Source organism: Cupriavidus sp. GW823-FHT07A04 (genome assembly GCF_058794615.1).
The window spans coordinates 334,885-389,584 of the sequence record NZ_JBXAHA010000004.1 but is presented as its reverse complement, the minus strand read 5'-3'; the positions used below and the strand labels follow the sequence as shown (position 1 = coordinate 389,584).

General features: G+C 64.9%; 57 protein-coding genes and 1 pseudogene (2 of these 58 running past the window's edge). 19 read left to right on the top strand and 39 right to left on the bottom strand.

The annotated features are described in order from the left end of the window. The 5 genes in view from AC1Q7Q_RS09685 to AC1Q7Q_RS09665 are tightly spaced (at most 58 nt apart) and all read right to left on the bottom strand, a layout consistent with a single transcriptional unit that may run on beyond the window. Positions 1 to 727: the 5' portion of a Bug family tripartite tricarboxylate transporter substrate binding protein gene (locus AC1Q7Q_RS09685; RefSeq protein WP_492374396.1), read on the bottom strand. The gene continues 281 nt to the left of window position 1, outside the view; the window shows 727 of its 1,008 coding nt (coding positions 1-727); it begins with the start codon at positions 725 to 727; its stop codon lies off the left edge, out of view. A 58-nt stretch (positions 728 to 785) separates the two neighbouring features. After that, positions 786 to 1,412, bottom strand: coding sequence for a YbhB/YbcL family Raf kinase inhibitor-like protein (locus AC1Q7Q_RS09680; RefSeq protein WP_492374395.1), 627 nt, complete (start codon positions 1,410 to 1,412; stop codon positions 786 to 788). Beyond that, positions 1,409 to 2,035 carry a 3-isopropylmalate dehydratase small subunit gene (gene leuD / locus AC1Q7Q_RS09675; protein ID WP_492374429.1) on the bottom strand — a complete coding sequence of 209 codons (627 nt, stop codon included), beginning with the start codon at positions 2,033 to 2,035 and terminating at the stop codon, positions 1,409 to 1,411. Before leuD ends, AC1Q7Q_RS09680 begins: the two co-directional genes overlap by 4 nt. Before the next feature lie 2 nt (positions 2,036 to 2,037). Then, positions 2,038 to 3,438 (bottom strand): 3-isopropylmalate dehydratase large subunit, encoded by a 1,401-nt coding sequence (gene leuC / locus AC1Q7Q_RS09670; RefSeq protein WP_492374394.1) that lies wholly within the window; start codon positions 3,436 to 3,438, stop codon positions 2,038 to 2,040. Between the two features lie 2 nt (positions 3,439 to 3,440). After that, positions 3,441 to 4,337, bottom strand: a complete 897-nt coding sequence (locus tag AC1Q7Q_RS09665) for an isocitrate lyase/PEP mutase family protein (protein WP_492374393.1) — start codon at positions 4,335 to 4,337, stop codon at positions 3,441 to 3,443. 237 nt (positions 4,338 to 4,574) lie between these two features. Here AC1Q7Q_RS09665 and AC1Q7Q_RS09660 point away from each other — a divergent pair, with 237 nt between their 5' ends. Beyond that, positions 4,575 to 5,339, top strand: a complete 765-nt coding sequence (locus tag AC1Q7Q_RS09660) for a GntR family transcriptional regulator (protein WP_492374392.1) — start codon at positions 4,575 to 4,577, stop codon at positions 5,337 to 5,339. Between the two features lie 62 nt (positions 5,340 to 5,401). Here AC1Q7Q_RS09660 and AC1Q7Q_RS09655 read toward each other — a convergent pair whose 3' ends face one another. Together AC1Q7Q_RS09655 and AC1Q7Q_RS09650 are read right to left on the bottom strand one after the other, a co-directional pair. Further along, positions 5,402 to 5,782, bottom strand: a complete 381-nt coding sequence (locus tag AC1Q7Q_RS09655) for a DUF427 domain-containing protein (protein WP_492374391.1) — start codon at positions 5,780 to 5,782, stop codon at positions 5,402 to 5,404. A gap of 67 nt (positions 5,783 to 5,849) precedes the next feature. After that, entirely contained in the window at positions 5,850 to 6,548 is a 699-nt protein-coding gene (locus AC1Q7Q_RS09650; protein WP_492374390.1) for an aspartate/glutamate racemase family protein, read from the bottom strand. A gap of 158 nt (positions 6,549 to 6,706) precedes the next feature. On the opposite strand from AC1Q7Q_RS09650, the gene AC1Q7Q_RS09645 reads away from it, so the two are divergent. After that, entirely contained in the window at positions 6,707 to 6,949 is a 243-nt protein-coding gene (locus tag AC1Q7Q_RS09645; RefSeq protein ID WP_150984261.1) for an antitoxin, read from the top strand. After that, the gene (locus AC1Q7Q_RS09640; protein ID WP_150984262.1) at positions 6,946 to 7,338 is read left to right on the top strand and encodes a type II toxin-antitoxin system VapC family toxin; all 393 of its coding nucleotides are present in this window, start codon (positions 6,946 to 6,948) and stop codon (positions 7,336 to 7,338) included. Before AC1Q7Q_RS09645 ends, AC1Q7Q_RS09640 begins: the two co-directional genes overlap by 4 nt. Before the next feature lie 44 nt (positions 7,339 to 7,382). Here AC1Q7Q_RS09640 and purT read toward each other — a convergent pair whose 3' ends face one another. Further along, positions 7,383 to 8,588: a formate-dependent phosphoribosylglycinamide formyltransferase gene (purT, locus tag AC1Q7Q_RS09635; RefSeq protein ID WP_416050970.1), complete on the bottom strand. Its 1,206-nt coding sequence runs from the start codon at positions 8,586 to 8,588 to the stop codon at positions 7,383 to 7,385. A gap of 213 nt (positions 8,589 to 8,801) precedes the next feature. Here purT and AC1Q7Q_RS09630 point away from each other — a divergent pair, with 213 nt between their 5' ends. The 3 genes from AC1Q7Q_RS09630 to AC1Q7Q_RS09620 all read left to right on the top strand — a co-directional run bounded on the left by AC1Q7Q_RS09630 (position 8,802) and on the right by AC1Q7Q_RS09620 (position 12,475). Beyond that, on the top strand, positions 8,802 to 9,839 hold the full coding sequence (locus AC1Q7Q_RS09630; protein ID WP_492374389.1) for an OmpA family protein: 1,038 nt from the start codon (positions 8,802 to 8,804) through the stop codon (positions 9,837 to 9,839). Between the two features lie 1,180 nt (positions 9,840 to 11,019). Next, positions 11,020 to 11,814 carry an SDR family NAD(P)-dependent oxidoreductase gene (locus tag AC1Q7Q_RS09625; RefSeq protein WP_492370419.1) on the top strand — a complete coding sequence of 265 codons (795 nt, stop codon included), beginning with the start codon at positions 11,020 to 11,022 and terminating at the stop codon, positions 11,812 to 11,814. Between the two features lie 121 nt (positions 11,815 to 11,935). Continuing rightward, positions 11,936 to 12,475 (top strand): RrF2 family transcriptional regulator, encoded by a 540-nt coding sequence (locus AC1Q7Q_RS09620; protein WP_492370420.1) that lies wholly within the window; start codon positions 11,936 to 11,938, stop codon positions 12,473 to 12,475. Positions 12,476 to 12,514: 39 nt separating this feature from the next. On the opposite strand, the gene AC1Q7Q_RS09615 is transcribed toward AC1Q7Q_RS09620, so the two are convergent. Beyond that, complete coding sequence (locus tag AC1Q7Q_RS09615) at positions 12,515 to 13,720, bottom strand: NAD(P)/FAD-dependent oxidoreductase (protein ID WP_492370592.1); 1,206 nt, start codon at positions 13,718 to 13,720, stop codon at positions 12,515 to 12,517. A gap of 434 nt (positions 13,721 to 14,154) precedes the next feature. After that, positions 14,155 to 14,709, bottom strand: coding sequence for a YbhB/YbcL family Raf kinase inhibitor-like protein (locus tag AC1Q7Q_RS09610; protein WP_492370421.1), 555 nt, complete (start codon positions 14,707 to 14,709; stop codon positions 14,155 to 14,157). A gap of 194 nt (positions 14,710 to 14,903) precedes the next feature. Between AC1Q7Q_RS09610 and AC1Q7Q_RS09605 the strand changes: the two genes are divergently transcribed. From AC1Q7Q_RS09605 to AC1Q7Q_RS09580, 6 genes are all read left to right on the top strand, one after another. Continuing rightward, a complete protein-coding gene (locus AC1Q7Q_RS09605; protein ID WP_006164149.1) occupies positions 14,904 to 15,071 on the top strand; it encodes a hypothetical protein in 168 nt (55 codons plus the stop codon). A gap of 76 nt (positions 15,072 to 15,147) precedes the next feature. Next, a complete protein-coding gene (locus AC1Q7Q_RS09600) occupies positions 15,148 to 15,702 on the top strand; it encodes an SH3 domain-containing protein (protein WP_492370422.1) in 555 nt (184 codons plus the stop codon). 159 nt (positions 15,703 to 15,861) lie between these two features. Then, positions 15,862 to 17,511 (top strand): acyl-CoA synthetase, encoded by a 1,650-nt coding sequence (locus tag AC1Q7Q_RS09595; protein WP_492370423.1) that lies wholly within the window; start codon positions 15,862 to 15,864, stop codon positions 17,509 to 17,511. A gap of 224 nt (positions 17,512 to 17,735) precedes the next feature. Then, on the top strand, positions 17,736 to 18,485 hold the full coding sequence (locus tag AC1Q7Q_RS09590; RefSeq protein ID WP_492370424.1) for an SDR family oxidoreductase: 750 nt from the start codon (positions 17,736 to 17,738) through the stop codon (positions 18,483 to 18,485). A gap of 130 nt (positions 18,486 to 18,615) precedes the next feature. Next, complete coding sequence (locus AC1Q7Q_RS09585; protein ID WP_492370425.1) at positions 18,616 to 18,939, top strand: putative quinol monooxygenase; 324 nt, start codon at positions 18,616 to 18,618, stop codon at positions 18,937 to 18,939. Between the two features lie 369 nt (positions 18,940 to 19,308). Continuing rightward, the gene (locus AC1Q7Q_RS09580; protein ID WP_492370426.1) at positions 19,309 to 19,866 is read left to right on the top strand and encodes a phasin family protein; all 558 of its coding nucleotides are present in this window, start codon (positions 19,309 to 19,311) and stop codon (positions 19,864 to 19,866) included. A gap of 191 nt (positions 19,867 to 20,057) precedes the next feature. Here the strand turns inward: AC1Q7Q_RS09580 and AC1Q7Q_RS09575 are convergent, their stop codons facing one another. Next, positions 20,058 to 20,204, bottom strand: a complete 147-nt coding sequence (locus AC1Q7Q_RS09575) for a DUF3096 domain-containing protein (protein WP_174426797.1) — start codon at positions 20,202 to 20,204, stop codon at positions 20,058 to 20,060. A 159-nt stretch (positions 20,205 to 20,363) separates the two neighbouring features. Next, on the bottom strand, positions 20,364 to 20,789 hold the full coding sequence (locus AC1Q7Q_RS09570) for a phasin family protein (protein ID WP_492370427.1): 426 nt from the start codon (positions 20,787 to 20,789) through the stop codon (positions 20,364 to 20,366). Between the two features lie 316 nt (positions 20,790 to 21,105). Here AC1Q7Q_RS09570 and AC1Q7Q_RS09565 point away from each other — a divergent pair, with 316 nt between their 5' ends. The 4 genes from AC1Q7Q_RS09565 to AC1Q7Q_RS09550 all read left to right on the top strand — a co-directional run bounded on the left by AC1Q7Q_RS09565 (position 21,106) and on the right by AC1Q7Q_RS09550 (position 25,350). Beyond that, a complete protein-coding gene (locus AC1Q7Q_RS09565; RefSeq protein WP_492370428.1) occupies positions 21,106 to 22,287 on the top strand; it encodes a CaiB/BaiF CoA transferase family protein in 1,182 nt (393 codons plus the stop codon). Between the two features lie 47 nt (positions 22,288 to 22,334). Beyond that, the gene (locus tag AC1Q7Q_RS09560; protein ID WP_492370429.1) at positions 22,335 to 23,306 is read left to right on the top strand and encodes a Bug family tripartite tricarboxylate transporter substrate binding protein; all 972 of its coding nucleotides are present in this window, start codon (positions 22,335 to 22,337) and stop codon (positions 23,304 to 23,306) included. Between the two features lie 9 nt (positions 23,307 to 23,315). Next, positions 23,316 to 24,092 carry an enoyl-CoA hydratase gene (locus tag AC1Q7Q_RS09555; RefSeq protein ID WP_492370430.1) on the top strand — a complete coding sequence of 259 codons (777 nt, stop codon included), beginning with the start codon at positions 23,316 to 23,318 and terminating at the stop codon, positions 24,090 to 24,092. Between the two features lie 166 nt (positions 24,093 to 24,258). Further along, complete coding sequence (locus tag AC1Q7Q_RS09550; RefSeq protein WP_492370431.1) at positions 24,259 to 25,350, top strand: porin; 1,092 nt, start codon at positions 24,259 to 24,261, stop codon at positions 25,348 to 25,350. 440 nt (positions 25,351 to 25,790) lie between these two features. Here the strand turns inward: AC1Q7Q_RS09550 and AC1Q7Q_RS09545 are convergent, their stop codons facing one another. After that, positions 25,791 to 28,370 (bottom strand): penicillin acylase family protein, encoded by a 2,580-nt coding sequence (locus AC1Q7Q_RS09545; RefSeq protein ID WP_492370432.1) that lies wholly within the window; start codon positions 28,368 to 28,370, stop codon positions 25,791 to 25,793. Positions 28,371 to 28,810: 440 nt separating this feature from the next. Further along, positions 28,811 to 29,098 (bottom strand): hypothetical protein, encoded by a 288-nt coding sequence (locus AC1Q7Q_RS09540; RefSeq protein ID WP_492370433.1) that lies wholly within the window; start codon positions 29,096 to 29,098, stop codon positions 28,811 to 28,813. 294 nt (positions 29,099 to 29,392) lie between these two features. Here AC1Q7Q_RS09540 and AC1Q7Q_RS09535 point away from each other — a divergent pair, with 294 nt between their 5' ends. Then, positions 29,393 to 30,214, top strand: a complete 822-nt coding sequence (locus AC1Q7Q_RS09535) for a CPBP family intramembrane glutamic endopeptidase (protein WP_492370434.1) — start codon at positions 29,393 to 29,395, stop codon at positions 30,212 to 30,214. A 95-nt stretch (positions 30,215 to 30,309) separates the two neighbouring features. Here AC1Q7Q_RS09535 and AC1Q7Q_RS09530 read toward each other — a convergent pair whose 3' ends face one another. The 16 genes and pseudogenes from AC1Q7Q_RS09530 to AC1Q7Q_RS09455 all read right to left on the bottom strand — a co-directional run bounded on the left by AC1Q7Q_RS09530 (position 30,310) and on the right by AC1Q7Q_RS09455 (position 44,735). Continuing rightward, positions 30,310 to 31,383 (bottom strand): FUSC family protein, encoded by a 1,074-nt coding sequence (locus AC1Q7Q_RS09530; protein WP_492370435.1) that lies wholly within the window; start codon positions 31,381 to 31,383, stop codon positions 30,310 to 30,312. Positions 31,384 to 31,601: 218 nt separating this feature from the next. Next, positions 31,602 to 33,749: a 3-hydroxyacyl-CoA dehydrogenase NAD-binding domain-containing protein gene (locus AC1Q7Q_RS09525; protein WP_492370436.1), complete on the bottom strand. Its 2,148-nt coding sequence runs from the start codon at positions 33,747 to 33,749 to the stop codon at positions 31,602 to 31,604. Between the two features lie 14 nt (positions 33,750 to 33,763). Next, a complete protein-coding gene (locus AC1Q7Q_RS09520; RefSeq protein WP_492370437.1) occupies positions 33,764 to 34,945 on the bottom strand; it encodes a thiolase family protein in 1,182 nt (393 codons plus the stop codon). After that, positions 34,942 to 35,331, bottom strand: coding sequence for a Zn-ribbon domain-containing OB-fold protein (locus AC1Q7Q_RS09515; protein WP_492370438.1), 390 nt, complete (start codon positions 35,329 to 35,331; stop codon positions 34,942 to 34,944). Before AC1Q7Q_RS09515 ends, AC1Q7Q_RS09520 begins: the two co-directional genes overlap by 4 nt. A 52-nt stretch (positions 35,332 to 35,383) precedes the next feature. Next, the gene (locus AC1Q7Q_RS09510; RefSeq protein ID WP_492370439.1) at positions 35,384 to 36,388 is read right to left on the bottom strand and encodes a tripartite tricarboxylate transporter substrate binding protein; all 1,005 of its coding nucleotides are present in this window, start codon (positions 36,386 to 36,388) and stop codon (positions 35,384 to 35,386) included. A gap of 204 nt (positions 36,389 to 36,592) precedes the next feature. Beyond that, positions 36,593 to 37,529, bottom strand: a pseudogene (locus AC1Q7Q_RS09505) (HipA N-terminal domain-containing protein). 2 nt (positions 37,530 to 37,531) lie between these two features. Further along, entirely contained in the window at positions 37,532 to 37,903 is a 372-nt protein-coding gene (locus AC1Q7Q_RS09500) for a helix-turn-helix domain-containing protein (protein WP_492370440.1), read from the bottom strand. 112 nt (positions 37,904 to 38,015) lie between these two features. Next, positions 38,016 to 38,390: a CzcE family metal-binding protein gene (locus AC1Q7Q_RS09495; RefSeq protein WP_492370441.1), complete on the bottom strand. Its 375-nt coding sequence runs from the start codon at positions 38,388 to 38,390 to the stop codon at positions 38,016 to 38,018. Between the two features lie 133 nt (positions 38,391 to 38,523). Then, the gene (locus tag AC1Q7Q_RS09490) at positions 38,524 to 39,450 is read right to left on the bottom strand and encodes a LysR substrate-binding domain-containing protein (protein ID WP_492370442.1); all 927 of its coding nucleotides are present in this window, start codon (positions 39,448 to 39,450) and stop codon (positions 38,524 to 38,526) included. Between the two features lie 145 nt (positions 39,451 to 39,595). Further along, the gene (locus AC1Q7Q_RS09485) at positions 39,596 to 40,021 is read right to left on the bottom strand and encodes an organic hydroperoxide resistance protein (protein WP_492370443.1); all 426 of its coding nucleotides are present in this window, start codon (positions 40,019 to 40,021) and stop codon (positions 39,596 to 39,598) included. Positions 40,022 to 40,206: 185 nt separating this feature from the next. Beyond that, positions 40,207 to 40,704, bottom strand: coding sequence for a MarR family winged helix-turn-helix transcriptional regulator (locus AC1Q7Q_RS09480; RefSeq protein WP_253931624.1), 498 nt, complete (start codon positions 40,702 to 40,704; stop codon positions 40,207 to 40,209). A 134-nt stretch (positions 40,705 to 40,838) separates the two neighbouring features. Further along, complete coding sequence (locus AC1Q7Q_RS09475) at positions 40,839 to 41,060, bottom strand: SDR family oxidoreductase (RefSeq protein ID WP_492370444.1); 222 nt, start codon at positions 41,058 to 41,060, stop codon at positions 40,839 to 40,841. Positions 41,061 to 41,078: 18 nt separating this feature from the next. Beyond that, on the bottom strand, positions 41,079 to 41,243 hold the full coding sequence (locus AC1Q7Q_RS09470; protein ID WP_492387147.1) for an EthD domain-containing protein: 165 nt from the start codon (positions 41,241 to 41,243) through the stop codon (positions 41,079 to 41,081). A 154-nt stretch (positions 41,244 to 41,397) separates the two neighbouring features. Beyond that, entirely contained in the window at positions 41,398 to 42,465 is a 1,068-nt protein-coding gene (locus AC1Q7Q_RS09465; protein ID WP_492370446.1) for a porin, read from the bottom strand. A 275-nt stretch (positions 42,466 to 42,740) separates the two neighbouring features. After that, a complete protein-coding gene (locus AC1Q7Q_RS09460) occupies positions 42,741 to 43,700 on the bottom strand; it encodes an NAD-dependent epimerase/dehydratase family protein (RefSeq protein ID WP_492370447.1) in 960 nt (319 codons plus the stop codon). Between the two features lie 45 nt (positions 43,701 to 43,745). Beyond that, positions 43,746 to 44,735 (bottom strand): Bug family tripartite tricarboxylate transporter substrate binding protein, encoded by a 990-nt coding sequence (locus AC1Q7Q_RS09455; RefSeq protein ID WP_492370448.1) that lies wholly within the window; start codon positions 44,733 to 44,735, stop codon positions 43,746 to 43,748. A 431-nt stretch (positions 44,736 to 45,166) separates the two neighbouring features. On the opposite strand from AC1Q7Q_RS09455, the gene AC1Q7Q_RS09450 reads away from it, so the two are divergent. Then, the gene (locus AC1Q7Q_RS09450; RefSeq protein ID WP_492370449.1) at positions 45,167 to 45,883 is read left to right on the top strand and encodes an FCD domain-containing protein; all 717 of its coding nucleotides are present in this window, start codon (positions 45,167 to 45,169) and stop codon (positions 45,881 to 45,883) included. Between the two features lie 120 nt (positions 45,884 to 46,003). Here the strand turns inward: AC1Q7Q_RS09450 and AC1Q7Q_RS09445 are convergent, their stop codons facing one another. The 6 genes from AC1Q7Q_RS09445 to AC1Q7Q_RS09420 form a co-directional block, all read right to left on the bottom strand. Next, positions 46,004 to 46,393 carry a RidA family protein gene (locus tag AC1Q7Q_RS09445; RefSeq protein ID WP_492370450.1) on the bottom strand — a complete coding sequence of 130 codons (390 nt, stop codon included), beginning with the start codon at positions 46,391 to 46,393 and terminating at the stop codon, positions 46,004 to 46,006. After that, complete coding sequence (locus AC1Q7Q_RS09440; protein WP_492370451.1) at positions 46,390 to 47,319, bottom strand: alpha/beta hydrolase; 930 nt, start codon at positions 47,317 to 47,319, stop codon at positions 46,390 to 46,392. The genes AC1Q7Q_RS09445 and AC1Q7Q_RS09440 overlap by 4 nt, the downstream gene beginning before the upstream one ends. Before the next feature lie 224 nt (positions 47,320 to 47,543). Continuing rightward, a complete protein-coding gene (locus AC1Q7Q_RS09435; RefSeq protein ID WP_492370452.1) occupies positions 47,544 to 47,948 on the bottom strand; it encodes a nuclear transport factor 2 family protein in 405 nt (134 codons plus the stop codon). 45 nt (positions 47,949 to 47,993) lie between these two features. Continuing rightward, positions 47,994 to 48,869, bottom strand: coding sequence for a hypothetical protein (locus AC1Q7Q_RS09430; protein WP_492370453.1), 876 nt, complete (start codon positions 48,867 to 48,869; stop codon positions 47,994 to 47,996). 160 nt (positions 48,870 to 49,029) lie between these two features. Beyond that, positions 49,030 to 49,548: a BON domain-containing protein gene (locus tag AC1Q7Q_RS09425; protein ID WP_492370593.1), complete on the bottom strand. Its 519-nt coding sequence runs from the start codon at positions 49,546 to 49,548 to the stop codon at positions 49,030 to 49,032. A gap of 151 nt (positions 49,549 to 49,699) precedes the next feature. Beyond that, a complete protein-coding gene (locus tag AC1Q7Q_RS09420) occupies positions 49,700 to 50,428 on the bottom strand; it encodes an SAM-dependent methyltransferase (RefSeq protein ID WP_492370454.1) in 729 nt (242 codons plus the stop codon). Positions 50,429 to 50,674: 246 nt separating this feature from the next. Here AC1Q7Q_RS09420 and AC1Q7Q_RS09415 point away from each other — a divergent pair, with 246 nt between their 5' ends. Further along, on the top strand, positions 50,675 to 51,259 hold the full coding sequence (locus AC1Q7Q_RS09415; RefSeq protein WP_492370455.1) for a gamma carbonic anhydrase family protein: 585 nt from the start codon (positions 50,675 to 50,677) through the stop codon (positions 51,257 to 51,259). A gap of 26 nt (positions 51,260 to 51,285) precedes the next feature. Here the strand turns inward: AC1Q7Q_RS09415 and AC1Q7Q_RS09410 are convergent, their stop codons facing one another. The 3 genes from AC1Q7Q_RS09410 to AC1Q7Q_RS09400 form a co-directional block, all read right to left on the bottom strand. Beyond that, entirely contained in the window at positions 51,286 to 52,638 is a 1,353-nt protein-coding gene (locus AC1Q7Q_RS09410) for a DUF1501 domain-containing protein (protein ID WP_492370456.1), read from the bottom strand. Between the two features lie 28 nt (positions 52,639 to 52,666). Continuing rightward, the gene (locus AC1Q7Q_RS09405) at positions 52,667 to 54,253 is read right to left on the bottom strand and encodes a DUF1800 domain-containing protein (protein WP_492370457.1); all 1,587 of its coding nucleotides are present in this window, start codon (positions 54,251 to 54,253) and stop codon (positions 52,667 to 52,669) included. A 145-nt stretch (positions 54,254 to 54,398) separates the two neighbouring features. Continuing rightward, positions 54,399 to 54,700 carry the 3' portion of an MFS transporter gene (locus AC1Q7Q_RS09400; RefSeq protein WP_492370594.1) on the bottom strand. 853 nt of this gene lie beyond the right edge of the window, so the window shows 302 of its 1,155 coding nt (coding positions 854-1,155); its start codon lies beyond the right edge, outside the window; it ends in the stop codon at positions 54,399 to 54,401.

Genomic DNA, 54,700 nt, shown 5'->3' with positions numbered 1-54,700 from the left:
CGCGCTTGTGCCCCTGCGTGGCAAGGATCTTCAGCGTGCCCGCCTTGTAGTGCGGCAGCGCGGCAGTGATGCCGGTGAACGCCAGGTTGACGTTGTTGGCGATCAGGTCCGTGACGATGGCGCCAGTGCCACGGTAGTTGACGACAATGAGGTTAGGCAAGCCCGCCTCCGCCGCCAGTTGCTTGCCGGAGATGCGCGCTAGACTTTCGCCGGTGCCAAGCGAACAGGTCTTGGCTACGGTCTTGCAGTACTGCACGAGTTCCGCGAACGTCTTCACGGGCAGCTTGGCGCTGGCTACCACTGCGGCGGGCGACTGCGAAATCGCCGTGATGGGGTCGAGCCGCGCCAACGGGTCGACACCCTTGAACCCGGGCGTGTACCTGGTGGCCACGATTGCCGGCACCTGCAGCAGCAGGGTATAACCATCGGGCTTCGCCTCCATCACGCGCCGCGTGCCAATCAGGCCGTCGGCGCCCGGCAGGTTCTCCACCACCACCGGCTGGCCCCAGAGCACGCCAAGCGGCTTGGACACCGCGCGCGCGGTGGCGTCCGTACCACCGCCGGCGCTATAGGGGACCACCAGTGTGACCGGACGATCCGGGCGCCATGCGCCGGGGCTGGCAGTAGGGCTGGCGGCGGCTAGCGTGCCGGCCGACAGCAGTGCCGCGCCGATGGCGAGCGGGCCGACGGCTCGGCGCCTGGTTTGTCGTTGGATCAGGGATGGCATGTTGTCTCCGTATTTTTTAGTGGTAACCCGTGGTGTTTCCGGCTAGCCGTGCGAGCACTCAAGCCGGCGCGACGCTCGCTGGAGTCAGCGGCCGGCCACGCCAGTCGCGCTGGAACACGCCATCGAGCCGGCCCCGCGCGATGGCATGCGCGCGCAGCCACGCCATCAGCGCTTCGCGCGCAAGACCGGCTGGCGGCTCGGCGGCAAGCGCGAACAGCTGGAACACGTAGCGATGTGGCCCGTGTCCCGGCAGGGGCCGGGGGCCGTCGTAAGCTGCATGGCCCAGCCCGTTGACGGCCAGCGTCACGCCGCCCGGCAGCGGCGCGCGCGACAGCGCGCCTTCGGCCAGCGCGCCGACCGAGGCCGGGCCCCAGGCAAGCGCGTGCACGATGGCGGAAGCCAGCGGCACATCCGGATCCTCGACCATCAACAGCCAGTGCGTGGCCGTTGCCGGCAATCCCGTCCAGGCCAGCGCAGGCGAGCAGTTGGCGCCCACGCTCGCACCCGCGTGGCGCACGGGCATCGCGCCGTGATCGGCAAACGACGCGCTGTGCAGCGCCAGCGTGTGGGGCAATGCGCCCAGCACGGCGTCGCTGCAAGCCAGGCTGCCATCGCCCGCGTGGCGTCCGCGCAGCAGCAGGCCGGCTGCGCGCAGCAACAGTGGATGCTGCAACCGGGCGTTCATGCCACGTCTTGCCGGCGCACCGTCCAGGCCCAGGGCCGGCGGGTGCGATCGGCTTGCTGCCAGGCACGGATCAGCGCGTCGTCCTTGAGCGTAAGGCCGATATCGTCCAGCCCGTGCAGCAGGGCTTCACGACGCAGCCGGTCGACGGGAAACGCGACGATCGCGCCATCGGGCGCGGTCAGCGTGGCGCTCGCCAGGTCCACCCGCACCGGCGCGCCGCTTGCGCATTGCGCGGCCAGCGCTTGCACCGTTTCGGCGGTGAGCTGGATCGGCAGCACGCCATTCTGGAAGCAGTTGTTGTAAAAGATATCGCCATAGCTCGGCGCGATCACGCAGCGCACGCCCAGGCCCATCAGCGCCCACACCGCGCCCTCGCGCGAGGATCCGCAGCCAAAGTTGGCGCCGGCCAGCAGTACCGGCGCGCCGCGAAACGCCGGCTGGTTGAACACGCAGCCCGGGTCCTCGCTGCCATCGGCGCGGTAGCGCAGCGCTTCCAGCGCGTAGGGGCCGAGTTGCTCGCGCGGCAACGCGGTGAGCCGCTCGATGCGGATGATCACGTCGGTGTCGATGTTGGCGCGCAACAGCGGCACGGCAGCGCCCGTTACGACCGTAAAGGGTTGCATGGTCATGTGAGTTTCCGTACGTCGGCAATGCAGCCTGTGACCGCAGCGGCGGCGGCCATCGCGGGGCTGGCAAGATGCGTGCGGGCGCCTGGCCCCTGACGCCCGACAAAATTGCGGTTGGAGGTGGAGACCGAGCGCTGCCCGGGCGGCACCTGCTCGCCGTTGGCGGCCACGCACATGCTGCAGCCGGGCTCGCGCCAGGCAAAGCCCGCATCCTCGAACACGGCGCGCAGCCCCTCGGCCTCGGCCGCGCGCTTGACGTTCTCCGAGCCCGGCACCACCCAGGCGGTCACGCCCGGGGCCACACGCCGCCCGCGCGCCACGGCGGCCGCTGCGCGCAGGTCGGACAGGCGCGAGTTCGCGCAGGAGCCGATAAAGACCCAGTCCACCGGCGTACCGGCGATGGGGGCATTGGGTGCCAGGCCCATGTAATCCAGCGCGGCGCCAATGGCGGCACTGGCCGCCTGGTCGCTGGCGGCGGCCGGATCGGGGATGTGCCCGTCGATCGCCATCGCGTGCTCGGGGCTGGTGCCCCACGTGATGGTGGGCGCCACGGCGGCGGCGTCGATCACCTCTTCGCGATCGAACGCGGCACCGGCATCGGTGGCGAGCGTGCGCCAGTACTCGGCCGCGACGTCGAACTGCGCGCCGGTGGGCGCATACGGGCGGCCGCGCAGCCATTCGATGGTGCGCGCATCGGGCGCCACCATGCCAAAGCGCGCGCCCAGTTCCACGCTCAGGTTGCACAGCGTCAGGCGCCCTTCCACTTCCAGCGCTTCGATGGCCGTGCCGGCAAACTCGATGGCATAGCCGCCGCCAGCCGCCGCGCCGAGCCGGCCGATGATATGCAGCGCCAGATCCTTCGCGGTGATGCCCTCGGCCAGCACGCCGTCGCATCGGATGCGCATGCGCCGCGGCTTTTGCTGGCGCAGCGTCTGCGTGGCAAGCGCGTGCGTGCTCTCGGACGAGCCCACGCCGAAGGCCATCGCGCCCAGGCCGCCATTGGTACAGGTATGGCTGTCGCCGCAGATGACCGTCAGGCCGGGCAACACGATGCCAAGCTCTGGGCCCATCACGTGGACGATGCCCTGCCCCGGCTGGCCAAGGTCGAACATCGTCACACCCGCCGCGGCCGAGCGCTCGCGCAGCGCAGACCACAGGCGCCCGCCCGGCACATGGGTATTGCCATCGCGCCCGGGCTGGCTGGAGACGGCGTGGTCCGGCGTGGAGAACACCAGCGCCGGATCATGTAGCGGCAAGCCGCGTGCCGCCACCTCGGCCAGCGCCGGCGGGCCGGAAAGATCGTGCAGCAAGTGACGGTCGATGTGCAGCAGCGCCCAGCCATCGCCGAGTTCGCGCACCACATGCGCGTCCCAGAGCTTGTCAAAGAGAGTGCGCGCCATCGTCAAGCCTTTGCGCTTGCCGGCGCGTCGGGGTTGGTGGCGCGCTCGCCGGCATTGAAGCGCTGGCGCAGGCTATCCCATTCATCAGCGCCGAAGCGCCGGAAGGTCTGCCCCACGCTGGCCGACACGCCTGGCGCGGTAAAGGTGGCCTTGAGCTCGGCCAGCGCTTCGTCGCCCGCCTGGATCGCGGCCTTGAGCATCAGGCCCGGCAGGATGGCCAGCTTATAGCCCATGGCCTCGGCCTCGCGCAGGTCGAAGATCGGCGTGCGGCCGCCGGGCACCACGTTCAGCAGGCAAGGGCCGCGCACCAGCCGCGGCACTGCCGCGACTTCCTCGATGGTCTGCGTGGCTTCCACGAAGGCCAGGTCCGCGCCAGCTTCCAGTGCGGCGTTGGCGCGCCAGATAGCCTCTTCCAGCCCGAGCATGGCGCGCGCATCGGTGCGCGCGATGATGACGAAATCCGGCATGCGGCGCGCCTGCACCGCCGCGCGGATCTTGGAGACGAACTCCACGCGCGAAACCACCTCCTTGCCATCCAGATGGCCGCAACGCTTGGGCGCAACCTGGTCCTCGATATGGATCGCCGCCACGCCACGGGCCTCGTACTCGCGCACGGTGCGGGTGACGTTGAGCTGATTGCCGTAGCCGGTGTCGGCGTCGGCAATCAGCGGGATCGACACGGAGCGCGCCATCACCGCGGCGTTTTCAACCATCTCACTCATCGTCAGCAGGCCGAAATCGGGGAAGCCGCGCGCCGCCGACGTGCCGGCGCCAGTCATGTAGCAAGCGGAGAAGCCGGCCTGCTCGATCAGGCGCGCGCCGATGGCGTCGTAAGCGCCGGGCGCGATGATCATGCCGGGCACCTGCAGGCGCTGGCGAAGGATAGCTGCGAGGGTCATGGACGGGTCCTGTGTGCTTGCGGTGGGTGACGGAATGCGTACGGAGTGAGCATCAGCGCGGAGGGGAACGGGTTGTCTACCGTCACCCAGTGTTTATGTGTTTATATTCTAGATACAACTTACCGGTTCCGTCAAGAATCGGGAAATTCGCCGCTGGACCGTTGTGCTATGCTGCCCACGCCACTAAACCGTCACCTCATGCCGCGCACGACCGACTCCCCTTCTACGCTGGGCCATATGCCCGGTACCTCACTGCACCGGCAGCTCTTTCTCGTGCTGCGCGATGAAATCACGCGCGGCGTCTATGCGGAAACGGGGGCTTTGCCGAAAGAAGAAGCACTGTGCGAGCGCTTTGGCGTCTCGCGCATCACGGTGCGGCGGGCGCTATCCGAGCTGGCGGCGCTGGGGCTGGTGGAGCGGCGCCATGGCCTTGGCACCTTTGTGCGAGCGGACATGCCGGCGGGGCGCAGCAGCCCGAGCCTTAGCGTGATCGACGGCCTGCGCAAAGCAGCACTGGAGACGGACGTCGAGGTCCTTGAGGTGACCACTGCCGTGCCGCCGGCGGACATTGCCCAACTGCTGCAACTCACCCCGGGCGAACAAGCCGTGCACGCGCTGCGCCTGCGCAGCATCAAGGGCACGCCGGTGATGCTGACGGATGCATGGGTTCCCGCCGCGCTGGGCAAGCGCGTGTCGGCAGCGGCGCTGCGCAAGCACGCGCTCTACGAGATCCTGATGGCGCAGGGGGTGAAATTCGGCCGCGTGGTGCAGGAAATCACGGCCCAGGCGGCCGACCCCGCCTACGCGGGCTGGCTGCGCACGGAGGTTGGCGCGCCGCTGCTCAAGCTGGTGCGCCTGCTGCATGACCCGGAGTCGCGGCCGGTCCAGTACATCACGGTGTATATGTCCCCGGAACGCAGCCGCATCCTGATGGATATCTCGGGCGACAAGGTCAACACGCTAAGCGCCGGGCAGTTCGTCCATGACGTGCCACGCGGCTAAGAGGCCGCCTCAACATGAAGCGAAGCGGTTCTGGCCAGGCGCGCGGCCCTGGCGTTCACTGGCTAGCCCTGCTGCTGCTCGATGGCATCGACACGGCTGGGGTAGAAAGCCACGTGGTCCTTGATGGCCTCGACGGCGGCATACGGCGCCTCGTAAGTCCACACCGCATTGACCGATCGCTCACCGCCCGCGGGGATGCTGTAGTAAGCGCACTCGCCTTTGTACGGGCAGTAGGTGGCGTGGTCCGTGCGGGCCAGCAGTGACATATCGACATCCTTGCGCGGAATGTACTGCACCGCCGGGTAGGATGCCTCGCGCAGCGTGAGCGCGCTGCGGGTGTCGGCAATGACGACGCCGCCGAGCGCCACGACGACGCGCGCGGGGTTTGCCTCGATCACGATCGGATGATCGGGCCCCGGGATCTTGATGGGCTTGCTGGTCATGGCTGGGCTTCCTGATGTGTTGCAGGGCCCGCCAATACTACGCGTGAACGCGCCAGCTTGCCCGGCATCAAGATGCGCCTTGCACCGCCCTGCGCAGTGCCGCCTGCGCCAGCAGCCGCGTGGAATCCAGCGTCGGCAGTGGCGAGTTGGCATCGTTTACGATCAGCGGGATTTCCGTGCAGCCGAGCACAACCGCATCGCAACCCTGTGACTTCATCCGCCCGATAACCCGCTGAAAGTAAGTGAGTGCTTCCGGGGTGGCGATGCCGCCCACCAGTTCGTCCATGATGATGCGATTGATTTCATCGCGCTCGGCGGGGTCCGGCCGCATGAAGCCGAGCACGCGCGCGGCAAGCTTTTCGGGGTAGACCTCACTGTCGACAAGCCAGCGCGTTCCCGTCAGGCCCAGGCGGGTGAAGCCGCGCGCCGCCGCGCTCTCGGCGACCACCTCGGCAATATGCAGCCAGGGCCGCGGCGAACGCGCCACCACGTACGGCAGCGCCTGGTGAATGGTGTTGTCGGGACAGATCAGGAAATCCGCGCCCATGCCAGCGAGCTTCCTGGCAGAGGTGAGCATCAACTCACCTACGGCCTGCCAGTCGCCGCGATCCAGGTGCTTGACGTACTCGGCAAGCGACGGGGTATGCATGGATATCTCGGGATGCGCATGCGGCCCGAGCAGCCGCGCGCCCTCCATGCAGATGGTCCGGTAGCAAAGCGCGGCGCCTTCGGCGGAGCAGGCAACAATGCCAATATGCAGGGTCATGACGGTTGGCTCCATGCGATGTGATCGGGGAATGCAGTGTCTGAACGAATTCGGCTGGTAGAGGCCAATCAATAGGCATCATAAATCACTAATCGCTATTGAACGCCTCGGCACTCCGGCATATACTTTTGGCATATCTCACTCAACAGGAGTGCGGCATGGATACCGCGAAAATCTTCTGGTCTGGGCGATCACAAGCCGTACGCTTGCCGAAAGACTTCCGTTTCGAGGCAAGCGAGGTGCGCATTCGCCGCCATGGCAACGCCGTCATCCTGGAGCCTATTGCCAGCGATTGGGCGTGGCTGGATCCCATCGTCGGCCCGCTGGACGAAGACTTCGCGCAGGCGGCAAGCGAACAGCCCGCAGATCAGAGCCGGCCAGAACTGGATTTTTTTAAGTGAAATTCCTGCTCGACAGCAATGCCGTCATTGCACTCCTGAGAGGTCACGCAGGCTTTCTGAATCGATTGCGGCAACACCAGCCGCAAGATTTCGGCATCCCGGCCATTGTGGCGCACGAGCTATTCTATGGCGCGTTCAAGAGCCAACGCGCCACGGAAAACCTCGCTCGGGTCGAAGGGTTGCAATTCGAGGTGCTGGATTTCGACCGCGAAGATGCGCGTCACGCCGGTGAGTTGCGAGCGGCGCTAGCCACAGCCGGTACACCAATTGGCCCTTACGATGTACTGATTGCGGGCCAGGCCCGCGCCCGAGCCCTGACACTTGTCACCCACAACACCCGCGAGTTTCAACGCGTACCTGGCCTGCGCGTCGAGGATTGGGAGGGCTGATACCGAGCGCGCGCGCGGGCTCTCTCCCTCCTCGCGCAATACGCTCAGCCTGCCACGCGCGGCTTCACACGTCCCGCCGCATCCTTGGCGCGCACGCGGGCCGCTTCCACATCGGCGTCGTACGCCAGCGCCACGCCCATGCGGCGCTTGGTGAAGCTCTCTGGCTTGCCAAACAAGCGCAGCTCGGTCTGCGGCACGCGCAGCGCCTCATCCACGCCGTCGAACACTACGCCCTTGGCATCCACGCCGCCATAGATCACCGCACTGGCGCCCGGGCTCTTGAGCGCGGTGCTGACCGGCAGGCCGAGAATGGCGCGCGCGTGCAGCTCGAACTCGTTCTGCCACTGGGTGATCATGGTCACCATGCCGGTGTCATGCGGACGCGGGCTGACTTCGCTGAACCAGACCTGCTCACCCTTGACGAACAGTTCCACGCCGAACAGGCCTTGCCCACCCAGGTTGGCGGTGACGGCCTGCGCAATCTGCTGGGATTTTTGCAGCGCGGCCGGATGCATCGGATGCGGCTGCCAGCTTTCCACGTAATCCCCGCTGACCTGCACGTGGCCGATCGGCTCGCAGAACTGCGTTTCCACCTGGCCGTCGGCGCCGATCGCGCGCACCGTCAGCAGCGTGATTTCGTAGTCGAAGTCGATGAAGCCTTCCACGATCACGCGGCCGTGGCTGACACGGCCACCGGCCATGGCGTAGTCCCATGCGGCCTTGACGTCCGCGGGGCCGTCGATCTTGCTCTGGCCCTTGCCGGAGCTGCTCATCACCGGTTTGACCACGCACGGGTAGCCGATGCCGCTATCGATGGCGGCCTGCAGCTCTTCCAGCGAGTCGCAGAACTTGTAGGGGCTGGTGGGCACGCCGAGCGTCTCCGCGGCCAGGCGGCGGATGCCTTCGCGGTCCATGGTCAGGCGCGCCGCGCGCGCCGTGGGGATGACGCGCACCACGCCGGCGGCTTCCAGCGTCTCCAGCATCTGCGTGGCAATGGCCTCGATCTCCGGCACCACCAGGTCCGGCTTCTCGGCCTCGATCAGCGCCTTGAGCTGGTCCGGGTCGCTCATGGAAATAGTGCGCGCATGGTGCGCCACCTGCTGGCCGGGCGCATCGGCATAGCGGTCCACCGCAATCGTTTCAACGCCGAGGCGTTGCAGCGCGATCAGGACTTCCTTGCCGAGCTCGCCGGAGCCCAGCAGCATGACTTTGGTCGCGCCAGGCGAGAGAGGGGTGCCGATAGTGGTCATGTGGGACCCTTGGGATCAAGTAAAAACAGCGATTGTACGTGGACCGAAAGAGCGCGCCCAGGCAGGCCGGCAAGCCGGCCCGGGAGGCATGCGAGGCCGGTGAGGCTTTCGCCACATCGGCGCGGCATTGACACCAACCCCGCGTAGAATCCGGCTCAGCGAATTTACGATGAGTCGGGCTTCATCGACTTGAACATACACGGATCGGACAATATGCAAGCATGGTTGAAAGTCGGCTGTACCGTTGCATTCGTCGGCGTACTCGCGCTGTCGGGCTGCAAGAAAAAACACGATACAGCTGCGCCGGCCAGCGATCAGGCCGCGGCTCCCGCGGCCACGTCACCGGCTCCTGCCACCGCATCAGCCGCAGTTCCGGCCGCCGCCAGGTTCGATATCGCAAGCGTGCCGATGTCCACTGCCGAGCTGCCGCCCTTCCCCTATATCGACTGGCCAAGCGGGCTGATCGACGGCCACAAGTTTGTCAAAAGCTCCGAATTCGACCGCATCTACGTGATCGCCGGCAGCCAGCTCCTGCCGGTCGAAGGACGCTACGAAAACCGGCATTTCATGAACTCGGACGCGAAGCTTTCCGACCTCGCCGCGCAACGCAATTACGAAGCGGTCATCAAGGCGCTGGGCGGCGTCAAGGTCAGCGCCATGCTGCCGACCAACCCCGCCATGCTGGCCCAGAACAACAACGACCTGGGCGACCTGATCGTCAACAAGATGCGCGTGGCGATGAGCCCCGACAGCTATGACTACTACCTGATCCGCAAGCCGGAAGGCAACGTCTGGATCGGCCTGTTTGTCGGTGGCGGCTACACCCAGATCATCACGGTCACGGAAGGCCAGATGAAGACCGTGGTGGGCCTGGTCAAGGCCGACGACATGCAAAAGGCACTCGATGAAAAGGGCCATATCGCGCTCTACCTGAATTTCGATACCGACAAGGCGGCCATCCGCCAGGACGACCAGCCGGTCATCGACGAAATCGGCAAGCTCCTGGACAAGGCGCCTACGCTGAAGCTGTCGATCGATGGGCATACCGACAATGTCGGCGATGAAAAACACAATCAGCAATTGTCCAAGAAGCGCGCCGAAGCCGTAGCCGCCGCACTGATTGCCAAGGGCGTCGACAAGTCCCGCGTGCGTGCCGAGGGCTTTGGCGCCAGCAAGCCGATTGCCGACAATGCCAGCGAGGAAGGCCGCGGCAAGAACCGGCGCGTGGAACTGGTACGCGTGGCCGCCTGAGAGGCACCCCTTTCAAGGTGACGAAAATTAGGACACCCTCCGTGTTCTCGAACAAAAACCAGAGTCAATGTGGAGACTTTGCTCGCATCGGCCCAGCCGGCCGAACTGTGGATCGCCGATCGCAACTTCTGCACCCGGGGGATTCTTGCCGGATGGCAGCGTCGCGGCAGCGCCTTCATCGTGCGGGAGCACGGCCGCAATCCAAGCCCCGGCAAAAGGGGGCTTTGAGGGCTTTGGAGACTTTGGTGGGTGTCGCTACGTTTCGGGGCGGCGTTGGTTTTTGCACCCAAGAGCCATACGACATCCCCCTGCGGGGGCTGCCGGTCACTCTTCTTTGCGTCGGCAAAGAAGACTAACGAGAAGAAAGCCGACCCTGCCGGGCGCAGAGCAATCAGGCTCTCGAATATCGGTGGTTTCGTCGTATGGCCAGCGGTTCTGCTGGCATCTGCCGGTACCGGCTTGACCGGCCACGAACCTGCCAGCTTCCGGGATGCGTAGTGCAGCCCCCGGTAGCAGACATCACTTGCTTCAAGCCGTCTGTCGCTCGCGCAGTGGCCGGCCACGAAGTTGCAAGCGCACCGGTTCCGTCGTGGGCGCGGTGGCACCGGGTTGATATGCCCAAAACCCTGACCACCGCGCCCGCCCCACCACGAAACCATTGACGGGCGATGTGTCGTGGCGGTCCGCACCGGTAACGGCAGATTGGCGAATGGGCAAGGATTCCGCTACCGGGGGCCGTACTACGCATCCCGGAAATCGGCAGCGTCGTGGCCGGTCAAACCGGTACCGGCAGATGCCAGCAGAACCGCTGGCCATACGACGAAACCAGCACCCTGCGCACCCGCGATTGCTCTGCGCCCGGCAGGGTCGGCTTTCTTCTCGTTAGTCTTCTTTGCCGACGCAAAGAAGAGTGACCGGCAGCCCCCGCAGGGGGATGTCGTATGGCTCTTGGGTCCAAAAACCAACATCGCCCCCTTACCCCCTTACCCCCTTACCCCCTTACCCCCTTACCTCAAGTACAAGTGGATCGGCCAAGGCCGCGCAACGACGCCAGCATCTTTTGGAAATGGCCTCTAAGCGACGGGCCTTGCCGAAATCCATGGAGCCAATACACTAGGTCAGTCGGCCTGCACTCGGCAGGCCTCCCTACCGGGCTAACCAGCCATAACCAGGAATGGCCATGAAAATTGATCTCACGGGCAAGATCGCCCTTGTTTCAGGATCCACCGCCGGCATCGGCTTCGCAACGGCCAAGGGACTCGCTGGCGCGGGTGCCAGCGTCATCGTCAACGGGCGCAGCGAGGCCACGGTGGACAAGGCCCTGCAAGCGTTGCGCGCCGCTGTTGCCGGCGCTGACGTGACGGGTTTCGTCGGCGACCTTGCCGACCCCGAGGTCTGCGCCCGCCTGGTGACGGCGCATCCCCGGGTGGATGTGCTGGTGAATAACCTTGGCATCTTCCAGCCGCAGGACTTCTTTGAGACGCCCGACAGCGAATGGACCCGCTTCTTCGAAACCAACGTCATGTCGGGCGTGCGGCTGTCGCGGGCCTATGCGCCCTCCATGGCCGAGCGTAAATGGGGACGGATCGTGTTCGTCTCGTCGGAATCGGCACTGAACATCCCCGCCGACATGATCCACTACGGCTTTTCCAAGACCGCGCAACTCGCGGTCTCGCGCGGGCTGGCCAAGCGGCTTGCCGGTACCGGTGTGACCGTCAATGCGGTGCTGCCAGGCCCCACGCTGTCAGAGGGCGTCACCGACATGCTCAAGGATGCCATTGCAAGCTCGGGGCAATCCGCCGAAACCGTGGCTGCGGACTTCGTCAAGACACACCGTTCCACCTCGATCATCCAGCGTGCCGCCAGCGTCGAAGAAGTCGCCAACATGATCGTCTATGCCTGCTCCCCGCAAGCCTCGGCCACCACCGGCGCCGCATTGCGCGTGGACGGCGGGGTCGTGGATACGATCGCCTGAGTCCTGTGCGCAGCCTTCCTTGCGTGGCCATGCGGCCGCGCCTGCTGGCCGTTCCCGACGCTTGCGCTTCGCACTGAATCTGCATAGGCTGAACTACGATTCAATCTATCTTAGTTAAGCCATGTCCCACATCAGCACGGGCGTCGAATACGGACTGCACTGCCTCCTGTTCCTCGCCGACCCGACGGCAAGCGTCAAGGAAGCCAGCGTGCGCGACCTGGCCGAGCTGCAGGGCGTCCCTGCCGAATACCTCGCCAAATTGTTCACCAAGCTGGCCAAGGCCAACCTGGTCGTGGCCACTGAAGGCATTCGCGGCGGCTTCTCGCTGGCGCGGCCGGCGGCAAAGATCACGGTCATGGATGTCGTGCAAGCTATCGACGGCGACAAGGCGCTGTTCGACTGCCGCGAGATCCGCGAGCGCTGCGCGCTGTTCGATGCATCGCCGCCCGCCTGGGCCACCCGTGGCACCTGCTCCATCGATGCCGTCATGCAGGCGGCACAAAAGGCCATGCGGCAGGAACTGGCCAAGCACACGCTCGCGGATCTCGCCGAGCGGACCCTCGTCAAGGCGCCAGCCAACTTCGGCCCGCACGTAGTGCGATGGCTCGCCGACCGCGCCCCCCACCGGCGCGGCGAGCGCGATACGGCAGACAAAGACTAGGCTCGGCGAGCGCGATTCCGGCCAGCCAACGCAGCGGATTTACGCTACCACGGTGCGATCGGGATTGGCCGCGGCCAGTGCCTGCGCGCGATCGGCGCTGGGTGGATAGATCCATTCGGAATTAATCCGGCCCTTCAGCGCCTTGGCGTCCGCGCCAACGAGCTTGACTTCACGCTCCCAGCCCTCGGTGTAGACCGCGCCCCACGGGCCCAGGTCCAGGCAGGTGACGTACCGCGGCTGGCGGTAGGGGATCGGTGCGAGGCCGAGCAGATCCGCGGCAACGTTGTGCCCCGCCGAGCGGCCAAGGTTCATCGCGTGCTGGCACGACATCGCGGCATAGTTGCCGTCATCGTCCGTGGCGGCATAAGCGACATCACCGGTGGCGAACACGGCATCCACGCCCTTGACGCGCAGGTTGCTGTCCACATGCAAGCGGCCGAATGCATCGCGCTGCGCGGGAATCTGCTGCGTGAGCGCGCTGGCGCGCACGCCGGCCGTCCAGATCACCGTCTTGGCATCGATGCGCTCGCCGTCCGCCGTGGTCAGGCCGTTCTCGTCGACCGACGCCACCGACGCGCCTAGCCGCCAGGTCACGCCAAGCTCTTCAAGCGCTTGCGTGATGACGGGACGCGGGCCGGCGCCGAGCTCGGCGGCCACCTCGTCATTGCGATCGACCACGATGACGTTCACCACGGCGTCCTCGCCCAGCGCTTCGCGCAGGCGCGCCGGCATTTCGGCCGCGGTCTCGATGCCGGTGAAGCCGCCACCGGCCACCACAATGGTATTGCGCGCGGCCGATGCCGGATGATCGGCAAGGCGCTTGATATGCGCCTCCAGCTCGGCCGCCTCATCGATCTGGTCCACGCTGAACACATGCTTGTCCAAGCCCGGGATCTGCGGGCGGACCAGGCGGCTGCCCGTAGCGAGCACGAGGCGGTCATAGGACAGCGTGGACCTCGCTTGATCGACGCCAACCACCTCGACTTCATTGCGGTCCGCATGGATCCGCTCGACGGTGCCCTGGATGAACCTGACGCCAACCGCATTGAAGATGTCGCGCAGCGGCGCCTTCATCCGCGCAGCGCCTGCCTCATAGAAGCGCGGACGCACATGCAGTTCCGGCTGAGGCGCGATCAGTGCGATCTCCACATCCTTCTGGCCATGCAGATCGATCAGGCGCGCCGCGCTCAGGGCACTCCACATACCGGCGAAACCGGCGCCAACTATCAGGATACGTTTGGCCACCATGCAACTCCTCTGAATTTACGCAAGCGTTCATGCTGCCGGGCCTGGCACGCCGTGCGACGCGCCGGATCATAACTAAAGGGATTTTTTACGGCACGCGTTGCCAACGGCGAGTTCGCCGCATGCGGCGACGATGCGCCTTGCCCGCCGCAGCAGCACGAAATCATAGCGAGGGGATCGAGCGCGCCAAGCATCATTGCGTGATGTTCGACATCACGTTGGCGCGTTAGTGGTGGTGGCGGTGTTGGCGTTGGTTGCAGCCCTGTGATGGCGGGCACCGCGCGGGCAACACTCGCGCAACGCCAGCGTGGCGGGTCATGGTGTATTGCTTTTGTGGCAATTGCCGGGGGCTATTTTCGAGCGTTATTGTTGATGGCCTGATGCCCGTAGCCTCCTGTTCATGAAAGGTGCGCTCAATGAGATACGCCACCTTTTTAGCGCGCATATCTTCCAATGACGCTTTGGCCGCCAAGCGCATGGCCTTTTAGCGCCTGCATCAGTTCGTCCCTGTTCAGGCCGGGCGGCAGCGCGGTTGGCGCAAGGTCTGTGGCGATGACGGTCAACACATAATGATGCGGCGCATCACCAGCTTGCGGACAAGGTCCTCGATAAATCGGCTCGCCCCGGACATTCTTGCCAACGGTGATGCCATGGCCATCGGCCTGTCCCTCGCCTTCCTTCAACTGACCGCGATCGGCGGCGATGTTGTAGGCAACCCAATGCGAATTGCCTAATCCCATATTGCCGTCAGGATCCAGTAGCAGCACCGCGATGGACTTGGTGCCGGCGGGAAGATTCGACCACGACACCTGCGGCGACACGCCTTTGCCGCCGCAATCGGACGTATTGTTGCCGTGCAGCGTAGGAATCGTCGCCCCATCCGCGAACGATGCGGACGACACTTGCATGCCTGCCGCATATGCCGTGCCAATGCAGCCCAAAACCAGTGCGCCAGCCAGCGACGCGAAGCGTGTTCTGATGAGATTCATTTGTGTCTCGCTCCGATGGAATGAGTGGAATGTATTCGGCACACGCAAAGGAAGGTGCGCGTATACCCTCTGGCATTCACGATTGACCAGACTTAATATGGGCTTGATCGTGCTCAAGGCTGTTGCTAAGTACCTAAGTACGGACGATGTCATTAGAAATAACGTTAAAAATATAACGACTAAAGGAGACATCCATGCAAGATTATCAAAGCCTTGTGTTCATGTGCGCGATCGGCTTGGTGTGCCTCTATGTCCTGCTCGGCACACTCTCCCAATCGCTCGCGATCAAATACGGTGCACCCGCCATCGTTTCCGTTCTGATGGTGGCGTTCTCCGTCTCGCCTTGGCACGTGGTGGGGTAAACCGCAATCAACAGCGGCCGCGGAGGCCTTGATGCGCCGAGTGGCTGTTAAGTGCGTTCTAGCAGGAATCACCGCATTGCTGGCCGCGCCCGGTGTGGCGCTTGCGCAGCCTGCCCAAGCCTTTACCACCGCCCCCGTCTACCTGCGTGCCGGACCCGCACCGGATTACCCGGTGGTGGCGCAGTTGTCCGGCGGCGTGCCGCTCACGGTGATGGGGTGCGTCAGCCAGTACACATGGTGCGACGTGGCGCTGCCTAACCTGCGTGGCTGGGTCTATGCCGGGCAGCTTGGGTACGCCTATCAGGGCGGCAGTGTTCCTGTGCTGAACTACGGCACCGTGATTGGCCTTCCCATCATCACATTCTCCATCGGCTCCTACTGGGGTAACTACTATCGCGGGCGGCCTTGGTACCACGACCAGGGACGCTGGGCGCAGCGTCCGCCATATGGGCCGGGACCGGGCTATCCGCCAGTACATGTGCGCCCGCCTGGTGGTTATCCGCCCAGCCGTCCGCCGGGTCACGGCGGCGGTCACGGCGGTGGCGGTGGCCACGGTGGTCACGGCGGTCACGGCGGTCACGGCGGCGGCGGCGGCGGCGGCGGCGGCCATGGTGGCCACGGCGGCCGATAGCATCGCGCCCAAACGGCCCTCGCGACGCACACTGGCAAACGGGTTCAGCCACCCTGGAAATTTTGGCCATTGCCGGGCACGCTGGCGTGGCCCAGAATTTTGCGCACCCGCTGTCCATACGGACGGCTGCGATTCATACAAGAAAACCAGGAGACCACCATGCGCGACTACGCCGAGGCCATCGCCGGCTTTTCCTATGAGGCATCGCTCTCGGAGCGCCTGAGCGGCAAGCTCGATGCCATCAATGCCTGCGTCGAATGCTGCGACCGCCATGCACTGCCAGGGCGCATCGCGCTGTTCTGGGAGAGCCGCGACGGCACCAGCGAGAGCTATACCTTCAGCCAGTTGCAGAAGCTCTCCGCGCAGTTCGCCAGCTTTCTCGCGGCGCAGGGCATCGGCCCCGGCGATCGTGTGGCTGGCCTGCTGCCGCGCACCCCGGAGTTGCTTGTCACCATCCTGGGCACCTGGCGCGCCGGCGCGGTCTACCAGCCGTTGTTCACAGCCTTTGGCCCCAAGGCCATCGAGCATCGGCTGCAGACCTCCGGCGCCCGGCTCGTGGTCACCGACGGCGCCAATCGCGGCAAGCTCGATGAGGTGGAGAACTGCCCCCAAGTACTCACCGTTGGCGGCACCAAAGGCCGCGGCATCGCGCGCGGAGACTTCAGTTTCTGGGCGGAGCTTGACCGCCAGCCGGCCCGGTTCGATCCGGTCATGCGCACCGGCGACGATCCGTTCCTGATGATGTTCACCTCCGGCACCACCGGCCCCGCCAAGCCGCTGCTGGTGCCGCTCAAGGCCGTGGCTGCGTTCGCGGGCTATATGCGCGATGCGGTCGACCTGCGCCCCGAGGATGCCTTCTGGAACCTCGCCGATCCTGGCTGGGCCTATGGCTTGTATTACGCGGTGACCGGGCCTCTGGCCCTGGGCCATCCCACCACGTTCTATGACGGCCCATTCAGCATCGAGAGCACATGCCGGATGATCGACAAGTACGGCATCACCAACCTGGCCGGCTCGCCCACCGCCTATCGCCTGCTGATCGCGGCGGGGCAGGCCGTGGCCGGCCCGCTGCGCGGCAAGCTGCGCGCGGTCAGCAGCGCGGGCGAGCCACTCAACCCGGAAGTGATCCGCTGGTTCGCCGACCAGCTCGGCGTCACCATCCACGATCACTACGGCCAGACCGAGCTCGGCATGGTGCTGTGCAATCACCACGCGCTGCGCCATCCGGTGCACCTGGGCGCGGCCGGCTTCGCCAGCCCGGGCCATCGCGTGGTGGTGCTGGACGACAACGCACGCGAGTTGCCGGCCGGCCAGCCTGGCACGCTCGCGCTGGATATGCAGCAATCGCCGATGGCCTGGTTCGCCGGCTACCACGGCACGCCCACCGGCGCCTTCGTCGGCCAGTATTACCTGACCGGCGACACCGCGGAGCTGAACCCCGATGGCAGCATCAGCTTTATCGGCCGCGCCGACGATGTCATCACCACCTCCGGCTACCGCGTCGGCCCGTTCGATGTAGAGAGCGCGCTGATCGAGCATCCGGCGGTGGTCGAGACCGCGGTCATCGGCAAACCCGATCCGGAACGCACCGAACTGATCAAGGCCTTTGTCGTGCTCGGCCCCCAATACAAGGCGAGCCCGGAGCTGGCCGAAGAACTGCGCCTGCACGTGCGCAATCGCCTCGCGGCCCACGCCTATCCCCGCGAAATCGAGTTCGTTCCCGAGTTGCCGAAGACGCCGAGCGGCAAGGTCCAGCGCTTTATCCTGCGCAACCAGGAAGTGGCGCGGCAGCGCGAGACGCAGGCGTAACGTTGCCGGCACGGCTGCTGACGCGGCAAAACATGGGGGGCGCTGCCTGGCAGCGCCCTTTTTTCCTTTCCCCCGAGTCCGCGTGTGGTTGGCAGCGCTTTTTGACAGGCCGCCAAAGACGTCCAATCTTATCGAACAAGATTGCTAACTCTTTCGCATGGCTTATTGTCCCGCGCTGTCCATACTCCATTCACATCACCACACCACGTTCTCAGGAGAACACCATGACTCGCTTCGAAGGCAAAACCGTACTGGTCACTGGCGGCAACAGTGGCATGGGCCTGGCTACCGCGCAGGCATTCGCCGCCGAGGGCGCGCGCGTCATCGTGACGGGCCGGGACACCGCGACGCTGGAGGCCGCCAAGCCCACGCTGGGCGCCAACGCGCTAGCCATCCAGAATGACGCCGGCACCGTGGACGCCGCCCGCGCGCTGGCAAAACGCCTCACCGATGAAGGCATCAAGCTCGATGCCGTGTTCATCAACGCGGGCGTCGCCAGGTTCGCACCGTTGTCGGATGTCGAGGAATCGATGTGGGACCAGACCTTCAATACCAATGTGAAGGGCCCCTTCTTCCAGATCCAGGCACTGGCGCCGCTGTTCAATCCAGGCGCATCGATTGTGCTCAACGGCTCCATCAACGCGCACATCGGCATGCCGTCATCTGCGGTCTACGCGGCCAGCAAGGCCGGCCTCATCTCGCTGGCCAAGACGCTCTGCGCCGAGTTGCTGCCGCGCGGAGTCCGCGTCAATGTGCTCAGCCCGGGCCCTGTGAGCACGCCGCTCTACGGCAAGCTCGGCCTGGACGCCGACACCCTCGCCAACACAGCCGCCCAGATCAAGAGCCAGGTCCCGCTCGGCCGCTTTGGCGAGGCGAAGGAAATCGCGGCAACGGTGCTGCATCTCTCGGCCACCGAGTCGGCGTTCATCGTCGGCACGGAGATCATCGTCGATGGCGGCATGAGCCAGTTGTGAGGTTTGAGCAGCCTAACTGGCTTAACTGGCTTAACTGGCTTAACTGGCTTAACGGGCTTAACGGGCTTAACTGGCCTAACTGGCTTAGCTGAATTGTCTGACTAAGCATCAGCAAGGAGCACTGAACACCATGAGCGAAAGCATCGCCTTTATCGTCCACCTGCCGGGTAAGCCGGAGCATCGCGACGAACTCGAATCCAGCTTGCTGCAAGTGCTGGAACAAATGGCCAAGGAGCCGGATTTCGTCAACACCTACCTGCATCGCTCGGTCGAAGACCACGATACGCTGGTGCTCTACGAGACCTGGGCTTGCAGCCCAGCATATTTCCAGACATATCACTTGAGCCGGCCCTATCGGCAAGCCTATGAGCAGGCATTGCCGAGGCTGCTCAAGCGCGAGCGCACGCTGGAATTCCTCAAGCCGCTGCGCGCGTTCGAGAAGCCGGCGGCATAAGCTCGGGCAGTTGACGTTGCCCTCATCGCGGGAGCGGGAAGACGGTCATCCGGAAGTGGAGGATGCGCTCTTTGCGCCCGCCCCGGATCGTCATCTGGATTGCGTACGGGGTACGCCGGGAGGCACCCCCACACAGTTGGGTACGCGCATGTCGACCTTGCTGCACAGCAACAAGCGGGATACCGTGTTTGTTCGGGTATCTCCCTAGGGGCTATCCAAATAGAGGGCTCTAGAATCTGCCCTTGGATGGTGCACTGCGCAAATCAGTGATGCCGCCGCCTTTCCGAATCTCATATTCGACCCGCTTGCCGCGACGGCACATCCCTTGCATGTCGGCCTGGCTGCCGGGCGATACACAGGAGAACACGCATGTTCGTTTTTTCGTCCGACCAGTTCGCTGAAGCCCAGAAAGCCCATTTCGCCAACTTGTTCGCGCTGACGAATACGGCTTTCGACGGTTTCCAGAAACTGGCCGAGCTGAACCTGCAAGCCGTGAAGTCGAGCCTGGCCGAAAGCCAGGAGACCGTGCAGGCGGCCTTGTCCGGTGGCGACCTGAAGGATGTCTTCAGCGCGCAGGGTAAGTTCGCGCAGCCGGCAGCCGACAAGGCGCTGGCGTATGCCCGCCACGTGTACGAGATTGCCTCGGCCACGCAGGCCGAGCTCACCAAGACGGTGGAAGCGCAATACGAACAGCACTACCGCAGCGTGCAAACCTTCGTCGATACGTTCGTAAAGAATGCGCCGGCCGGATCGGAGGCGATCACCGCCCTGCTGCAGCAGACGGTTGCCGCCGCCAACAACACCTACGAATCGGTGCAGAAGGCCTCGAAGCAAGCGGTTGAAACGGTGAAGTCCAACATCGAAGCATCGACCGCGGCAGCGACTGGCGCAGCCCAGCAAAGCGCACGCCGCGCTGTCAAGGCGTAAAGCACGCCCGCGCAGCGCGGCCTTCCCGTGCTGCGCGGGAGATGCGCGCATTGCCTTCGGCTACGCCCGGCGCCTTGGAGGCCGTTTCAGAATGAAGCGAAGCGGTTCTGGCCAGGCGCGCGGCCGCAGACCCTACAAGTAGATCGACCAAGGCCGCGCAACGACGCCAGGATCTCTTTGAAACGGCGCTCTTAGTGCAGGTGCCCGCCGAACAGCCCTAGCAAGCCGATGATGATCAGGTAGATTGCCACGATGTAGTTCAGCAGCCGCGGCATGATCAGGATCAGGATGCCCGCGATCAGCGAGATCAGTGGGCTGGCGTTCGTGATGGCGATCATGATGGATCCCTTTCACAGCAGTGCAATCCATGCACTGCGATGGACGCGCTGGCATGACGCCGTGGCGCGGCCCGCCAAGCCAGGATCTGGAGCGATCCTGGCTTGGCGAGGCTGTCCGCAACAGGCTTGTCGCTTGTGCGGACTTGCGCTTGCTCGCGCTTACTTGCCCTTCGGCTTCATCAGGTTTTTCGCCTCTTCGATATTCTGCTCCGCGCGCTTGGTAATCACGGCCAGCGCCTCGGCCTGCGATTTCTGCGCCATTTCCGCCAGTTCACGCATATTGTTGAACGCCTTCTGCAGGCCCTGCTGAACGAACTCGCCCTGCTTGGCCATGGCCTCGGCCGGGTTGCCGCCGGTGGTCATCTTTTGCGCCGCCGACTGGATCTCCTGCATGGTCTTGCTCAGGATCTCCGTTTGCTTCTGCACCAGTGCCTGCATGCCTTCGTAGGCCACCTTGTTGGCCTCCGTGATGGCTTCGATATCCTTGCGCCGCGCTTCGATTACCGAGGTCATATCGACCCCGGGGAGCTTGTACTGCTCAAGCAACTTGCTGAAATCGGTGAACGGATTGGACGGTATCGACATGATGCATCTCCTCGCTGGGGGTAGGTGAAGCAGGAAACTGGCCGCGCCGGGATCCGGATGCTTCTGCCCGATCCACTTCTCGATCGCGGGCGCAGTAGCTCAAGTGTAGCGCGTACCGCACGCCGCTAGGAGGGGAATGCGCCACCGTCTGCAGCCGAGCGCTGCGGAATTCACTTCAGGCCGCCCCGGCCCTCACCATGGCTTCACCGGGCCGTTCGAATTCGGCGAACGCTTCCTTGAAAACTATGAACTGGCCCGCCCCGGGGGCCGCCGATACACTCGCCCGCACCATAACGAATTGTCTTGCGGAGACCCCATGCTTCATCAGGCCCTGGCCGGCATCAAGGTGCTGGATTTGTCCCGGATACTGGCCGGCCCGTGGTGCACGCAGAACCTGGCCGACCTGGGCGCCGAAGTCACCAAGGTAGAACGCCCCGGTCACGGCGACGACACGCGCGGCTGGGGCCCGCCCTACTTGCACGCGCCCGAAGGCAGCGCGGGCGGCAATAGCGAGGCTGGCCTCTCCGCCTACTTCATCTGCTGCAACCGCGGCAAGCAATCCGTGGCCATCGACTACGCCACCCCCGAAGGCGCCGCGCAGATCCGCGAGCTTGCGCTGCAAGCCGATGTGCTGGTGGAGAACTACAAGGTTGGCACGCTGCGCCGCTACGGCCTGGACTATGAAACGCTCAAGGCGCTCAACCCGCGGCTGGTCTACCTGTCGATCACCGGCTTTGGCCAGAGCGGCCCGATGGCGGACAAGCCCGGCTACGACTATGTGTTCCAGGGCATGGGCGGGCTGATGAGCTACACCGGGCACCCCGACGGCGAGCCTGGCGCAGGCCCGCTGCGCACGGGCGTGGCGGTGGTGGACCTGACCACCGGCATGTATGCCACCTCGGCGGTGCTGGCGGCCTTGCTGCGCCGTCACGCCACCGGCGAAGGCGAATACCTGGATATCGCCCTGCTCGACGTGGCAGTCGCGCTCAATGCCAACCAGGCCTCCAACTACCTGGTGTCCGGCAAGGCGCCGCAACGCAGCGGCAATGCGCATCCCAACTGCGCGCCGTACGAAGTCTTCCGCTGCGCGGATGGCCACCTGATCCTCGCCATCGGCAACGACGCGCAGTTCGCGCGCTTCTGCGAAGTGGCCAGCCTCGGCGCGCTGGCAACGGACCCACGCTACGCCAGCAACTCGGGGCGCATCGCCAACCTGCCGGCGCTGCGCAAGCTGCTCACCGACGTGTTCCCCACCCGCGACCGGCAGAGCTGGACGCAAGCCTTCGACGCGGCCGGCGTGCCATGGGGCCCGATCCACTCCATGGCAGAAGTGTTTGCGCATCCGCAGGTCGCGCACCGCCAACTGGTGCAGCAAGCCGAGCACCCGGTGCTTGGCCGCGTGCCGATGATCCGCAACCCCATGCTGGCCGGCAGCGGTGCGCGAGCACTGGCGCCGCCGCCGCTGCTCGATGAGCACGGCCGGCGCAACGGCAGCTAGTGCCGGCGCGCACCGACACCTAAAAAGAACCCATCCGGAGACATCGCTTGAACAAACGCATCATCGCCACCACCCTGCTCGCTGGCCTGAGCCTTGCCAGCGGCGCGTACGCCTCGGCCTACCCCGGCAAACCCATCAAGCTGATCGTGCCCTACGCGGCCGGCGGCACCACCGACATCATCGCGCGCATCGTCGGCACCCGGCTCGGCGTCGTGCTCAAGCAGCCCGTCGTGGTGGAAAACCGCCCTGGCGCGGGCGGCGCCGTAGGCAGCGCCTATGCGGCCAAGCAGCCTGCGGACGGCTATACGCTGGTCATGGAAGTGGAAAGCTCGCACGCGGTCAACCCCAACGTGTACGCCAAGACAGCCTACGACCCCGTCAGGGATTTCGAACCCATCAGCAACCTCGCCGACGTGCCCAACGTCCTGGTGGTCAACCCGGCCTTCCCGGCCAGCGACCTGCCCGCCTTCATCAAGCTGCTCAAGGCCAACCCGGGCAAGTACTCGTTCGGATCGTCGGGCAATGGCGGCCTGAGCCATATGAACGGCGAGCTGTTCATGAACGAGACTGGCACCAGGATGCTCCACGTGCCCTACAAGGGCCTGGGCCCCGCGCTCAACGATGCGGTGGCAGGCCAGATCCAGGTGGTGTTCGACAACATTCCCTCCTCCTCCAGCCTGATCCAGGGCAACCGCCTGCGCCCGCTGGCGGTGGCTGCCAGGCAGCGGCTGAAGGTACTGCCCAATGTGCCAACCTATGCCGAGGCCGGCCTGCCGGCCATGAACAATCCCTCCTGGTTCGGACTGGGCGCGCCCGCCGGCACGCCGGCGGCTATCCTGGACAAACTCAACGACGCAGTGCGGCAGGTGCTGGCCGATCCCGAAGTCGTCACCGCCATCGAGAAGCAAGGCGCCATTCCAGCACCGATGACGCGCAAGGCATTCGCCGAGCTGATCCGCGGCCAGAACGCGCACTGGAAGAAGGTCGTCGAAGAAATCCATTTCACAAAACTGCAGTGAGACCACGTCATGAGCCAAGCAGATAACAAGCCATACGCCGGCATCGAGATCAATGCGCTCGGCATCGCCACCCTCACCATCCGCGAGGCCGGCTCGCTCAATATCCTGAGCACGCCGGTCATCGCCGCACTGACCCAGGCCGTGGCCGAGCTCGCGGCCCGGGACGAGATCCGCGTGCTGATCGTGCAAGGCGCCGGAGAAAAAGGCTTTATCGGCGGCGCCGACATCAAGGAGATGGCCGCCCTGACCCGCGACAGCGCGCAGCGCTTCATCAGTGGCCTGCGCGGCCTGTGCGACGCGCTGCGCCACTTCCCCGTGCCGGTGATCGCGCGCATGCCCGGCTGGTGCCTGGGCGGCGGCCTGGAACTCGCGCTGGCCTGCGACATCCGCGTCGCCGCGGACAACACCCACGTCGGCATGCCCGAGGTCAAGGTCGGCATTCCGTCGGTCATCCACGCTGCGCTGATGCCCCGCCTGATCGGCAACGCCCGCGCCGCATGGATGCTGCTGACCGGCGAGATCTCCGACGCGCGCGAAGCGCTGGCCTGGGGCCTGGTGAGCAAGGTGGTGCCGCTAGCCGAACTGGACGCCGAGGTCGAACGCCTCGCCACGCTGCTGGCCGGCTTCGGCCCTGCCGTGGTGCGCCAGCAGAAGCGGCTGTTACGCGAGTGGGAAGAGGCGCCGCTGGATGTGGCCATCAACAACAGCGTGGCGGAGTTTGGCAGTGCCTTCGAGACCGGGGAGCCGCAGCGGTACATGAACGAGTTCTTGCAGCGCAAGCGCTAAGCGGTACGCGGGAAAAAGGGGCCAAGGGAGCCGGGACGGACTGTTCGCCGGCAGGAACAGTCTGTTCCGGGAACTCCCTTTTTTGCATTGTCCTTATGACGCTACATTGACGCCGCTGCGATGCCCGAGCCCATGGGGCGTCGCAAATCATAAGGAAATCAACGCAATGAAATCTCGTGCATGGCTGGCGCTGTTGCCGCTCATTCCCGGCGCCGCAATGGCGCAAGGCAGTATCACGCTTTACGGCGTGGTCGATGCCGGCATCGAATACCTGAGCCACGTGCCCAACGCCACTGGCGGCAGCGACTCCACGGTGCGCATGTCCACCGGCAACCTCTCCACCTCGCGCTTCGGCCTGCGTGGCACGGAGGACCTGGGCAACGGCCTCAAGGGCGTATTCGTACTGGAGAACGGCTTCGACCTCGACACTGGCAAGGTCAACCAGGGCGGCCGCCTGTTCGGCCGCCAGGCCTTCGCCGGCCTGCAGGCCCAGTACGGCACGCTGACCCTCGGCCGCCAACAAACGCTGCTGTACGATCTCTCGTCGGCGTTCGACCCCATGGTCATCTCGACCCGCTACTCCCTGCTGATGCACGACAAATGGATGTCAGGCCGCGCCGACAATGCCATCAAGTTCACCGGCACCACTGGCGGCATCTACTACGGCCTGCTCTACAGCACCGGCTACGACAGCACCGCCGGCGGCGAAATCGCAGGCGCATCCAAGGCAGGACGGGAATGGAGCGCCAGCCTGGGCTACACCAGCGGCCGCCTGTCCACGCGCGTGGCCTACGACGAAGTCCGCGGCAGCACGGTCACGCTGCAGGACAACCGCGAGCGCCGCGCCGCCGTGGCCGCAGCCTATGCCTTCTCGTCGGTCAAGGTGCTGGCGGGCTACCGCTACTACCGTGGCGACTTCACCACCAGTTCCCTGCGCACCAACCTCTACTGGGCCGGCGTGCAGTACCAGGCCACGCCAGCCATTTCGCTGACCGGCGCTGCGTACTACACCGACGTGCGCAACTCCTCGGCCGATCCGCTGAGCTTTGTGTTATCCGGCACGTACGCGCTGTCCAAGCGCACCGATCTCTACACGATCCTCGCTTACGCGAAGAACCGTGATGGGTCTGCGATGGGATTGTCCGGGTTCGGGCCATCGCTGAATGCCAATGCGACGACGCTGGTGAATACCACGGAACAAGTCGGGGCCGGGCAGAGCCAGGTGGGGGCGATTGTGGGCGTGCGGCATCGGTTCTGAGCCGTTTTTCCTGCAGCGGGGGCTGTGTCGGCATCGCCGGTCTGTTCGCCGCCGGGCGCATGACCGACAGTGAGGGCTCCCATTTCATGGTTGCCTCTTGTCTTGATCAAGCACATACCCAAGTTTTGGCACGGTGCGGATGATGTGTGGCTGCCCGCCGGCGTGACTCAACTTCCTGCCCGTCCTGTGACTTCCCCTTCGTGCCCACGCGTTTCACGACCTGGCGCAGCAGAAGGTGATCGACAAGGCCATGGCCGACAAGAGAAAGGCGAAGCTCGGGCCGGCCAGCGGCGCGCAGCCAATGCTGCCGCTGGCGAAGAGACACAGCGGTCATCCCTGAATCCTGGCGGGTGGCGAGCGTATCGGCATGACGAGGCCAGATCGATCGCATCGCCACCGGGTCCGGCGCCGGCGGTCAGCCTGAGGCCGCCAGCCACGAGCTATCGCGGTGCGACCGTGACCCTTTCCTCGCTGCGCGTATGGCGCGCGACTTCGCCCGCCTCCAGGCGCAGCGGCTTGCGGCCAAAGCCCGTATAGAGGGCGAGCTGGTCGCTGTAGTGCGGTGAGCGGGTGCCATCTGGCGCGACGAACCCGCTCTGCCCCGGTGCCACCACATCCCATGCCTGCGTCTTGCCGGCAGCGGCGGCACTGCCGAACACGATCAGGTCATTCTCCGTCCCGCGATTCTGGTACTCCGGCACACGGATGGCTTCGGCCGCATCCGCCTGCGGAATGCCGAAGAAGTTGTTCGCGCGGAAGGTGAGCATCACGGCTGGCGGTTGCCAGCGGGCGATATCGTCCCCGTACTTGGCCGACAGCGATGTCCAGGTGTCGCCCAGTGCGGCGCGAATGACATCGTCTGGCACAGCGCCGCCAAACAGGTCCACGCGCTGGGCAATGGCCGAGCGAGATCCCAGCAACGCCTCATAAAGAACCTTGCTGCCCGTGCTGAGGTTCAGCGAGCCGGTGGGCCCATCCTGCGTCGTCTCATAGCCGCTGGCCATGTACCACTTGTCGAAGGGCGCGGGAACCGCCTTGACGACGGTCCTTGCCAGCATCGACGTGAGCCAGGCGTTCATGATGGCTGAGCCGGGCTGGGCATACGTTCCGGTGTCGCGCGGGTCGTCGTTGATGCCACTCCAGCCCGCCAGCGTATCGGCGAGGCGGCGGCGCGGATCATCGGCAGGCAGCGCCGCCGCGGCATTGCGGATGAATGGCAGGAAGTGCCGCACGTTCAGGTCCGAGCGGCTGGTGTCCTTCAGGATCTGCCAGGCATCGTCGCTGTCAAGCGTCGCGTGCGCCTCGATGCGATGCTGGATTTCGACATTGCGGTCCGCTGCGCCCCACAGGAAGGCAAACAGATCAGAGGCCGGGTAGCCCTTCTCAGGCGAGTTGTTCCAGTTGGCGATATAGCCGGAGCGCGGGTTGTAGACCTGCGGGTTGGTGGAGAACGGCAGCACGCCGCGCCAGTCCCATTCCCCGGTACCGGGCACGGGCAGGCGCGGGTCATGGCCCGTCCGACGATGTGGATAGGCGCCGGTGTGTGCGTATCCGATATTGCCCTGGCGGTCCGCGTAGTACCAATTGATGGTCAGGGCCTGTCGTGCAGCCTGGGCCGTCCAACTCTTCCAGTCATGCGCCTGCGCCTGATGGGTCCACGCCAGGAGCGACTGCACTTCCTTTCCGCTCCAGGCGCGTGCCTTGGCATAGGCAGTGTGCGTGGCGTCGTCCCGCTGCATGACGATGCCGTGCACGGTGCGGTAGACGTCGAGTATAACGGGCGCGCCATCCTTGACGTGGATGATCTCGGCGCGCTTTTGCATCTGCACCCACTTGCCGTTGTGCCAGTAGAAATCAGGCCGAGCGGGGTCAACGCGCTCGGCGAACATGTCGATGTCGTCGCCGAAGCCGGCGGTCGATCCCCATGAGATCTTGCCGTTGTGGCCAAACAGGATGCAAGGGTAGGCAAACGGCGTATTGCCGACGATATCGAAGCCCGCGCCATGCAGGCCGATACCGTAGGTGTAACCCGGGTTGAACCAGCCAAACTGTGGCCCGTTGAGCATGATCGCCTTGGCGCCGCGCGCACGCTGCTTGCCGATCACCCACATATTGCTGGTGGTCGGGAAGCCGGCAGGGCCGTTGGCGCCGCTCTGCGCATACTGGGCGAACACGGTGTCGCGGTTGGCCTGCGCGTCGAGCGCGAGCAGCATGCCGTCGTCGCCGCGCGCGGGCCGCTCCGCCATCGGCGGCGGTCCGTCGTAGCGTGGCAATGCGTAGGCAAGTTCGCCGGTGCCTGCCGGGGCGCCGAGCCGTATCGGGTAAGTACGCTCGCCGGCCGCGATGGTGGTGACCGCCTTTGGATTGACGAGCCACTTCAACTGCGTGAACAGATCCATGCCACGCGCTTCACCATACTGGTCTTTCAGGGCAGTAAGCAACGCCAGGTTGTCCACCTCGCTGGTGCTGTCGGAGAAGCGGTTCGCCATGGTACCGACGAACACCATCGCCACGTCGAATGCGCTCCAGTCTGACGGCTTGAAGCCCGCATCGTTGAACTGCTTTGGCATCAAGGTGTCAGGCCGCGCACGGACTTGCGCGATCCACGCATTCATCCCGGCGGCATAGCCATCGAGGATGTCACGCTCCCTCTTCGGCAAGGCCGCGATTTGTTGCTCGATCGCCGCGGGCCAGTAATTGCCGCGCGTTGCCAGGTCGAACTTGACGAACTTCTCGCCCAGCACCTCGGCCACCGTTCCTTGCGTGCTGCGCTTTGCCATCTCCATCTGGAACAGCCGGTCTTGCGCGACGGCATAGGCATAGCCATAGAAAAGTTTGTAGGCGGTATCCGCGTAGATATGCGGCACGCCATACTCGTCCCGCTTGATCACGACCTGCTGCGCGGCATGGGACGAGGCCGCATGCGCCGTCGCAAGACCAATGGGAATATCCGCGATGCCGCCGAGGGCGAGGATGACGGCAGTCGATGCAAGGCGGGCAAGGCGGGGGCGCAGGGTCATGATGTCTCCGGGGTCTTTTTTTCTTCATGGCGCCGGCACATCCTAAAATAAACCGACCGGGCGGTCAATTAATAAAGACGCATCTGCCCATGCATCGATGTCGCGTATAGGCAGCAGCGAATCGCTGGTAAGCGACGCTTGGCAACCGGGCGGAAACTAGCCGAGTTGTGGAGGCGGGAACAGGATTAAGCGGCTTCGCTCTCGTGGAACCGCTTTTTCAGGGACGTATCCCAGTCCGGAAGGAACGAGTCGAAATGGAACGTCCTCGCCCATGAAATGCAGTCAGCGTCACGTCCAGGATCGGTGACAGACGGTAATTTGCATCGTTGAAGCGGCAGTACCCTGGCGCGCCTGGCGGAATGCTTGCGAAGTCATCCCGACTCGCCCACCAAGGTGTGCGCTCGGGCTCCGGAGCGGCGGGAAGATGGTGCCTCTGACCCCTAGGGCAAATTTCTGCCGGGAAGTGAAGGCGTTCTTCCGCGTGCGCCACTGGCGCGCACTGCTTGTCGGTTGACGGCTCGCGTGCGGTTCCTGTCCCGGCCTGCTGCATTGAGCCCATGGCTGTCGGGCAGGCTGCGGCCGCCCAGGTGATTGTCGGCGCGGCCACCGAAAGCACCGATCCTCACTTCCTCACCCATCCCCCCGACAACATGCTGCGCCTGGGCGGCTCCCGAGGTCGCCGCCAGCGTGGAAATCGCCATCAGGGCAAACGAGTAGATCTTGTTCATGCGAATTTCCTGCGTTTCATTTTGTACGGCATACCGCTCTATTGGCGGCCGGAGTCTTTTGGGGCTCGGGGAGCATAGTGCGACGGGCCTCCCTCGGTTGTAATCAATTGTTAGTACCTGGCAGGTGCGAGGGCGAAAAGCCACAATGCACGCCCCGTGGCGTGCTGGCCCGGCTAGTGCGCCTGCCTTTCACGTCATTTTCGAGCGGCTGACTCTACAGAATCGCGATACCGCTGCCGTTAATGGAGACGGCCGTCTACAACAAGCCCTTCGCCCCGAAAGATCTCGCGATCCATGAATTCCAACCGGCCAGACCAGACCCGACCGATTAGCTTCCAATGGGCGCTCGCGCTCACCTTCGTGGCCTGGTTTGTCGAGGTGATATTGACCATGTTGCTGCGCCCGGCCTTGCTGCGCAACGGCATGCAGCCAATGGCCGCCGCCAGCCTGATTCGCGTGGCCTGCTATGGGCTGGTGTTCAGCACCTTGCTGCATGCCAGCGGGTTGAGCTATCGCAAGCTGTTCCACGAGGGCAGCGCCAGCGTGGCGGCCACGCTTGGCCTGTTGGGCCCGCCGATCCTGCTGATGGTGCCGCTGATCCTGCTGCTGGACGGACTGGCCATGGTCGGCATAGAGGCGCTGTTCCCATTTTCCGCCGATGATGCGCGCATGATCACGGAGATGACGAGCGGGGGCATTGGCATCTGGGTGCTGGTGTGCGTGATCGCGCCGTTCGTTGAGGAGATGTTCTTCCGCGGCATCCTGCTGCGCGGCATGCTCCGTCGGTACGTGCGTGCCGATGCCACCGTGTATTCGGCCTTCGTCTTCGGCGTGGCGCACCTGAATATCTACCAGTTCGTGATTGCGTTCGCCATCGGGCTGTTCGCGGCGGCGCTCTATTGCCGCACGCGTTCGCTCTGGCCTGGCATTGTCCTGCATGCGGGCCTGAACACCGGCGTCATGATCTCAGCCGCGATGGCGCCGGAAAGCACGGCGCTCGAAGCGCCGGTCGGCGTGTGGGCGTTAGCCGTTCCATTGGGGCTGGCCGGGGCCTGGATGCTACGCCGGCTGCTCTGGTACCCGCGTGGCGTGGGTGCGACCGAAGGCCAATCCTGACATCCCGATTTCTCCCTGCTGGCAATCCACGAGGCCGGCGCCCCGGGCAAACCTCATCACCGGCGTCGAGGCCACCGGTGAACACCAAAGCAGGCTTAAATATTCCATCGATCCGCGATGGCCGCCAGACGCTGCCTGAGATCGTCGAACTCGCCGGACAAGCGCAGCGTCAGCGAGACATAGCCAGCCCATTGCGGCGCAACGGTGCCCGCAATTCGCGCAAGCGAACAAGTACCACGCGGCGCCAGGCGCGCCACCACGCCATGGGTCAACGCGCGCGCCATGCCGATCAGCATGGCGCTGATGCGGCGGTTCTCTTCGGCAAGATGGTCGCGCACGAATGCCTTGGCCTCTTCGTCGTCAACGCGCGGGCGCGTGGCCGCGAGCACTTCCAGCAGGCTGATGCACACGCGCATGCCGTGCTGGATGGCTTCGAGCTGCTCCATCGATACGTTGATCTCCTTGGCCACCGACGGCATCAGCGATCGCAGCTGTACCAGCAAGCTGCCTTGCAGCACCATGGCCTGCTGCAGTACGGCCCGGTCGAAGCCCGCGTCGTTGACGATGGCCGCGTGCATCCTGGCGCAACTGCGCAGGGCCTCGGCCAGCTTGTAGCGCCACGTATAGGTGGCGTGCAGTGGCAGCGCGAAGGAGAACAGCAGTGCGATCGCGATGCCGATCAGCACATCCGCCGCGCGCCAGAGGCCGTCCGCAATGGCGTTCTCGCCATGGCCGGCGACGATAAAGATGGTAATGGCGGAGAGCAGCGCCACGTAGCCGCCCTTGCCGATCGCGTGATACGCACAGACGGCGCAAGCGATCACGATCAGCGCGTAGCTGAGCAATGGCGCGTGAAAATACGATTGCTGCAGGATGATCACCAGCCCCGCGCCCGCGCCGATCAGCGTGCCGAGCGCACGCTCGGCCGCCTTCTTGCGGATATTGCCATGGTGCTGCAGGCCGCCGATGACCACCAGCAGCGTGATCGATGCCCATTCGCCATGGGGCAGGTGGATGCCGGTGGTCAGCGCGATGGACGTCAGCAGGCCAAGCGCTACCCTGGCTGCATGAATCACCTTGGCATGGCGGTAGCGCCGCGCCGGATCCAGCACCGGGCGCAGCACACGGCGCAGCCACGGATGGACACGGGAAAGCAGCATGCTGGTCATGCTGGCCCGCCGGCCTGCGCGATGCCTTCGTCCATGCGCTGCAGCAGGTATGGGAAGAAGGGGTTGAACGACATGCGGATCAGTGCATCCAGGCTGACAACAATGAAAGGCTGGGCGCAACCGCCCGGCTGGCACCAGCAAAAACTACGCTAGTGTCCTCCGCCTTCCACCGTAAGGCAACCGGTGCCCGGGCACACAGGCACGCGCCTTGCGCCATCTCAGCCTGCGGCGAAGGTCTCGCGCCCCTGCGCCACCAGCCGCACCAGCAGTGGCGCCGGCGTCCAGTGCTCGCCGTGGATGGCATTCAACGCCCGGATCTTGTCGAGCGTGCGGCCCAGGCCGATGGTCTCGGCATGGAACATCGGCCCGCCGCGCCAGGCAGGAAAGCCGTAGCCATGCACGTACACCACGTCGATATCCGCGGCACGCTGCGCGATGCCCTCCTCCAGGATGCGCGCGCCCTCGTTCGCCAGCGCGAGCATGCAGCGCTCGACGATCTCCTCGTCACTCACCTCGCGGCGTTCGATGCCGGCTTGCGCCGCGCAAGCGCGGATCAGCGCGTCGACCGCCGGATCGGGTAGCGGCGCGCGGCTGCCGGCTTCGTAGCGGTAGTAGCCCGCATTGGTCTTCTGGCCGAAGCGGCCTTGCTCGCAGATGCGATCGGCCACCTTGGAGTAGCGCAGGTGCGCGGGCCGCGTCGGCGCGAGCCGCTTGCGCGTGGCCCAGTTGATATCCATGCCGGCAAGATCGGCCATGGCCAGCGGGCCCATGGCCATGCCAAAGCGCGTGAGCGCGCCGTCCACCTGTTGCGGCGATGCGCCCTCCTCCAGCAGGAAGCCGGCCTCGCGCCAGTATGGCGTGAGCATGCGGTTGCCGACAAAACCTTCGCACACGCGCACCAGCACCGGGATCTTGCCGATGGCCTGGGCCATCTTCATGCAGGTGGCGATGACCTCCGGCGCGGTGCGCTCGCCCTGCACCACTTCCAGCAGCTTCATGACATTGGCCGGGCTGAAGAAGTGCAGGCCGATCACATCTTGCGGGCGCGAAGTGGACGCAGCGATGACGTCGATGCTCAGGCGCGAGGTATTGGTGGCGAGGATGGCGCCGGGCTTGCATAACGCGTCGAGCCAGGCGAACACGGCTTCCTTGACCGCCATGTCCTCGAAGACCGCTTCGATGACCAGGTCGGCGTCCGCCAGGTCGGCATCGGCCAGCGTGGGCGTGATGCATGCCATCCGCTGCGCAATATCCTGCGCCGTGAGCTTGCCCTTGGCGGCCGTGATCTCGTAGTTGCGGCGGATCATGGCCAGCCCCCGATCCAGCGCGGCCTGCTGCTGCTCCAGCAAGGTCACCGGAATGCCGGCGTTGGCAAAGGCCATGGCGATGCCGGCGCCCATGGTGCCGGCGCCGAGAATGCCCACCCGCGCCACCGTGCGCAGCGATGCGCCTGCCGGCAGTGCTGCCACCTTGGGCGCCTCGCGCTCGGCGAAGAAGAGGTGGCGCAGCGCCTTCGATTCCGTGCCTGCCACGAGCTGGTCGAAGCGGACACGTTCGTCGTCGAGACCGGCGTCGATCGGCAGGCGCGTGGCGGCTTCCACGCACGCAATGGCGGCGCGTTGCGCCAGCGCATTGCGCGCCTTGGCGTTAACCGCCGCGCTGCGCACTGCGAAGTCCACGCCAGCGGCATCGGCACAAGGCTTGCGCGCGATCACAGGATGGGCGCCCGGCAAACCCGCCACGCGCTCGGCGAAGGCCACGGCCGCGGCCAGCGGCTCGCCGTCGATCAGTGCATCGGCCATGCCGAGCGCCACCGCCTTGTCACCACGCACGGGCTTGCCGCCCTGGATCAGCGCCAGCGCCGCCGGTACGCCAATCAGGCGCGGCAGGCGCTGCGTGCCGCCGCCGCCCGGCACCAGCCCGAGGTTGACCTCCGGCAGCCCCAGGCTGGCATCGGCGCTGGCGATGCGGTAGTGGCAACCGAGCGCCAGTTCCATGCCACCGCCCAGCGCCACGCCATGGATGGCGGCAACCACCGGCTTGGCCGACTGCTCGATGCGCGCGATCACCTGGCGCAAGGTGGGCTGCGCGCTGGCAGCCGGCGTATTGAACTGGCGGATATCCGCGCCGCCGCAGAACACCTTGCCGGCGCCGAGGATCACGATTGCCGTCACAGTAGCGTCTTGCGTGGCCTGGGCGATGCCGTCGAACAGACCAAGGCGCACGGTGTCCCCCAGGCCGTTCACGGGCGGGTTGTCGAGCAACAGGATGGCGATGCGGCCCTGGCGGCCGTATTGCACCGTAGGCACCGTAGGCACCGTAGCGGTGAGCGAGGTAAAGGCGGATGCCGAAGAATGGGAAGTCATGGGATTGCTCGGGCTCAAAGCGAGGTGGAGAGAATGGCCGTAGCCTGGCTGGACAGCACGCCGCCATTGCCATGCACCAGCGCAATGTCCGCGTCCTTGACCTGGCGGGCGCCCGCCTCGCGGCGCAGCTGCGTGACGGCCTCGATCACCAGGAAGATGCTGTACATGCCCGGGTGGAGGCAGGACAGCCCGCCGCCATTGGTGTTCATCGGGAACGCGCCGCCCGGCTCGATGCGCCCACCGGACACGAAGGCGCCGCCCTCGCCCTTGGCGCAGAAGCCGAGATCCTCCAGGAACAGGATCGGGTTGATGGTGAACGCATCGTAGAGCTCCACCACGTCGATATCGTCCGGCGTCAGGCCCGCCTCGGTGAATGCCCTGCGCCCGGACTCCACGGCGGGCGTGACCGTCACATCGTCCATGCAGGAAATCTGCCGGTGCCAGTGAGCGTGGCCGCAACCCAGCACATACACCGGGCTGGCATGCAGGCCGCGCGCGCGGTCGGCCCGCGTGACCACGAAGGCGCCGGCGCCATCGGTGACCAGGCAGCAATCACGCACCGTGAGCGGGTCCGAGATCATCTTCGCGTTGATGACGTCATCCACCGTAAGCGGGTCGCGCGAGAACGCATCGGGATTGAGCTGCGCCCACCTGCGCGCGGCCACGGCCACCTCAGCCAGTTGCGTGCGCGTGGTGCCGTACTGGTGCATGTGGCGCGCCGCGGCCAGCGCATAGCTGCTGGGCGGGTTGAAGGGCTTGTACGGGTGCTCGTAGGGCTGCGGGTCAAGCTCGGCCCGCATCTGGTTCTGGCGCGAGCTGCTCGGCACGCTGCGTGGCGTGCTGCCGTAGCAGATCAGTACGTTGTCGCATTCGCCCGCCTCGATCGCCATGGCGGCAATCTTCAGGTCGGCGATAAACGACGAGCCGCCAAACATCGTGCTATCGGAGAATCTCGGCCGGATGCCGAGGTACTCGGCCATGCGCATCACCCACCACGGCGAGGTGAGGCTGGAGGTGATGATGCCGTCGATCTCCTGCATGCGCAGTCCGCTGGCCTTCACCGCGGCATGCGCTGCCTGCGCGATGATCTCCTGCTCGGTACGCCCGCCGGCGTGGCCCAGGCCGGCCAGCCCGGTGCCGAGGATGGCGATGGCGCCGCGCTGCGAGCCGGATGTGCCTCTGGTGCTACCCATCATTGCGTCTCTCCCGGAGTGAATACGAGCAACGGCCCGGCTTCTTCGTGCGCGATCTGCACCTGCACGCGCATGCCGATGCGGACCGCATCCGGCGCGACGCCGGTGATGCGGCTCATCATCCTTGGCCCTTCGTCCAGGTCGACCAGGCAGACGTTGTAGTCGCCCTCCCTACGGCGCACCGTGGTGGTGGAGTACACGGTGCCGCGGCCCGAGGGCGCAAGCCATTGCAGCGTATCCGAGCCGCAGTGCGGGCAAAGCACGCGTGGAAAGAAGTGCCACCGGCCACAATCCGCACAGCGGGGAATGACGAAGCGGCCCTGGGCCAGTTGCCCAAAGTAGAAGGCGTCCGCGCCCTGGGCATCCTGCGTGGATGATTCGTCATGCATCGGTATGGCTCCGCCCTTGCTCGTTCACCGGCTCGTTCACCTGGCCGCCCACTTACTCGTCCACCTTCACGCCGGTAACCTGGACAGTGCGCTGCCACTTGGCCACCTCGGCCTCGACGTACTTTCGGAATGCCGCCGGCCCCAGCGTGCCCGCGGCTTCGGCGCTTTGCTTGCGCAGCTTGGCCGCCATCTCCGGCGAGCTCATGATGCGGTTGGCCTCCTGGTTCAGCCGCGCCACGATCTCCGGCGACGTGCCGGCCGGCGCGTACAGACCCAGCCAGGTGTAGAGGTCATAGTTCTTGAAACCGGCTTCGGCAATGGTCGGCAGATCGGGAAACAGCTTGCTGCGCTCCGCGCTGGTGACCGCGATCGGACGCAGCTTGCCGGCCGCGATAAACGCCGACACGCTCATGGAATCCTGGAACACCATCGGAATCTGCCCCGCCACCACATCGTTGGTCGACGGCGACGCGCCCTTGTACGGCACATGCACCAGCGGCACGCCCGCCACCTGCCGGAACAGCTCGCCGGCAAGGTGCGTGGAGCCGCCGACCCCGGCCGAGCCATACGGCACGCTGGGCTGCGATTTAGCCCACTTGATGAACTCCGGCAACGTCCTGGCCGGCACCGATGGGTTCACCACCAGCATGTTCGGCGCCTTGGCGATCAATGCGATCGGCTCGAAATCCTTCACCGGCTGGTAGCGCACGTTCTTCTGCACGGCCGGCCCGATCACATGGCCGGTCGCACTAAGCAGCAGCGTGTAACCATCGTTGGGCTTGCGCGCCACATACTCGGTAGCGATCTGCCCGGCAGCGCCGGGACGGTTCTCCACCACAAAGCTCTGCTTGAACGCCTGCGACAGTTCGGCCGCCAGCAAACGCCCCACGATATCGGTCATGCCGCCGGGCGCGAATGCCACCACGATGGTGACAGGCTTGCTGGGATACGGGTCCGGTTGGGCCAGCGCGGGCGCGCAGGCTGTCAGGGAAATCAGGGAACTAAGGGCGCTGCCGCACAAGGCGAGCAGGCGCAGGCGGGCCTGGATGGATTTCACGGTGTCTCCGGTCTTTCGTTCTTGTGTGCCGCCGCCTGGTCGACAAGAGGCGGAGAACGCCGCCATCGATGGCTTGGGGCTGCCGGCCAGTATATTTTTGTGGCCGGAGCCCGGCCATCCGAAAGATTCGAATCACCGGTTCGTGGAATTGGAACGCTCGGGGGGGTGGTTATCAAAGCCGGCGGGCGCTTGGCAGTTGCTCCGCTATGCCCGCATTCCGGCCAGCTTGCGGGACTGCCGCCGTACGCCGTCGAGAATTGCGTCGGCCAGGTCGGCGGGGAAACCTGCAGGCAGGCTGGCCGCGGCCGTGGACAGCACCAGGTCCGTTGCGGCGATCAGTTCCTGGATAAGCGCTTCGACGCTCTGCGTGCTCAAGCCGACCTGCCGGCCTTGTGCAAGCCAGTGCCTGCGGCGTATCTGCCCGATCAGGTAGTCGTTCTCGTTACCGCGAACCGCCATGGCCAGCTTCGCTTTCTGCGGCGCGACCTGGTTGCGGCCGGGCCCGATGATTGGGTGAGCCGAAAGCACATCGTAGAGCGGCGTGGACTGGTAACTGCCGCGCGGCCGTAGCGCAATGCTGAAATTCTTCGCATGGCCGTCTGTCGCGGCAAGTAGCCAGAACACCAGTTGCGCCTTGAAGAAATTGCGCCTGTCCTTGCGCCCCCGCAATCGATAGGCGTAGCTCGTCGTCGCCATCGTAAGCACCCAGTGGCGCGGCGCTCGTGGTGTCGCGAAGCACGCGTGCGACCTGCGCTTCAGACAATGGCCTGCCGTTGATCGTCGTCAGGTCGACTGGCGCATCCCCCTCCTCCAGCAACTGCAGCGCGCCAACGCAATCGCGCCCCAGCACGGCTAGCAGTTCGAACGGCGTGACGCCGCCGGTCCGGTAGCGTTGCGCGAGGCGACGCCGGATGGCATCGCTGTCCGGCAGCAGATTGTCGAAGAAATCGGTGACGATGCGGCCCTCGTAGGACGCATTGGCCGGCAGGAATGGGAGGGACAGGGAAAGCGGGCGCCCTTGCTTGTCCTCGATCCACTCGTCAAAGTAGGTCAGCGACTCCACCTGCGCGCGCTCCCAGATGCCGACCGGGACGCCGTTCATCCAGATCTGCAGCCTTTGCTTGTGTGAGCGGCATCCCATGCCTACCAAGCCTCGCGCCGCTTCGGCGCGGTGGGCGCGGTCGCCTTCGCGCGCTTGGGCTTGGCGCAGGCGGCGCTATCTTGCGCCACCAATGCAGTCGCCGCGGTGCCTTGTCCCGGCGCCGACTGATAGGCGCTGGGACGCATGGCAGCCTGTGAGGCTACCGGACTCAATACCAGTTCCACCCCAAGAACTTGCAGGGTCCGGTAGAGACGCTCAATACTGGCCGCGGCGGGGTTGGCCTCCAGTTGGGCGTAGGACTGCTGCGTGATGCCCAGCTTGGCGGCAACCTCCGCCTGCGTCAGGTGACTGGCCTTGCGAAAGCCTTGCAGGATGGGACGTAGCTGGCTGATGGCTTTGATGGGATAGTCCATGGCGATATCCGGCACATGTTATTTACCCAACAAACTATAGCTTGTAAAAACAGAATACAGGTTAAACAATGTAAATTGAAAATACAATCTATGTACTGTATTCCATCCAAGCTCATCCTCCGGTAAACAACTGGCTCGGCGCGATGTACACCCGGATCCCCTTGGCCTGCGCCACCTCAGGGAAGATGGTCCTCATATCGACCGAGGTCCCGCCAATGGCCTCCAGGAACGTCCAGCCAACAGTCTTGTCGCCGGCGCGGAAGGCCACCGATTCGCCGGATGCCACGTTCACGTAGTTCATGCCCGGGACCAGCGTGACCGTGCGGGTCGTCGTGCTCACGTCGGCGGGACTGCCGAACAGGGCGGCGACACGGGCGGCTTTGGTGGCCGGCGTGGGCGCCGTGGCGCTCCAGGCGGAGGGACTCGCAGAGGCGATGCTGAGGAGGGCGAGTGCCAGAGCGGCGGCGAGCGTTTGCTTCTTGTTCATCGTTTTTCCTTGTGCCTACCCTTGTCAGATCTGGGTACACGAGGAAAGTGTAGCGACGATGAATCTATTCTAAAAATGATATATTCATCGTGCATTCAGTCGCTTTTTTCATACTCAGTGGTGACGCCGGCAACTACGCGACCGGGGCGCCATCCTCGCGCGTGGCGGCAACACGCGGATCATTGAGCAGGAATTGCACGAACGCCGCCGTGAAGGACGGCAGCTTGCCTTCGGCGCGCACGATCAGGTTCAGCTCGCGTCGGGCCCAGGTTTCCGCCAGCCGCACGCCGGCTATCCGGGCTTCGCGCAGGGCCGCCGCGGCCACGCTGCGCGGTACCAGCGCCACGCCCACGCCGGCTTCGACCAGCGACAACGCAGCCTCGAAGCTGTGGGCGTGCAGCCGCACGTTGGGGCTTTTGCCGGCGCGCTGCGCCATGTCGCGCAGGAAGAGGAAGTTGCTGCTGCCGCGGCTCATGCAGACGAAATCGAAATCCAGCGCGGCGCCGAAGCGCAACTCGGCCTGGCGCGCCAGCGGGTGGCCGTTGGGCACCGCCAGGATCAGTTCGTCCACCGCGTAGCGCACAGCGCGCACGTCGCTGGCATCGATGTCGCCAGCCAGAATGCCGATATCGGCCTCCTGCGCGGCCACGGCGGAGGGAATCGCCTGGCTGGCGCGCTCTTCCAGGTCGATGTTGACGTCCGGGTTGGCCGCCAGGAAGCGGCTCACGCTGGGGATGATAAAACCGTTGAGCGAGCTGCTGTTGGCCAGCAGCCGTATATGGCCCTTGAGTCCGGCGGAAAAGCGCCCGACCTCGCCATGCATGCGCTCCACGCCGCGCAGCAGTTCGCGCACGTGCACCAGCAAGGTCTCGCCGGCAGGGGTGAGTTCCATGCCGCGCGCGCTGCGCACGAACAGGGCCGTGCCCATCGCGTGTTCGAGATTCTTGAGGCGGTAGCTGGCGGCGGATGCCGTGATGTGGATAGCGGAAGCACCGCTGGAAAGGCTTTGTGCTTCGGCAATCGCCTGGAACAGGCGCAGGTCGGTGAGTTCGTAGCGCACTGTGTCTCCGGGGTCCGTCTTCTTGTTTCGCTGGTTGCCACTTGAGGCGGCACGCGAGACAAAGCAGCCGGCCCCGCGCAAGGGATGCTCATTTTAGAACATTGCGCGGGGCCGGCCCGGGGACCCTCGGGATCCGGATCTACGCTTAGACCAGCGTCAGGCGCACGTCGATATTGCCACGCGTGGCATTCGAGTACGGGCAGACCACGTGTGCCTTGTCGACCAGGTCTTGCGCGACGGCGCGGTCCAGGCCGGGCAGCGCGATGTTCAGGTCCACCTCGATGCCAAACCCGGTGGGAATGGCGCCGATGCCGACCTGGCCGGTGATGGCGGTGTCGGCAGGCAGTGCCACCTTGTCACGCGCCGCCACGAACTTCAGCGCGCCGAGGAAGCAAGCCGAGTAGCCAGCCGCGAACAGTTGTTCCGGGTTGGTGCCGGCACCACCCGCGCCACCCAGCTCGCGCGGGGTGGCCAGCTTGATATCCAGGGCGCCATCGGACGACACGGCGCGGCCGTCACGGCCTCCGGTTGCGGTGGCGGAAGCACGGTAGAGGACTTTTTCGATCGACATGATGACACTCCTGGCTAGTTGATAAAACTGGCTCATCGAGCCTTGGGTTGGAGAAAGCCTGTTCGCTTTCCATATTTAATAGCTAGCTATTAAATAGCACGCTATATATTAGACAATCAAAACGGGCTGTCAAGTTGTTCAGCCCACCATCAGCCGCCGCTCCCATCACGCCGGCGCCTTGATCCTTAGCCGCCGGCCGCTACGGCAAACCGCTCGCGCAACTGGTCCAGCTCCGCCTTCACGGCCACCACCTGATCGACGCTGCAGCCCGAGGCACACAGCACCGCGCGGGGCACCGCCTGCGCCGGCTCCTTGAGCGCATGGCCTTCGGCGGTCAGCGTGACAATGACCTGACGCTCGTCGGCAACGGCACGTTCACGCCGCAGCAGTTGCTGCGCTTCCATGCGCTTGAGCAGCGGGGTCAGCGTGGCCGAATCCAGATGCAGGCGGCCGCCGATTTCCGACACGGTCAGGCCATCGGCTTCCCACAGCACCATCATCACCAGATACTGCGGATATGTCAGGCCCAGCGGCGCCAGCAACTTGCGGTACAGCTTGTTCAGCGCAAGCGACGTGGCGTACACGGAAAAGCAGAACTGCTGGTCCAGAAGCAACGCCGACGCGGCATTTGCCGTGGCGTCGTGTGCCGCCTGCTTGGTCCGGGAGGTGCGTTTCGTGTCCATGGGCTGAAATATACATAGCGCACGATTTAATTGCAAGCTATTTTTAATGAGCACATTGCATCACTTTCAATCACGCTTTTCGCACAGGACATCCTGCGTGGCCACTTCCGGCTTGACCGAAATCAGGGAAGCCTTCAGATGCCCAGCCCGCCGAGCGACTTTCCACCGTCGACGAACAGCGTCTGGCCTGTAATGAAGCTGGTATTGTCAGAGGCGAAAAACGCAATCGCCTTAGCGATATCATCCGGCTTTGCTGCCGCGCCGCCTGGCTCCAGCGCCACTGCGGAAGCATATTGGTCGGCGGGCATCCTGCGCGACATCGGCGTATCGGTGAATCCGGGAGCGATCGAGTTCACGGCAATCTTCTTCGCGCGCTACTCCATGACCTCGATCGATGGATAGACAGATTCGAATGTCATATAGATCGGAGGTCCGCCGTCCTCGATGCGCTCGGCACGCATGATGCGCACGGAGATAACGCCAGGAAAGCGCTTCATCAGAGGCCGCAATTCGGACGCCATGAACCGATCGAAAGCCATACGGTTCTCCGGGTCGACATCGCCCTGCAAGCATGCACAACGTACGATCACGGTCTCTCCTCAACGAAACTCGCTCTGGCGGCGGCATCCTGCGGCCGCGCTGGCCGCCAGCGCAGGGTTGCCAGCCCTAGCCATTGGCACCCAGCGCCGCAAATCAAAAAATGTGGTTCATGCCAATGCTCACCGCGCTGTTGCCGGCGCCGGCATTGCCAACATCATTCGCATTCCAGACACGATAGAAACCGGTCGCTGCGGTGTTCGGCGCATTGTTCCGGATATGCGCGTATGACGTGTAGATGCTGGTCCGCTTGGACAGGTCGTAGACATAGCCCACGGCGAACTGCTGGGCATCGTTGTTCGCCGCCGTGCGATCGTTCTTGTAGATGTAGGAGAGGATGGCGCGGCCCGATCCAATCGGCACGGAAGCCCCGACCAGCACATCCTCCGACTTGTAGTTGGGCGTGCCAGGAACGATCGCGCCGCGATTGACGACATAGTTGAAGTACCCCGTTGCGATGCCGAAATCGTACTTCGCGCCAAAGAAGACCTCGCGGGCATTCTTGCCCGGTCCGTTGGCATCCTGGGCATCGGCGTAAGCGAGTTTCGCCTTGAACGGGCCACGCGTATAGCCGAGAGACGCGCCAAGCTGGCTGTTGGTATTGGTGCTTCCGGCAACCTCGCCAAAGCTGTACGACACTTCGCCTTCGAGGCCCGCGAGCGAGCCAGGCAGGTTGTATTTCACGGCATTGTCGAAACGGTTGCTGCCGCCACGCCCACCAGCCGAAATCAGGTTGGCGGAAGTGCCGGCCAGGCCCGTGACGAAGGGATCCATTTCGACCTGGGCGTAGGCCAGCGTCGTGTACTGGCGCCCCAGGGTCAGCCGACCATAGCGCGAGTCCAGTCCCAGGTAGGACTGGCGGCCGAACAACAGGCCGCCCTGCCCCGAAGCGCCGCTGTCCATCAGGATGCCCGCCTCAAGCGTGAAGAAGGCGGCCAATCCGCCCCCCAGCTCTTCCCGCCCGCGCATACCAACACGGGATCCCGCCATCATCCCGCTGGTGACCTTGGTCACGGAACCGGCAGCGGCGCCGCTTTCACGGACAACGCCCATGTCCGTCACGCCATAGAGGGTCACGCTGGACGACTGCGCCCAGGCCCCGCTCATTCCTCCCGTTGCGCCGATTGCTCCCACCGCGCCAAACACCATCAATGCCCGCTTCATTCCCTTCCCTCCAGCCGTTCGAATCGAATCGTTTTGATTCCAAGAGAGACGGACTTTCCCCGCTCTCTCGGACTCGCCCTGCTCGCGAAGCTGCCCCTACTGCGCGGGCAGCATCAGCAATCACGCAAGAAATTTACAAATTCCATGACTTCATACAAATCAGGATCCAGCGCGCACAAAACCCACCCCGAGCGAAACGACGGGGGAAAACAGGTGCAATGCGATTTCAGGGACGGCTGCGTAGCGGCGCAGCCCGCCCGGATGGTCTGGCTAGATCACAGCAAGTCGGAGAAATGCCCGACCGAGTCGGCCAGTGAGTGAGCCGCATGAAATCCGAGTTCGCGCCTTGCCGCGCTAACGTCTGACGGCGCGGGCCGCACATGGGGGAAAGCGGCAAAGCCGCCCTCCGGCAGACGCAACTCCGCTACCCGCAGCGCCGGGTAGCGCTGGCGGACCACATCGATGAATTCGGTGACCGAGAACCAATCGCCGGTCGCAATGTTGTACACGCGCTGTTGCGGCGCCTGCGCCCGCAGCGCGGCAAGGTTAGCCGCGGCGCAATCGCGTGCATCGATGAACTCCTCACGGCCGTTCCAGAGAAGGATCGGATCGTCCAGGTGCGCGGTTTCATCCAGGCGGCCTGCCTGCAGCAAACTGGTCAGCAGCCTTCCGGGCACACTGGTCACCGCATCCCCCCCTGCGCCGAGCACCGCGCCGTAGCGCAGCACGACAACGCTCACGCCGTACAGCGACGCGTACGCTAGCGCCAGGTGCTCACTCGCGATCTTGGTGGCGGCATAGATGCTGGCCGGCCGCTCACTCACGATGCGATACGGGAAATCCTCGACGATGGGCGTAGCCGGCAGCGAGGCGAACGCCGAGTACATGACGGTCGTGGAACTGGCGATGACCACACGACCGAGCTTGCGCTGCCTCGCCAGCTCCAGCACGTTGGCGGTACCGATTGTATTGACGCGGATTCCGGCCAGCGGGTCCTTGCGGATTGCCGTGGACAGCAGCGCCGCGGTGTGCACGATCGCGGTGACACCGTGTTCGTCTGCCAACTGGCTGAGCCTGTTGAAATCCGTGACGTCGCAAAGCTCAAGTGGCAGCGTGCCCAGGTCTTGTGGCGCCGGATGCTTTACGTCCACCAGCAAGACGGGTTCCCCCTGGGCTTGCAGCTGGCTGGCGGTCAGTCGGCCGATCAGGCCGGCACCGGTTATCAAGGTAGTCATATTGAGTTCTCCGCGCCCAACGCAGATTCGCTGATTGCCGGAAGACTAATCCGCCTGGATGCCGAATTCCTTGACCAGCTTGCCGTAGCGCGCATAGTCCGAGGCAATGAGCTTGCCCAGCGTGGCCGGGTCGCTACCCTGGGCCGTCACGGCAATGGTGGCCATGCGGGCAACCACATCGGGCATCTTCAGGATTTCGTTGAAGTGGCCGTTCAGCGTGCGCACAAGCTCTGCCGGCATCCCCTTCGGTCCGACCACGGCTTGCCAGGCCCCGACCTCGGCGTCCTTGTATCCCAACTCGGCAAGCGTCGGCACGTTGGGCGCAAACGGCGAGCGCTTCTGGTCGGCCACGGCAAGAGGCATCAGCTTTCCGGAGGGAAAATATTGCGCAACCGGTCCCAGCGTCGAGTACATCATCGGGACCTGGCCGCCAAGCAGATCAACGACCGCTGGTGCGCTGCCGCGATAAGGTACCTGCATGATCTTCACGCCCGCCGACTTGTTGAAGAGCTCGGCAAGGATCTGCATCGGCGAACCATTGCCGGGGCTGGCATAGCTCTGCAGGCTGCCCGACTTCGCGTGCGCCACAAGGTCCTCCAACTTGTTCACGCCGGCGGCCTTGTTCACGATCACGAACAACGACTGGGTCCCGAGCAGCGCGATTGGCGTCAGGTCTTTTTGCGGGTCGTACGACGCGCCAGTGCCCGGGCGCAGCACGTGCGGCGAGATGGAGATGGTGTTCGGCGCAAACAGCAGCGTGTAGCCGTCGGCCGCCGCCTTCGCCACGTATGCCGTGCCGATCGTCCCACCCGCGCCTGAGCGGTTCTCCACCACCACTGGCTGCCCCAGGCGGCCGGTGAGCTTCTCGGCAAACAGGCGTGCCAGCACGTCCGTGTCGCCGCCCGCCGGATAGGCCACGACGAGGGTGACGGGCTTGGTCGGATAGCCGCCCTGTGCCCAGGTGGCACCGGTGGCCAGGACGGAGACAACGGCTGCGATGGCAACCAACACCTTGCGCCTTTCGAAATGCTTCATGACAACCCTCTGGAAGTTATTTAGACCTGCACATATGCACTCTTGATCACGCAGCCTCATGCGCCATGAGGCCCTCTTTGCCACGCCCCATCTGTTCATATATGAAACATATGTTCACATAAGGAATGTGAAAAATTATAAATTTTTCTCGATCAAATAAGCGTTGGTACAAACCCTAAACAACGCCGGGGCGAACAAATCATGCCGAGCGTCGGAAGGAAATGGGGAGGGAGGTACGGAGGGCAGCGGATCGCTGAGTGCCGCTTCGTTTACCAGCGTTGCAGGCACACAGCCGTATCTGGCTGCGGCAATCCCTTTAGCTCACAATTTCGTTGAACTCCGATAATTTATGAAAGATGATCCCAGGTATATAATTCTGCGCTCCTGAGTTTTTCCCGAAACCCGCCGAGATTCACCATAGAAGAGGGATCATGCGGACTACAGACTTGCTGCGTAAGCTGCAGAACACCGAACCCGCTCCAGCGCAGACCATCTCCGAGCGGGCGTATCAACTGCTGCGCGCGGACATCATCGCGGGCGGCCTGGCCCCCGGGGAAAAGCTTCGCCTCCAGGCGCTGCAACAGCGCTACGAACTGGGTGTCAGCCCGATTCGCGAGGCACTGATGCTGCTCTGCGGCGAAGGACTCGTCAGCAACGAAGGCCAGCGTGGGTTCAGCGTTTCGCCGCTGTCCAGGAGCGACCTGCTCGACCTGATGAGCGCGCGCACGTCGATTGAGTTGTTGCTGCTGGAAGATGCCATCGCGCACGGCGACGACGATTGGGGTGCAAACATCATGGCCGCCTACTACAAGCTGACCAAGGCCCGGCTCCCGACGGATGCTTCAGATACTGTCGCCGTCGAACTATGGGAATCGGCGCATCGCCGCTTTCATTTCGCGCTGGTCTCCGCGGCCACTTCGAGATGGCTGCTGCGCATCGACGAACAACTGGTGGATCATTCGGAGCGGTATCGCCGTATCCGCCTGGCTTATCCGCGCTCCAGCAAAGAGCTGGCCAACGATGTCCTCAAGGAACACCTGGACCTGATGGAAGCCGTCCTCGCCCGCGACACCGCGAAGGCCTCCAAGCTGCTGCGCCAGCACCTGATGCGCACGGCCGACGTACTCAGCAAACGCTTCGCGGAGTAGCCCGCGCCACCGGTCAACGCGGAAATGCGCTGCCCCAATTGTGGGCAGCGCCCGGTGTTTCCGCGCACCTGCATTCAGCGAACTTGCGTGTTCGCTCGTTCACGTACATGGTTCGCCGACTTAGCCAGCTTGCACGGAAGTCAGCGAAACATAGGCAACGATCTCAATGCGCATGCCAGGCACCACCAGCGCCTTTGCAATCACGGTCGAGCGGTTTGGATAGGGCGCGGCAAAGAACTCCCGATACACGGCATCGACAACGGGCACATCGCCGGCATCCACCAGCGTGACCAGCACCTGGGCAACACACGACAGATCCGCGCCCGCCGCCTCGGCTGCCATCCGCAGGTTTTCGAAAGTGAGCCGCGCCTGAATCGCGATGTCCCCGGTATCGACCGAGCCATCGCGGCGAACCGGGCCATGCGCCGTGAACAGCAGCCCCGCCGCCTTGGTTGCCCAAGAGAAGGGCTGGCCCGGTACGGGCAGGCCGATATCGATCACCTCTTTCATTGTGACGTCTCCTCGACGAGCGCGGAAAGCCGCGCGAACCACGGGTGCGAAGGATCCTTCAGCGCAGTGTGCGTTCGGAAGTGATCCTCCCCTTGTTGCACATGGCATGCGACCGGGCCGGCCTGGCAAGCCAGCATGGCGCGCAGGCGGCGGTTAGAGAGAACCACGCGCTCGCTATCGTGCTCGCCGTAACTCAGGATCATGGGGACGGTGTTGCCTGCGGCCCAGCACAATGGGCTCATAACAGCGTCAAGATCGGGCGCTTCCAGCAGCATGGTATAGACCCGGTCCTCCAGGCTTTGCGGCAGCGGGCTCGGATGATGGAGATCCATGATGCCGCTGATCGGCAGGCAACCTCGGATCGCCTCGGGCCCGACACCGGCCGCGCGCAAGGCCGGTGTACGCAGCGCCGCCATTGCCGCGATCCCGCCCCCGGCGGAATGCCCGGCCAGGTAAAGCCGGCTGGCGTCCCCACCGAGCGCCCCAATCCGTCGGGGCAATTCCGCCAGGAGCGCCACGGCGTCGTCAAATGCCGCGGGCAAACGATGCGCCGGCGCCAGCCGATAGGTCGGCGCAACCAGGACCATGCCCAGGCGGATCACGTTGGACGCCAGGAAGGAGACGTACTCCTTATAGCCATTCGTCCATCCCCCACCGTGCCAGAACACAAGCACGGGCGCATTGCGCAAGGTGTTGGCGGTAAACACGTCATAGCTGTGCTGGCGGTCCGGTCCATAGCGCAGGTCACGCGCCGCCGTAATGCCGCCGGGCAGATCCTGGGACCAGTCCAACACGGTCTGCTCGTATGTGCGGGCCGCCTCAGTGGGCAGTTGCGCCTGCGGTTCATGGGAAGTTGGGTCTGAAGTATTCAATCTGGTCTCGGTCGAATCGGCATGTCTCGCCGCGTGTTCTTGCTTGGGTGTCATGCGGGCTGCAAAGCGCGGCCTGCCTTCTCCATGGCGGGCGCGCCCGCGTGCTCGACAATGTATTTAAATATGCATAGCAAGTCAACAAACACAAATCGCAATTATTTATAAATTATTGCGACACGTACAATTCAGCACACAGAGGGCCGCAGGCGCGCTGTGCTGCCGGGATCGGTATGAATGTGGTGGCGGCCAGGAGCAGGAGCCGCTATGCAGCTGCTCGATTACACGGGCTTTGCCGCGAAGCTCTCCGTCGGCGTGCCCTGGTGAAACGACATCTGCCAACCCTTGTCAGTCAGCGTCCAGATCGAGGTGCGCAGGGTGTGCCGCTCCAGCCGGCTGTCCGGCTGCTGGCAGGCAGAGCGGTAGTTCAGCATGGCCACGCCCGGCGCAAGCGAGCGCAGCGAGAAATCCTGCGCCCAGATCGTGCCCGAGGCGGCTTCGGTGGGCAGCTCGTCCAGCGTGTCGGCCTTGGTATAAATGCCACCCGAGCGGCCAAACTCCAGGAAGTCGTCGTGCAGCAGCGCGTCCAGCCGATGGCGATCGCCGCGCGCGGCGGGACGGTGCAGTTCGGTTTCGAGTTGCCGGAGCAAGGGCAGCAAATCGATCTCTTGGTTCTCGTTGTTCATGTCGTGGTGCTCCTTGGTGTTCCCGCCAGCGCTCAGCATCCTGCCTCACTGCGCGTCGTCGTCCATGCCAATGGCAGTCGTGTCGATTCTCTCGACCTTGCCTTTTTGCCGCACCTCCGTGCGCAGCACGAACGCTTCCGTCGGGCAGTACCAGTCGGTGACGTTCATGATCGCGGGCTCGGTCTGGATGAGGTCGTCGCCCATCATCAATGGCCCCAGCGAGGTGCGCTTTTCGTAAGTGATCGGCATGCATTCGCGGCGGCCCAGCATGGTCTCGATGGATTGCGCACGGCCGACACGCCGCTCGCCAACCGAGACCGAGGCCGATGGCGCGCGAATGGTCGTGACCATCTCGTCCGTTGCCAGGCTGTGGATCTCGAGATCCAGGCTGGAACTGAGCGTCTCGCCCGGCAGCACCACGCCCTCCCGTATCGCAAGGCCCGCGTAGCTGAGCACGCCTTTGCCCTGGAACGATGCCTGTCCGAACAGCCGCGTGTAGCGCGCCTGCGCATTGATGGTGGCGCGCTGGCTGCTCACGCTGCCGACCGAGCCGGCCGCCGCGCCGCGGTCGAATGTCATCTTGTGGACCTGGTCCATGACGACCGGCGGGCCCATCATGGCCGCCAGCGCCGACTTCGAGTGAATCGACAGCCAGGCGCTGCAGCCATTTTCCGTGAGCGTCGGGTTCCGGATGGTCATGGTGATCGACATCGGCATGTCGCCACTGGCCTCCATCTGCGCCCGCGCGCCGGACTGGAACCAGGGCGCGTCGCAGATGGTGCCGGGCACGCCCTGCGCCGGGTTATCGGCGGGGCCTTGCTGCGCCAGGGCTTCATCGGCGAGCCCGCATAGCAGCAATGGAAGCAGCACCGCACCCAGCCGCCTGAAGGCGGGCTTCGGCCCGTGAGGGTGAGCAGTCATGTCGTGTCCCGAGCAAAAAACCTGCCGCTGGCGCTTCCCCATGGGTCGGGGTCTCAACCCGGACGGGCCGCCAGCACGCCCAGAAGGTAGCACTTGGCATGACGCCCCACAACCCGGATTGGCGCCAGCACCAAAGAATCCAAGCCCAGGAAGAAAATGCCTAATTCGGCTCTCGGCCGGATTGAGGCGGAACGGCCGCAGCCGGGCCGGGACGGCCACCGAATACGGGGTAAGGCACGCCGCGCGCCGGATCCGCCGTGATCTGGTCGACCACGATCTCCACGTCGGCAACTTCGCGCAATGCGGCCACGAAGGGCTGCCCGGGGAAACCCCGCCCCACGCAGCCCTGCACCAGCAGCCAGCGGCCCCGCACGGTGAGCCACAGCGAGGATTCCCGCCAGCCCGGCAGCGTGATCGACAGCGACTGCAGGCGGCGCTGCGTACTTTCCACGATTTCCTTCTCGTACTGGTAGGCATTGCCGAGACGGCAGCGGCCTTCGACATAGCAGTGGTTGCCGTCCTCGATCCGGTGATGGGCGTCGCGCCGCCATTGTGCTTCGTCCACGCGAGGCCCGAGCGGCTCCGGGCAACTGGCGATGCGCGACGAGATCTGGAAGAAGGGATCGTGGCCACGGTTTTCCTGGTCGCTGTCGGCGCCGCGCGCCGGCCATGCCAGCATGGCGGTGCCGGCCAGCGCCGCCATGGCGATCAGCACGGGCAAGGACAAAGAGCGGACGGGCATGGCAAGCTCCTTGAGGGCGGCTCTCGTCTGCGTAGGATAGAACCGGCTGGCCTGCGCGCAAAGCCCGGCCATGCGCGAGCGTCCAGGCTCAGCTGCCCTGCTTGCGCGCCAGCCACGCGCCCCAGAACAGGCTGCCGAAGAAGCGTTGCGGCGCGGCAAAGCCCGCCTCGGCCAGCAGCGCCTGCACGGCAGCCTCCGAGTGCGGCGGGTCCGCGCCTTGCAGGATCTTGCCCAGCTTGGCCTGGACCTCGTCGGCGCTGGCGCCTTGCATGCGCCAGCGCTCGCCCCACGCAGCCAGCAGCAGCGGCTCGCTGGCATAGGCGCGGTAATTGCCGGCGAGGATCAGCGGCGCGCCCGGTTTCAGGCGGGCGGCGATGGCGCGCAAGATATCGCGCTTGGCGTCGTCCCCCGGCAGGTGATGCAGCACGCCGATCAACGTGGCGGCGTCGAAACGCGGCGTGGCGGGCAGGTCCTCCACCACGCCCGGCACGGCATGCGTGCGCTCGGCCAGCCCGGCCTGGGCGACGCGCGCCATGGCAAGGTCCAGCATCGGCGCCGACGGATCGACCGCCGTGAAGCGCCACGCCGGCTCCAGCCTGGCCGCGCAAACGATCTCCTGCGCCGTGCCGCCGGCGCCGACCACCAGCACCTCGGCCGCGCGCCCGGTGCCCAGCGTTGCCGCCAGCATGCAGGCGGACAGTTCATGGCAGGCGTCGTAGCCAGCCAGCGCGATGCGGCTTTGCTTTTCGTACTCGCCAGCGCGGCCGGGGTCGAATTTGGCTGCGGGATCAGCGGCGGCGGTTTTATTGGGGGTCATGGAAGCGTTCCTTTTCGTTCGCTCTGTCTTGTTGCAGGGAGATGACCCTGAACAGCCTAAAGGGCCGGTCCCTGCGCGACAAGATGACAACTTATGCTGGGATGAAACCTACCAGCTCAAGGTTGAATACAAAAACGGAAACGAACCCGTCGCGAAGGCGTCGACGCGGCAGATGGAACGCACCCCGGCGCATCAACGCATCGACGTACAATCTGCGCAATCCAAAAATAACCCAAGGAGACAGCGATGGCATTCATCGGCCCCGATGTGAGCTTGCACCCCACCGCCTACGTGCACGAATCGGCCTACCTCTACGGCAAGATCACCGTGCACGAGGGCGCATCGATCTGGATCAATGTGGCAGCGCGCGCCGAGAGTCGGGAAATCGTGATCGGCGCCTACACCAATATCCAGGACTTCGCGATGCTGCATATCGGCGATCGCACGCCGACCATCATCGGCAGCCACTGCTCGATCACCCACCACTGCACCATCCACGGCTGCACGATCGGCGACAACTGCCTGATCGGCATCAACGCCACAATCATGGACGGCTGCGTGATCGGCGACAACTGCATCATTGCCGGGCACGCTTTCCTCAAGGAAGGCACCGTGATTCCGCCCAACTCCATCGTGATGGGCAGCCCGGGCAAGGTCACGCGCACGCAGAACAACTATGTGCGCAACCGGCTCAATGCGTTCTTGTATTACAAGAACGCGCTGGCCTATGCGGAGCAGAATTATCGGGCGTGGGAAGGGCCGGCGTTTTCGGCGCAGATGATGCGAGAGATGGAGCGGCTGCAGGCGGAGCTGGGGGCGACCGACGTTTGACACAAACTCTCCACGATCGCCGCGAGCTAGACCAGCCCGATATCCACTGCCCGCGCATCGGGAAACACATGTGCCAGGCGCGCATCGTCCAGCCCGTACAGGCGCTTGAAGAGCCCGCCCAGCATCGCGCGGTATTCATTGAGCACCGGCCAGTCGCGATTCTGGTTCAGCGTGCGCTGCTCCACCGCCACTTGCTCGCCGGCAATGCGCCCGCCACGCACGGCGCCGCCGGCCACCCAGTACGCCGTGCCGTGACCGTGGTCGGTGCCGCGCGTGCCATTCTCGCGGAAGGTGCGGCCGAATTCGGAGACCACCACCACGGTGGTCTTGCTCCACGCCGGCCCGATCTCGTCCGCGAATCCGGAGATGCCGCGCCCGAGGTTATCGAGCAGGTTGGCCAGCTGTCCCTGCGCGCCGCCCTGGTTCACGTGCGTATCCCAGCCACCGACATCGATAAAGCCAAGATTGAAGCGCTCGCGCATCAGCCCCGCCATGCGGCGTGCTTCCACCTCGAAACCCTTGGCGCTGAGCGCGCGGCGATTGGCCGCCTGCATCTCCTGCATGCGGCCCGCCATGTCAGGCTCGGCCTGCGCGGGCAGGTTCGCGGCCATCATTGTGTTGCGGCGCTGCATGGCCTCGGCCTCCTGCGCCACGGTCTGGCGCAGTTCGAAGCCCTCGTTGATCAGCGACTCGAAGCGGGTGCCGCGATACATCTGCGCAAGCACGCGGGTCTGGCGCTCGTCGAAGGGCGTGCGTCCGGTACCCTTGAGCGAGACATTGGGCACGGTGAGCGCGCCGCTCAGCGCCATCGGCAGGCCATCGGTAAAGGCGACGGGCGCGGCGCGCCCGCCCATGGATTCGGCCAGCCGGTTAAGAAAGCCGGAGCCGCGCAGCGAGGCATCGATGTGCCCGCTGCCCTTGCCGTTGCCGGCGAGCGGCAGCCCGGCCTCGACCCCGTCCTGCGTCTCGAAGTGGCTGCGCGAGAGGTCATCGGTGCCGGCAAACGGCACGAACGCAAGCTGCTGCTTCTGCCACAGCGGCAGCAGGCTGTCCTTGAGCGCGGGGTGCAGCGCCCACGCATCGATGCCCCTGCCCGCGCCGCCATCGAAGGCCGCCGCCAGCGACAGCGCGGCGCGCGGATCGGCCGGAGCGCCCTGCGCCACCGGCCTGGCAATGGCGATGGTCGGGCGCGATGCGTAGTAGAAATCGCTGCCCGCAGGCACCAGCACGTTGGTGGCATCGTAGCCACCACGCAGGAACACCAGCAGGAAACGCGCATCGGCCTGCTGCGGCAGCGCGTAGGCACGCGAGACGATGCCGGGCGCCAATGCCGCGAGTCCGGCAAGCCCCGCGCCCTTTAGCCAGTCACGTCGTTGCATGGGGTACTCCTTGTTCAGGGCGGACTGCTCAGTCCTGCATCCATTCGGGCGACGACAGCAAGATGGTGTTCCACTCCGCCTGCGACGTCGCCTGCGTCATCGCGGTGCGCGTGGCGGGGCCGAGCGTGGATTCGATGCTGTCGAAGAACACGCGGTTGGTCAGCAAAGGAAAGCCGGTGCGCTCGGCCGGCTTGCCATCATCCTTGGAGAACAGCCCGGCCTGCCCCGAGCCAATGGCGCGCGCGATCTCGAAGCGCTTGACCATCTGCCCGGAACTGGCCCATGCGCTCTCCGCTGCCGGGAAACCGTCCGGCGTGATGCGGCCATAGAGCGGCTCGCCAAGCTGGTTAAGCCAGCCGATGGCGGGGCGCAGGTTGGCCACCGTGCGGCCGTCATATGCCAGCCGCAGCGACGAAGCCACGAACTGCATCGGGTCCTTGAACTTGCGCGTGCCGGAGGCCAGCGTGGTGTTCAGCTCAGGCGACAGGAACAGCGTGCGCAGCACCGCCGCGATATCGCCATCGGTCTGCGTGAAGGTGCCTGCCATGCGATTGACGAGCGACGGCGGCGGCGTATCGCCGACGAAGTGCGCGGCGAGCTTGTAGGAGATGAAACGCGCGGTGGCCGGATCGCGGCTGAGAATCTCCACGGCCTGCTCCACCTCGTGGAAACCGCTCGGCTCGATACGATGGCCAAGCAAGGTCTTGGGCCCGAAGTCGTGCCGGTTCGGGTTGAACTCGAACAACCCGCCCGCGCGGTAAAGCGCCTGCTTTTGCGGTGCTAGCTTGGGCGGCTCGCCGCTGGCGTTGATGCCCAGGCCGGTGAGCACGCGGGCCAGTTCCTGCACATCCTGCTGCGTATAGCGCGAGCCGCTCGGGCCGCCGGCCACGCCCAGCGTGTGCAGCTCCATCAGCTCGCGCGCATAGTTTTCGTTGATGCGGTTGACCGCGCTCTGCGCGTTGTCCAGGTACTCCAGCATGGCGGGCGATGTCACGGTCGCCATCAGCAGGTCGCGGAACTTGCCCAGCGCATGCGGGCGCACCGCCTTGTCCTCGTAGTCGGCCAGTACCCAACGCACCGAGCCCTTGCCGGAGTACACGCTGAAGTGGTTCATCCAGAACCACGTCATCTGCTCGCGCAGCTGCGCGGGCGAGTAGAGGGCGCGCAGCAGATGGCGGCGGCTGGTGTCGAGCACCACGTCGTTGCCGCTGCGGTTGAGCGCGTCGCGCGCCTTCTGTTTTTCGTCTTCGTCGGTAAGGGTGTTGATGCGCTGCTGCTCGGCGCGCACGCTGCGCAGCCTTTGCTCACCACTTTGCTGGGCAATGCTCAGCGCCCCGATGGTGGTGGCAAGCTCGCCCGTATCGGTGCCGGGCGCCTTGAGTTGTTCTTCGAGATAGCGCTCGCGCCCCAGCTTGCGCAGGCGCTCGATGCTGGACTGGTTGGCGCCGAAGGTAACGGTGTTGAGCCAGTGCAGGTCGGCCGGCTTCAGGGCCGCACCGGATACGCCCTCCGGCGCGCCGCCGCCTTGCGCGCAAGCACCCAGCAGGCCCGCGGCCGCACTCAGGAGGCAAACCGATATCAGGCGTGACAGCAGGCGTGAAATGCTCAGGGACATGGTTGGCCTGTCTCGAACCCCAAGGGGTGACACCGCTCTTACGCTGGCGGACGGGTTTTGGTTGACGTGGATTCATCCGATAACCAGTCTGAACCAGTAAGCAAAATGAAAGTTCCCGCCGCTTTATCGCTGCTTTATCGCCGCGTTACCGGCGTAAGGTCACACCCCAGAATACCAGCGCGGCCGCACTGATCGCCGCGCCCAGCATGCAAACGCCGGACCATCCTGCGCGCGCATAGACATGCGTCGAGGCGATGGACCCGGCACCGCTGCCGAGCGCATAGAACAACATGTAGCAGCCCACCAGCCGGCTGTGCGCTTCCGGCCGCACCCGAAACACCATGCTCTGGTTGGTGACATGGATGGCCTGCCCGGCCAGGTCCAGCACGATGATGCCCGCCACCAGTAGCCACAGCGACTCCGGCGCAAAAGCCAGCGGCGCCCAGC

Excerpts from the sequence above, each read along its gene's own strand:
- AC1Q7Q_RS09485 (WP_492370443.1), bottom strand. The coding sequence starts at position 40,021 with ATGTCGATCGAAAAAGTCCTCTACCGTGCTTCCGCCACCGCAACCGGA.
- AC1Q7Q_RS09460 (WP_492370447.1), bottom strand. The coding sequence starts at position 43,700 with ATGACTACCTTGATAACCGGTGCCGGCCTGATCGGCCGACTGACCGCC.
- leuC (WP_492374394.1), bottom strand. The coding sequence starts at position 3,438 with ATGGCGCGCACTCTCTTTGACAAGCTCTGGGACGCGCATGTGGTGCGC.
- leuD (WP_492374429.1), bottom strand. The coding sequence starts at position 2,035 with ATGCAACCCTTTACGGTCGTAACGGGCGCTGCCGTGCCGCTGTTGCGC.
- AC1Q7Q_RS09530 (WP_492370435.1), bottom strand. The coding sequence starts at position 31,383 with ATGACCAGCATGCTGCTTTCCCGTGTCCATCCGTGGCTGCGCCGTGTG.
- AC1Q7Q_RS09590 (WP_492370424.1), top strand. The coding sequence starts at position 17,736 with ATGACTCGCTTCGAAGGCAAAACCGTACTGGTCACTGGCGGCAACAGT.
- AC1Q7Q_RS09665 (WP_492374393.1), bottom strand. The coding sequence starts at position 4,337 with ATGACCCTCGCAGCTATCCTTCGCCAGCGCCTGCAGGTGCCCGGCATG.
- AC1Q7Q_RS09520 (WP_492370437.1), bottom strand. The coding sequence starts at position 34,945 with ATGATGGGTAGCACCAGAGGCACATCCGGCTCGCAGCGCGGCGCCATC.
- purT (WP_416050970.1), bottom strand. The coding sequence starts at position 8,588 with ATGACCACTATCGGCACCCCTCTCTCGCCTGGCGCGACCAAAGTCATG.
- AC1Q7Q_RS09565 (WP_492370428.1), top strand. The coding sequence starts at position 21,106 with ATGCTTCATCAGGCCCTGGCCGGCATCAAGGTGCTGGATTTGTCCCGG.
- AC1Q7Q_RS09650 (WP_492374390.1), bottom strand. The coding sequence starts at position 6,548 with ATGACCCTGCATATTGGCATTGTTGCCTGCTCCGCCGAAGGCGCCGCG.
- AC1Q7Q_RS09535 (WP_492370434.1), top strand. The coding sequence starts at position 29,393 with ATGAATTCCAACCGGCCAGACCAGACCCGACCGATTAGCTTCCAATGG.
- AC1Q7Q_RS09525 (WP_492370436.1), bottom strand. The coding sequence starts at position 33,749 with ATGACTTCCCATTCTTCGGCATCCGCCTTTACCTCGCTCACCGCTACG.
- AC1Q7Q_RS09580 (WP_492370426.1), top strand. The coding sequence starts at position 19,309 with ATGTTCGTTTTTTCGTCCGACCAGTTCGCTGAAGCCCAGAAAGCCCAT.
- AC1Q7Q_RS09605 (WP_006164149.1), top strand. The coding sequence starts at position 14,904 with ATGCAAGATTATCAAAGCCTTGTGTTCATGTGCGCGATCGGCTTGGTG.
- AC1Q7Q_RS09480 (WP_253931624.1), bottom strand. The coding sequence starts at position 40,704 with ATGGACACGAAACGCACCTCCCGGACCAAGCAGGCGGCACACGACGCC.
- AC1Q7Q_RS09425 (WP_492370593.1), bottom strand. The coding sequence starts at position 49,548 with ATGCTGGCATGGCCGGCGCGCGGCGCCGACAGCGACCAGGAAAACCGT.
- AC1Q7Q_RS09680 (WP_492374395.1), bottom strand. The coding sequence starts at position 1,412 with ATGAACGCCCGGTTGCAGCATCCACTGTTGCTGCGCGCAGCCGGCCTG.
- AC1Q7Q_RS09585 (WP_492370425.1), top strand. The coding sequence starts at position 18,616 with ATGAGCGAAAGCATCGCCTTTATCGTCCACCTGCCGGGTAAGCCGGAG.
- AC1Q7Q_RS09550 (WP_492370431.1), top strand. The coding sequence starts at position 24,259 with ATGAAATCTCGTGCATGGCTGGCGCTGTTGCCGCTCATTCCCGGCGCC.
- AC1Q7Q_RS09415 (WP_492370455.1), top strand. The coding sequence starts at position 50,675 with ATGGCATTCATCGGCCCCGATGTGAGCTTGCACCCCACCGCCTACGTG.
- AC1Q7Q_RS09570 (WP_492370427.1), bottom strand. The coding sequence starts at position 20,789 with ATGTCGATACCGTCCAATCCGTTCACCGATTTCAGCAAGTTGCTTGAG.
- AC1Q7Q_RS09625 (WP_492370419.1), top strand. The coding sequence starts at position 11,020 with ATGAAAATTGATCTCACGGGCAAGATCGCCCTTGTTTCAGGATCCACC.
- AC1Q7Q_RS09455 (WP_492370448.1), bottom strand. The coding sequence starts at position 44,735 with ATGAAGCATTTCGAAAGGCGCAAGGTGTTGGTTGCCATCGCAGCCGTT.
- AC1Q7Q_RS09465 (WP_492370446.1), bottom strand. The coding sequence starts at position 42,465 with ATGAAGCGGGCATTGATGGTGTTTGGCGCGGTGGGAGCAATCGGCGCA.
- AC1Q7Q_RS09410 (WP_492370456.1), bottom strand. The coding sequence starts at position 52,638 with ATGCAACGACGTGACTGGCTAAAGGGCGCGGGGCTTGCCGGACTCGCG.
- AC1Q7Q_RS09655 (WP_492374391.1), bottom strand. The coding sequence starts at position 5,782 with ATGACCAGCAAGCCCATCAAGATCCCGGGGCCCGATCATCCGATCGTG.
- AC1Q7Q_RS09645 (WP_150984261.1), top strand. The coding sequence starts at position 6,707 with ATGGATACCGCGAAAATCTTCTGGTCTGGGCGATCACAAGCCGTACGC.
- AC1Q7Q_RS09405 (WP_492370457.1), bottom strand. The coding sequence starts at position 54,253 with ATGTCCCTGAGCATTTCACGCCTGCTGTCACGCCTGATATCGGTTTGC.
- AC1Q7Q_RS09420 (WP_492370454.1), bottom strand. The coding sequence starts at position 50,428 with ATGACCCCCAATAAAACCGCCGCCGCTGATCCCGCAGCCAAATTCGAC.
- AC1Q7Q_RS09575 (WP_174426797.1), bottom strand. The coding sequence starts at position 20,204 with ATGATCGCCATCACGAACGCCAGCCCACTGATCTCGCTGATCGCGGGC.
- AC1Q7Q_RS09500 (WP_492370440.1), bottom strand. The coding sequence starts at position 37,903 with ATGGACTATCCCATCAAAGCCATCAGCCAGCTACGTCCCATCCTGCAA.
- AC1Q7Q_RS09495 (WP_492370441.1), bottom strand. The coding sequence starts at position 38,390 with ATGAACAAGAAGCAAACGCTCGCCGCCGCTCTGGCACTCGCCCTCCTC.
- AC1Q7Q_RS09440 (WP_492370451.1), bottom strand. The coding sequence starts at position 47,319 with ATGACACCCAAGCAAGAACACGCGGCGAGACATGCCGATTCGACCGAG.
- AC1Q7Q_RS09470 (WP_492387147.1), bottom strand. The coding sequence starts at position 41,243 with ATGGCTTTCGATCGGTTCATGGCGTCCGAATTGCGGCCTCTGATGAAG.
- AC1Q7Q_RS09430 (WP_492370453.1), bottom strand. The coding sequence starts at position 48,869 with ATGACTGCTCACCCTCACGGGCCGAAGCCCGCCTTCAGGCGGCTGGGT.
- AC1Q7Q_RS09555 (WP_492370430.1), top strand. The coding sequence starts at position 23,316 with ATGAGCCAAGCAGATAACAAGCCATACGCCGGCATCGAGATCAATGCG.
- AC1Q7Q_RS09620 (WP_492370420.1), top strand. The coding sequence starts at position 11,936 with ATGTCCCACATCAGCACGGGCGTCGAATACGGACTGCACTGCCTCCTG.
- AC1Q7Q_RS09660 (WP_492374392.1), top strand. The coding sequence starts at position 4,575 with ATGCCCGGTACCTCACTGCACCGGCAGCTCTTTCTCGTGCTGCGCGAT.
- AC1Q7Q_RS09445 (WP_492370450.1), bottom strand. The coding sequence starts at position 46,393 with ATGAAAGAGGTGATCGATATCGGCCTGCCCGTACCGGGCCAGCCCTTC.
- AC1Q7Q_RS09610 (WP_492370421.1), bottom strand. The coding sequence starts at position 14,709 with ATGAATCTCATCAGAACACGCTTCGCGTCGCTGGCTGGCGCACTGGTT.
- AC1Q7Q_RS09435 (WP_492370452.1), bottom strand. The coding sequence starts at position 47,948 with ATGAACAACGAGAACCAAGAGATCGATTTGCTGCCCTTGCTCCGGCAA.
- AC1Q7Q_RS09450 (WP_492370449.1), top strand. The coding sequence starts at position 45,167 with ATGCGGACTACAGACTTGCTGCGTAAGCTGCAGAACACCGAACCCGCT.
- AC1Q7Q_RS09545 (WP_492370432.1), bottom strand. The coding sequence starts at position 28,370 with ATGACCCTGCGCCCCCGCCTTGCCCGCCTTGCATCGACTGCCGTCATC.
- AC1Q7Q_RS09595 (WP_492370423.1), top strand. The coding sequence starts at position 15,862 with ATGCGCGACTACGCCGAGGCCATCGCCGGCTTTTCCTATGAGGCATCG.
- AC1Q7Q_RS09515 (WP_492370438.1), bottom strand. The coding sequence starts at position 35,331 with ATGCATGACGAATCATCCACGCAGGATGCCCAGGGCGCGGACGCCTTC.
- AC1Q7Q_RS09630 (WP_492374389.1), top strand. The coding sequence starts at position 8,802 with ATGCAAGCATGGTTGAAAGTCGGCTGTACCGTTGCATTCGTCGGCGTA.
- AC1Q7Q_RS09540 (WP_492370433.1), bottom strand. The coding sequence starts at position 29,098 with ATGAACAAGATCTACTCGTTTGCCCTGATGGCGATTTCCACGCTGGCG.